Here is a 57,671-nt window from a genome sequence, read left to right on the forward strand (position 1 = left end):
CTCGTCTGCAAAATACGCCTTCCTAGCTAGGTTATAAATTTGCTCTTTATCGCCAGTTACTAAATTCCATTTTTCAGAATCTATATCATTATCAACTGCATATCTTTTTAAAACAGGTACAGAATCTTTAACAGGCATTACTGTATGCGATAATAACAATACATCTCCATCATTTTTAAACTTCTCTTGAAGTTTGCTCATGTTCTTTTCCAGAATCGGACAAATTCCTGGGCAAGAAACAAAAAAGAAATCAGCAACATAAATTTTCCCCTTATAAAATTTGTTTGTGATTTCCTTTCCGTCTTGATTTACCAAACTAAAATCTGGTATTGCATGTATTTTATTATATTTTAAAGAATCTTCAGAAATCCACTCTGGAGTAAATTCAGCTGAATTAAAAAACGGCAATGTTATATCTTTATTCACATTAGCTTCTTTTTTACAAGAAATAACCAATACTACTAGCGCTAATAATGAAATTACTTTTTTAAGTTTATTTATACTCTTCATTTGTTGTATTTACTGAATAACATTTTTTTAATCCTATTAACCCAAATCGCTCACCGTTTTTAGTTACAAAATTAGCTCTTAATTTTCCATCTCCTTCCCACATTCTCTGACTGCCGCTCTCTTTTCCATTCTCGTAATTAAAATCCTTATACAACTGTCCGTTCTTATACCAAATTTTAATATTTCCATTATATTCTCCTTTCTCATTAAAATGATATAAAAATTTTTGGCTACCATCCTGCCACCAAGCTTTATGTATTCCTGTTTTTAATCCTTTTTTATAAAAACGTTGCTCTGCCACAATATCATTTACATACTTTTTTAACTCCTCTCCTTCTTTTCTTCCGTTTAAATAACCGACAATATCATTTGTTTTATTAACCTCATTAAAAGAAGTTAGAATACCTGAAAATGGAGTTCCTTTATAAAATAAAACTCCATTTTTCAATCCAATATTTTTATTAGAGTATTGAATACTTAATGTTCCTTTCTCTTGTTGTTTTTCACAAGAAAAACAACTAATTAATATCCATATAAAAAATACTTTCTTCAATTATTGAGTAATATTACCTGGTGTACCATAAAATGCACTACCATTTATATAAGGATCATCTGCAGTTATATGATAATGATAAATCCCATTAGGAAAATCTGCTGTTGCTGTAGTATGTCCATGATATACATCTAAATCTGCGCTAGTAATTGTCCCTCCATTTTCTTCTGGTCCATATACAGGAAAACCATCAGCTAGCAAACCTAAAAAAGCATCTTTTCCTTTTTGTCCTGTAATATAGATAGGCTCTTGATGGTAATGATATTGCCCTGTATTTTGTGGATGTCCTAAATATTGATCAAAAGAATTTATCTCATTAGTTAAGGGCTGATTGTTAGGCCCTGCATATTGGTTATAAAACGCAACTCCATTTAATGCTATTCCCATTGGACCTAAAGACGTTCCTGTTTTTGTTGCTGCAGCTGTTGGGTTTAATGGTATTTGAAAAGTAATATTCTGAGATGCAATTGTATTTGGGTTTTGATTCCAATTTGGATTTGTACCATTATATGCCTCATAATTTGTATTTCCAGCTCCCCAATATGGACTTTTATGATCTGGTAAGTTATTTGTTGTAAAGGTTACTACATTTCCATTTATAGCATATGAAACACCTGAAACCCCATCAAATTTTGATAAAACTGGTGTAATATCATAATTAGTTGTTCCAGAAGAATTATCTATATCTTCAGCTACATTATCACTAGAACTACACGCATATAATACACCTGATAGCGCAAACAATACTAATAATGTTTTAATTAATTGATTTAATTTCATCTCTTGGGGTTTAAATTTATAAATGCACTCACTTATACTAAGACCCTTATAACTCCAAAAGGTTTAAAATTAATTTATTTTAAAAAAAAATAGACACAATAAACTTTGCATCTATTTATAGTACACAATGTGTAGATAATATTTATTCTTTGCCAAATAAGATTTTATAAATAAATCCTGCTCCCACTGCCCCAGCAATTGGAGCGACCCAAAACAACCAAGACTGTGTTAAATATTCTCCTCCTACAAATAATGCTTGACTCATAGAACGAGCTGGATTTACCGAAGTATTTGTTATTGGAATACTTATTAAATGAATTAATGTTAATCCTAGACCTATAGCTATTGGTGCAAAACCTTTTGGTGCTCTTTCACTAGTACTTCCTAAAATAATTAATAAAAAGAACATTGTTAATACAAATTCTGCAATAAAAGCTGCTGTAAGGTTATACTCTCCTGGTGATAAAGCTCCATAACCATTAGCTGCAAAACCTCCTATAGATTCAAATCCTTCTTTATTAGAAATAATTAAAAATAAAAAACTCGCTGCTAAAATTGCTCCTAATAATTGAGAAGCTATATAAGGAATTAACTCTTTTGATGAAAACTTTCCTCCTGCCCATAAACCCAATGACACTGCTGGATTAAAATGCCCTCCTGAAATATGACCAACTGCATAAGCCATAGTTAATACCGTTAAACCAAAAGCAAAGGCTACCCCCATAAACCCTATGCCTAGTTCTGGGAAACCTGCTGCAAAAATAGCGCTACCACATCCTCCAAAAACTAACCAAAATGTTCCGAATAATTCAGCTAAATATTTTTTCATTTTCTTATTTTTTAATTAATTGATTATTAATTATGACACCTAAAAAAATAAAAGTCACACACTTACAAACTACACAATATCCATTTATAAAATCAAGGAAGTTTGTATCTTTGCATTACTAAATTTTTAAAAAATGAAATTAGTTTTTGTTACAATTGGATTATTAGCATTAGCCTTTGCTGGAATTGCTATTAAAATTTGGGCTAAAAAAGATGGTGAATTTGCTGGAACTTGCGCTAGCCAAAATCCAGTATTAAATGAAAGTGGTGATGCATGTGGTTTTTGTGGAAAAACTCCAGACCAATTTGATACTTGTAGCGAACCACAACACGAAAACTAAACCTCTTTTATTTATATGATCTTTACTGTAGTTTTCTACATTTTTGTAGCAGTTTCGATTGTACAAATATTTTACTTTTTAAGTTTTTCTCTTTTTGCTTTTGAAAAAGGAAAAAAAACAATTTCTAAAAACATCCCCGTTTCAGTTATTATTTGTGTAAAAAATGAAGCCGATAATTTAGCTAATTATATTAACGCGTTTTCTAAACAAAGTTATACTGATTTTGAAATGGTTTTAATTAACAATGCTTCTTCTGATAATACTCTTGAAGTAATGGAAAAACTTCAACTAGAATATACAAATATTAAAATAGTAAATGTAGCTAACACTGAAGCTTTTTGGGGAAATAGAAAATATGCTTTAACCTTAGGAATAAAAGCAGCTAGTAATGAGCATTTACTATTTACAGATATATCATCTAGTCCTATTTCTAATTATTGGATTCAAGAAATGGTTTTCAATTTTTCAGAAGAAAAATCAATCATTTTAGGTTACCAACAAATTAAACCTAAGAAATTCTCTTTTTCAAACTTACTTATTCGGTTTGACAATATTATTAATCATATTCAGTCATTTTCATATACTAAATTAGGAAGTCCATTTAGTGCAAACACTAAAAATTTAGGGTATACAAAAAGTGTTTTTTTTAAAGTAAATGGTTTTATTAAACACATGAATACTTTTCTAGGTGAAGATGATTTATTTATAAAAGATGCTGCGAACAATAGAAACACAACTATTTCTATAACTAAAAATAGTTATGTTATTTCTAATGAATCTATTTCTTTTAAGAATTGGTTTTCCTATAAAAGAAAATCGTCTATTGTGTTTTCTTTATATAAATTTAAACACCGCTTTTTCTTGACTCTTTTTAAGGTTACTAAAATTATTTTTTTTCCATTAGCTATTTATTCATTGCTTATAAATTGGAAACTTGCACTACCTATTATTTTACCTTATTATTTTATACAATATTTAATTATAGGTAAATCAGCTTTTAAGCTTCACGACAAAAAAATTCTTTACTTTTTACCTTTACTTGACATTTGCTTAGTCTCATTACAAATCATTATATTTATATCAAATACAATTTCTAAACCTACACATTGGAAGTAAATAAAGAAAAAGTTCTTAAGCATATACAACTTGCTAAAAAAGGTAATCAGATTTCATTTAATTTTTTATTAGATACTTTTTGGGGTAATGTATATAATTATCAATTATCAAAAATTAAAAACGATAATGATGCTGAAGATATAACTATTCAAACCTTTTCTAAAGCTTTTGATAAAATTGATACATTTAATGAAGATTATCAATTTAAAACTTGGTTAATTACCATTTCTAAGAATGTGTATATTGATTTTCTTAGAAAGAAAAAATCTACAATTTCAATAGAAACATCTAAAGAACAAGAAGAAGCTGCTTTTCAAGTAGTTGATAATGCTCCCTCTCCTGAGGATAAAATTATTACTGAGCAAAATTTAGCTAAACTTTTAAAGGACATAAAAAAACTAAAACCAAAATACCAGGAGATAATTAATTTACGTTTTTTTCAAGAATTAAGCTATAAAGAAATTTCAGAAAAAATAGGGGAACCTATGAATAATGTAAAGGTAAAACTGTTAAGAGCTAAAAAATTATTAGCAGAAATAATAAAGAAATCTTAAATTGCCTGAGATTTAGCAACAAAAATGCTAAATAATTACACATTTCATTCAACAGACTCAATTAGTTTAACATTTTCTTTCATTATCCCCTTATGAAAAAATCTTTTCTAAATTTACTTGGTCCTGGTTTATTATTTGCTGGTGCTGCAATAGGAGTTTCTCATTTGGTCCAATCTACAAGAGCTGGTGCCGATTTTGGGTTTGGTTTACTTTGGGCTCTTTTAATTGTTAATATTTTTAAATATCCTTTTTTTCAATTTGGCCCTCGCTATGCTTCTGCTACTGGAGAAACTTTATTAGATGGTTATAAAAAATTAGGCAAGTATGTTTTAATTAGCTACTATATTTTAAATTTTACCACTATGTTTACCATTCAGGCTGCCGTAACAATTGTAACCGCAAGCTTGGCTTCAAATATTTTTGGTTTTACAAACGATTTGGTAGTTTGGTCTGTAATAATAATGTTTATAAGTGTTATTATTTTAGGCATTGGAAAGTATAAATTACTTGATAATTTAATGAAATACATTATAGTTATATTAACTATAAGTACAATTTTAGCTGTAAATATTGCTTTATTTAGTACACAAAAAGGATTTAGTTTTCAACAAATAGTACCAAGTGGAACTGCACAAATAACCTTTTTAATTGCTTTTTTAGGTTGGATGCCTGCTCCTTTAGATATTTCTATTTGGCATTCAATATGGTCAGTTGAAAAAAGTAAAACTACTTTTGAAAAGATAAAACCTAAACATGCTATTTTCGATTTTAATGTTGGATATATTGGCACATTTTTTCTAGGTGTTTGCTTTGTTATGTTGGGCGCATTGGTTATGTACAGATCTGGCGAATCTTTTTCTAATAAAGGCGCAGTATTTGCCTCTCAACTTATTCATTTATACACAAAAAACCTAGGCGATTTCTCTTATTTATTTATAGGTGTAGCTGCATTTACCACAATGTTTAGTACTACTTTAACTACCTTAGATGCATCTCCAAGAGCCATGAGTAAAACATCTACATTAATTTTCAATAAAAAAACAAAACTTACTTATTGGTTTTGGATGTTATTTTTAACTATTGGAACTTTTCTTATTTTGAAATATTTTTTATCAGATATGGGATTTTTAGTTAGAATAGCCACTGTATTATCATTCTTAACGGCTCCATTCTATGCGATATTAAACTACATTTTAATTACAGGTAAGCATACTCCTGAAAAACATAGACCAAAGTTAGGCTTACGTATTTTAAGTATTACAGGAATCATTTTTTTAGTAGTATTTAGTATTTGGTTTTTACTTAATTTATAACTCTTTTCTTTGTAAATTTGCAGTTCAATTTTTTTTATAAAATGGAAAACAAATCTGTAGTATTACCAGAAAGAACAAAAAAACCAAAATGGTTACGTGTAAAATTACCTGTAGGTAAAAAATACACAGAATTAAGAGGTTTGGTTGACAAATACAAATTGAATACTATTTGTACTAGTGGTAGTTGTCCTAATATGGGAGAATGTTGGGGTGAAGGAACAGCTACTTTTATGATTTTAGGTAATATTTGTACTCGTTCTTGTGGTTTTTGTGGTGTAAAAACTGGTAGACCAGAAACTGTTGAATGGGATGAACCAGAAAAAGTTGCTCGTTCTATTAAATTAATGAGTATTAAACATGCCGTATTAACTTCTGTTGATAGAGATGACTTAAAAGATGGTGGCTCTATTATTTGGGCAGAAACTGTAAACGCTGTTCGAAGAGCTAATCCGAATACTACTTTAGAAACTTTAATCCCAGATTTTCAAGGAAATGAAAGATTACTTGATCGACTTATAGAAGTTGCTCCAGAAGTGGTTTCTCATAATATGGAAACAGTTCGTAGATTAACTCGTGAAGTTCGTATACAAGCTAAATATGATAGAAGCTTAGCTGTTTTAAAATATTTAAAAGATAATGGTATGCGTACCAAATCTGGAATTATGCTTGGCTTAGGAGAAACTGAAGATGAAGTTATTCAAACTATGAAAGATTTGCGTAGTGTTGGATTGGATGTAATTACTATTGGTCAATATTTACAACCAAGTAAAAAACATTTACCCGTTAAACAATTTATTACTCCAGATCAGTTTAAAAAATATGAAACTTTAGGTTTAGAAATGGGCTTTATGTACGTAGAAAGCGGTGCATTAGTTAGGTCGTCATATAAGGCACATAAGCACGCTAGCTAACAAAAGCATTAGTTTATTAATAATTTGTTAAAATTAACATTTAAACTATGTATTTGTTAATAGAAACACTACTAATCGTTAAAAAATTGTGAATTATTAAATACAGTGATTAAAAATATATTCTTAATTCGTAGTTTTGGCACAGAATTTGAGAGCAATAAACTGTAAACAAGTAACATTGTTTTCATTGTGTAAATTATTTGAATTAGTTGATTAACAAAAGCCCACTCATATGAGTGGGCTTTTGAATTTTATCCAATAAAAATTTATTATTTTTGATTTCAACTCTTTCCTAATATGTTTTTAAAAAAACTTTTATTCTTCTGTGTTATTTCTTTTTTTATATCTTGTAATAATAGTCTGACTAAAAATAAATTGAAAGAACACAAATATACCAATAGTTTAATACACGAAACGAGTCCATACTTATTACAACATGCTCACAATCCTGTAAAATGGTATCCATGGAATGATAAAACATTAGAACTAGCTAAAAAAGAAAACAAACTTATATTAATTTCAATAGGATACTCTTCTTGTCACTGGTGTCATGTTATGGAAAAAGAATCTTTTGAAAATGAAGAGGTAGCTAAATTAATGAACGATAACTTTATTAATATAAAAATTGATAGAGAAGAACGCCCTGATATAGATAAGATATACATGACCGCTGTGCAACTTATGACTGGTAGTGGTGGGTGGCCTCTAAACTGCATAGCTTTACCTAATGGAGAGCCTGTATTTGGTGGTACTTATTTCCCAAAAGAACAATGGACTAATGCTCTTGAGCAAATCTCAGATTTATACAAAAAAAATCCCGAAGAGTTAATTAATTACGCTAACAAACTAACTCAAGGAATTAAAGAAAATTCTTTAATTACCCTAAATAAAAACAAACAAGACTTCAATAAAATTTATATAAAAGATTTATTAAGTAATTGGGAGAAATATTTTGACCTTTCTTTTGGGGGTACTAATAAAGCTCCAAAGTTCCCAATGCCCAACAATTATAATTTTTTATTACAATATGCATACATAACAAAAGACCAAAAGCTTTTATCTTATGTAAACACTACACTTACAAAAATGGCTTTAGGGGGTATTTTTGATCAAAGTGAAGGTGGCTTTTCTAGATATTCTACTGATAAGAAATGGCATATTCCTCATTTCGAAAAAATGCTATATGACAACGGGCAATTAGCTAGTTTATATTCTAACGCATATATGGCTACTAAAAAACCTGTTTATAAAGAAACGGTATATCAGACACTCGCTTTTATAGAAAATGAATTGACAGATAAAAATGGTGGTTTTTACGCTTCTTTAGATGCTGACAGCTATAATGAACACAACGAGCTTGAAGAGGGTGCCTATTACGTATGGACTAAAGAAGAATTAACTACTATTATACCTAAATCTGATTTTAACTTATTTTCTAATTACTTTGGAATTAATTCAACTGGATTATGGGAGCATAAAAAATATCACCTGATTAGAAAATATACTAACGAAGATTTTGTAAAAAAATATAATATCACATTAGCCCTTTTAAATCAAAAAGTTAAAGAATGGCGAACACTCCTAAGTTCTTATAGATCTAATAAGCCTAAACCAAGATTAGATGATAAAATACTTACTTCATGGAATGCCTTAACCTTAAAAGGATATATTGATGCTTATAAAGCTTTTAATGATCCTCATTTTTTAAATATAGCTCTTAAAAATGCTAATTTTATTAAAAATAATTTAATTGAAAGCGACGGTAAAGTTTTTAGAAACTATAAAAATGGGAAAGCTAGCATAAATGCTTATTTAGAAGATTATACAACGTTAACTGAGGCTTATTTGACCTTATATCAAGTTACATTTGACTTACAATGGTTATCCTTATCAAAAAAATTAACTGATTATACTTTTACTCATTTTTACGATAAAAATAGTAGCTTTTTTTATTATACTTCTAATTTAGAAAAAGAACTTATTACTAAAAAAATTGAAACCAATGATAATGTAATTGCTTCCTCAAACTCTATTATGGCTAAGAACTTATTTCTATTAAGTCATTTTTATGAAAATAAAGAGTATTTAAAAATTAGTAAACAAATGTTACACAATGTAACTCCTGACATGACTGATTACCCTTCCGCACATGCTAATTGGCTTACTTTATATTTAAATTACACCTACCCTTTTTATGAAGTTGCAATTTCCGGTACTGATGCTCTTGAAAAATCTATTCAATTAAATAAAGTTTATTTACCCAATAAATTAGTTGCTGGTAGTTCTAAAAAAAGTAATCTTCCTTTATTAAAAAACAGGTTTTTAACAGAAGACACTTACCTATATGTTTGTGTTAACAATACTTGTAACTTACCTACCAATAATACTGAAATTGCTATAAATCAACTTAAAATTAAATAACAATTAATTAATGTATTCTGAGGAAATAGTAACATCATCGATCCATATCTCTCTATTTCCTCCTCCTTTTTGATAATCTACCCATCCAATACTTAATTTTTCAAAAACAGGAAAATACCAATTACCATTTGTTTCGTTATTCACACATCCCTCTCCTTTTCCTTTAATAGACAAGTCTGAAATCAATTTATCATTAATCCATAACTTCATTAAATTCTTATTTCCATTAAAATACCACTGAATTCTAAACCATTTATTTTCTGGTATTTTCGTTTTTGAATGTTGCCAACAATCACTCTCTACCTCAACAGTATCGTAATTAGCCATTAATTTTTTATTATGTTGTCCTCCGTACCTTATCTCAGCAGTATACGCATTCTTAACTTTCCCTGAACCTTGTATCATAGTCCAATGTATTCCATCTGGTGAAGCCTTTTTCACAAACATTTGCATTTTCCCGTAATAAGCATTTTCTTCTAATGGAAAAATATTAGATAATGATAAAAAAGCTCTATTCTTATACCCTTCTCCGCTAATTATATGTACTGACTTCTTACCTGAATATGCTCTTGAATTATCAACAAAAACCTTTCCTTTACCACATATTACCCAAGGCTTTAAAGGTTCTTGAAACAATGTTGCCTCTTCAAAACCATCTTCAAATATACTTGATGATTTACTACAATTAATCAAACTGAAAAATGTAATTATGTATAAAAATTTCTTTAATAAAACAGCACTACGCATTATTATTTGTTGGCATTATATTTAAGCACATTCTAACTATATGGTATGGTGTTTTCCACATAGTTACTTTATTCTCAAACTTTTCTCCTTCTTCTGTTATTTTAGAATGCCATTCTCCATTATCGTAATCGATAAAATTATTTTTAGTAAAATTCCATATCCTATTAAAATTATCAATGTATTTCTTTTTATCTGTTTCTTTATACAAAGTGTAACAAGCTAGCATTGCTTCAGTTTGCACCCACCAATTTAAATCGTAATCTAATTTTCCTGAAACAATATTTCTACCTGCTAATACCGTTCCTTCAATAGTAATTGCTTCTTTTAAAAAACTAGCAATATTCTGCTGCATTTTTTTTAAAATAACATTTACGTATTTTTCTCCCTCTAAAGTCTTTGCTATTTCTAGTAGCATCCAAGGCACCTCAACATTATGCCCAAAAGAAATTGTTTTACTAATATTCTTCCAATTTTCATCAAATTCTAACACCAGAAAATTATCGTTTTTCCAAAATTTATTTACAATCGTTTCGAATAAATAAGTTATTCTTTCTTCTAATGCTTCATTTTTATGTATCCTATACAAAGTTGTGTAGGCCTCTAATAAATGTAAGTATGTTCCTAATGTTTTTGCTTTATCTAAAACACCATCTTTAGTCTCTTCATTAAGGTAGCTTCCATCAGAAACTTTAAATTTCTTTTCTATAAATTCAAATAGATCTACAGCCCAAATTTTTACTTCTTCTTTTTTAGAGAAAATATAATATTCTGACAGTGCTAAAACTGTATAAGCTTGCCCTATTGTTTTCTTAGTTTTATCTATTGGGTTCCCATCATAATTAAGCTCCCAATGCACTCCTGAAGTTTGTTTGTCTTTAAAAAAATATTTTAAATATTGATATCCTCTATTTGCACACGCTTCATTAGAAGCATCAGTAAAACTTTGATTTAAAACTGCTGAAAAACTCCATAGGATACGAGCATTTAATATAATTCCTTTTGGTGCTTTTTTAATTATATTTCCTTTACTATCTATTTCTCCTACAAAACCACCTTCTAAATCATCTATAGTATGCGTAGTCCAATAATCTAATACATTTTCTAACGTTTTTTTTATTTCAATTTGTAGTGCTTCTTCAACACTATTCTCTAACGTTATCATATACTTATAAATTTCTCTTTTTTATTAACTCTTGCTCTACTTCTTTCATCTTCTGTGTAGTCAATGGATAATAAAGCAATGCTACCACTGCTAACAATACAAATAACGCTGGAACTAAACTCATATTTAACTTTATACCGTGAAGCATTTCTACTGTTTTAACGGCTACATTTCCTTCATAATTATACATATTCAAAACTGCTAAAGTAATTGCCCCTGCGACTCCTCCTCCAAATTTCATTGCAAATGTACCTGCTGAATAAATTAAACCTGTAGCTCTTCTTCCATTTTTATATTCTGAATAGTCAGCTGAATCTCCTAACATAGCAAAGAAAAGAATAGGCATAAGTCCTGCTCCAAATTCTGCTACTATTCCAAAGAAAAATATGCTTCCTACTTGAGTTGCTTCTAACCAATAAATAGCACCTGTTGCTAATGAAGAAAACAAAATACTTAAAATAAAAAGCCTTTTCTTCCCTATTTTCTTTGATAAATATGGAGCAAATAAAGTTGAGATCATAGATATTACCAATAACGAAAGCAAATACAATCCTGCTAATCCATTTTTACCTCCCCATCTTGATAAGCTACCAAAGAAATTAGTATCATCTTGCACATAATGCGTAAAATAATACATTGTTGCACTTTGTTTTATAACATTGTATGTTACAAAAACAAAACCTAGAAATAATAAAATAAGCCATGCTTTATTCGTTATTAAATCTTTATAATCTTGCTTCACATTACTTTTACCTTCAATAGCTGGTACTCTTTCTCTTGTTGTTATAAATGTTATTATAGAAAACACAGCCAATATAAATGCTAATACATACATTGTATATTGATATCCTATATTCTTGTTTCCTTCTCCAAGAAAATCTACTAACGATATAACTCCTATCGTTGCTATTATTCCTCCTAAATAGGCTCCAAAAAAACGATATGATGATAAAACAGTTCTTTCTTTTACATTTGAAGTCATTACTCCCATTAAAGCAGAATACGGAACATTATTAGCCGTATACATTAATGTGTAAAAAATTGAAGTTGCATATGCCCAAATTAACTTTCCTGATAAACTTAAATCTGGAGTGGTAAACTGTAAAATTAAAGCCACACCAAATGGTAAAGCTGTCCAAATTAACCAAGGTCTAAACTTACCCCATTTTGTTTTGGTTCTATCAGCTATATTCCCCATAATTAAATCTGTAATCCCATCTCCTAAACGAATAACAAACAGTAACATTGCTACTGCAGCTGTACCTAACCCAAAAACATCTGTATAAAAAATAGGTAAAAAAGGACCTATGGTTCTCCACGCAATATTAGCTGCTGTATCACCTAAAGCATACCCTATTTTTTCTTTTATTGATAATTTATTTTCGGTTGACATATGTATCTTTTATTTTATATATTTTTTGTAGTTTCTCTTAGTTCTATACTTGTTTTAATAACTTTTGTTATTTTTTGTACTGAAGCTTTCTTTTCTATTCTATCGATAATCATACGTACTGCATTTTCACCTATTTCTTCTGAATGCTGCGTTACTGTAGATAGTTTTGGATTGCAAAATGGTAGTACATTATAATCTGAAAACCCTATAATTGAAATATCTTTAGGTAATTTATAATCAAAATGTTTTGCTTTATTTATTGCTATTACACCTAGAGTATTATCTATTGCTAAAATGCCATCTAAATCTTTATATTCTTTAAACACTTTACTTACTTGTTCCTCTAAATCAATTGCTGTATTAATATTTACTACTATTGGATTTTCTTTATATACTTTATTCTCTTCTATTGCTTTTAAATACCCCTCTGTTCTTAGCTTACCAACATTTAACCCCTTAAGAGTACTAAGCAGTACTATTTTTTTTCTTCCTTCTTTTAATAATTGATTCGTTGCTTTATAGGCTGCTCCAAAATCATCTATAATTACCTTATCACAACTAACATCTTCAATCATTCTATCGAACATAACAATAGGTAACTGCTGCCTTAAAACTGATTTAAAATGTTCTACTTCATGTTTTTTTTGTGTTTCTGCTGCTACTGATATTATATACCCATCAACACTACCATTAGCTAGAAGTTCTATATTTTTTTTCTCACTTTGATATAATTCATTTGATATACATGTAATTATACTATATCCTAACTTAGAAGCTTCTTTTTCGATTCCATGTAACGACTTTGCAAAAAAATGATTTAATATATCAGGAATAATTACTCCAATTGTTTTTGTCTTACTCTTTTTTAAACTTAGTGCTGCCTTATTTGGCTTATAATTATATTCTTTTGCTAATTTTTGCACTTTATTAATAGTCGCTTGACTAATTTCATAACTATTATTTAGTGCTTTTGATACCGTTGATATCGAAATACCTAGTTCTTTTGCTATATCTTTAAGTGTTATCATTTTTTTCTTATAAAACTAATGAAATTAGGCCTACGGTACTTATACCTACTAGCGCCAAAATTGTTGTCATTACTGTCCAACTCTTAAATGTTTCTTTTTCCGTTAGACCTAAATACTTACCTACCAACCAAAAACCACTATCATTTACATGTGAAAGTATAGAGGCCCCTGACGCTATAGCAATTACCAAAAGTGCTCTGTACATATCTGAATAAACACCTACAATTAATAAGGGCGCAGTTATACCGGCGGCAGTAATCATAGCAACTGTTGCTGATCCTTGTAATATACGAACTATGGCTGCGACTAAAAAACCTAAAAACAATACGCTTATACCTTGGTTGGCTATATAATTTGCCAACATCTCTCCTGCACCTGTATTAACTAGCATTTGTTTAAAAACTCCTCCAGCTCCAGTTAGCAAAATAATTATCCCTGCAGGTCCCATGGAATTTGTTGCTATTTTTAATAATTTATTTTTATCTACTCCTCTTCTTATACCCAAAGTATACCAAGCTATTAGATTAGCTATAATTAATGCCACAAAAGGGTTTCCTAGTAAACTAATCCAGTTTTTCATAGTATCAGACAAAAATCCATCTGGTAATAAAGCACTATTTAATACTGTATTACACACTATTAACCCAATTGGAATTCCAATAATGGCTATAATTAATTTTACTGCTGGATATTCTGTTTCTAAAACTTCGGTCGTATCTAATTCTGGTGCTTCAATATAAATTTTTTCGGCAATGTATTTTGCAAAAACTGGTCCGCTTAATATCGATGTTGGTATTCCTACTATGAAACCAAATAAAATTACCCAACCCAAATCTGCTTGTAAAATATCAGCTACTGCTACAGGTCCTGGGGTTGGAGGTATAAATGAATGAGTTATAGCTAAGCCTGCTAATAAAGGAATAGCATAGAGTAGTAATGATTTTTTTGTTTTACGTTGCAAAGAATATATTATTGGTATTAATATAATAAATGCTACATCAAAAAATACGGGTATTGCTACAAAAAAACCTGTTAACATTAACGCCCAGGAGGCTCTTTTCTCTCCAAATTTACTCAACATAAATTTAGCTAAAGCTTCTGCCCCGCCTGAATGTTCTAAAATAGCTCCAAAAATTGCTCCTAGCCCTACAACCAATGCCACAAAACCTAAAGTACCTCCCATACCTTGCTGCATGGTATTAATTATTTCTTTAGGATCCATTCCTGCTACAACACCAACTGTTATACTTGCAATTAACAATGCTATAAATGCCTGTATCTTAAATCTAAGTATTAAAAGAAGCAATATAAAAACTCCTAAAACTACAGCTATCAACAAATTATAATCTAACATACCAATTACCAATTATGATGAAAAAACACACTTTCTTCGTTATCTGTTCTATTAAATGTATGAGCTCCAAAATAATCTCTTTGTGCTTGTATTAAATTAGCTGAAGAATTTTTATTTGTTATTGAAATCCAATAATTATAAGCAGCCATAATACAAGGAATACTAATTCTATTAGAAACTGCATAACTTATAATTGCTTGCACAGCTTCTTCTTGTTCTCTTAATTGCCCTACAATTTCTCTATCATCTAATAAGATATCTACCTTTTGTAATCGCTTACTATACTCTTTTATCTTTTCTGATTTTATAATGCAACCATTTGTCCATATTCGACAAACTTCCGATAAGTTTAGCTTCCAACTGTATTCCTTAGAAGCTTCATAAATTAATTGTAAACCTTGATGCAAATTAATTGTTCTTGTAAAATCGTAAGCTTGTTTTAACAATTCTTCATCAACGGTATTGTATTCTTTTTTTGTATTTTCTTTTTCATTTGAGAGCTTTACTCGAGTTGTTTTATATGATGATATATATCTAGCAAAAACCGCCGCTGTTTTAACTGTAGTTGGTACACCTAGTTCCAAAGCTGCCGTACTAGACCAAGCCCCAGTTCCTTTATTACCTGCTTTATCTAAAATTTTATCTAATAAATACTCCTCCCTTTCTTTTACTTCTAGTATTTTTGCAGAAATTTCTAATAAATAACTAGATAACTCTTCTGAATTCCATGTAAAAAATAATTTTGATATATATTCATAATCTTTAGTTTTTGATAATACATCAAATGATTCTGCTATTAATTGCATATCGCCATATTCGATACCATTGTGTACCATTTTCACAAAATGTCCAGCTCCATTATTTCCTATATAGGAACAACATGGTTTTCCTTCTTCATCTTTAGCTGAAATTTTTTCTAAAACATTAGCTATTTTCAAATAACTTTTTTCGCTACCTCCAGGCATCATACATGGTCCTTTCCTAGCTCCTTCTTCTCCTCCCGAAACTCCTAAACCTATTAAATGTATTCCTTTTTCCTTTAAAGTTTCTGCACGTTTTATTGTTTCTTTATAATGAGAATTACCTCCATCTATAAGAATATCATCTGATGATAAAAATTGTTGAATCGAATCTATAACCGCGTCAACTGCAGCGCCAGCTTTTACCATGATCAAAATTTTCCTTGGACTTTCTAATGATGCTACAAACCCCCCTATATCTGTAAAACCTAATATATCTTCAGTTGTATTTTCTGCTATAAAATTAGGCACTACATCTTTTTCTTCTTCAGTTAACCTATTATATACTGATAAAGGTATTTTATGGCTGATAGCATTTAATGCTAAGCTCTTCCCCATAACTCCTAATCCGATAATTCCTAATACCTTTTTACTCATTTTTATTTATAATATAATCTAAAATTCTATCTGGATTTAACGCAATACTTATTCTAACACCATATCTCGGTTCTTCTAAACAATCAAACTGAGATTGTAATAAATCTGGGTTAAAAAAATGTGAAGCTCTTCGTTTTAATCTTTTTTCAATTATGTCATAATCTCCTTGCAAATACACCCAGTTTATATTTTTAATATTTGCCGACAATAATTCTCTATAACTCTCCTTTAATGCTGAACAAGCTAATATTACTCCTTTTAACTGAAGTTCTTTTAATTTAAGGTTCACAGAAGTTAACCAAGGTTTTCTATCAAAATCTGTTAAAGGAATACCTTCGGACATTTTTATTTTGTTCTCTTTTGAATGAAAATCATCTGCATCTATAAAAGGTAAATCTATTTTTTTTGATAGCCTTTCACCTATTGTTGATTTACCACAACCACTCACTCCCATAAGAATATATATCTTACTCATATACAAACTTTTCTTTTACCTTAGAAGCTGAATTTGCACCTATCCAAATATTAAATTTTCCTTTTTCAACTCCGTATTTCAATTCATTATTATAATACTTTAAATCATCAACTGTTATTTCAAATGTTACTTTCTGTTTCTCTTTAGATTTTAAACTTATTCTTTTATACCCTTTCAATTCTTTTACAGGCCTTGTTATATTACCTGCAACATCCTGAATATAAAGCTGAACTAATTCTTCACCCGCTCTTTCTCCTGTATTAGTTATATCAATAGAAGCTATTATATTATTATCATCTGTTAAACTAGTTGTAGATAATTTTAAATTTGAATATTCAAAAGAAGTATATCCTAACCCAAAACCAAAAGGATATTCTGGTTCATAACCAACATCTAAATAATGTGATGTATTTCCTAATGAACTTTGCCATGCTCCTATAGGTATACTATCTATATGCACATATTCCTTTGAACTTGCTGGTCTTCCTGTATTTTTATGATTGTAATATAACGGTAATTGCCCTGCCACTTTTGGCCACGTAATTGGTAACCTCCCTTTTGGTTCTTTTATCCCAAAAAGAATATCATAAATGGCATCTCCTCCCATAGTTCCAGGATGCCAAGTCATTAAAATTACATCTACTTTACTTTTTATATTCTGAAGTGTTATTGGACGACCAGCCATTATTATTAAAATCACTGGTTTCTTTATTTTTGCCAACTCTTTTATTAATTCTTCTTGTGCTCCTGGTAAATTTATATTTGCCCTACTATGTGCTTCTCCTGATAAAATTGCTTCTTCACCACCTATAAACAAAACAACATCTGCATTACTTGCCTTAGTTAGTACTTCTTTAAAATACTTTTTATTAGTATCTCTACTATAAGTTAAACCTTCTATAAATTCAAAATTTGCATTATTTTTTTCAAAAGAAGCTACTGGTGTAACTGTATGTTCTTTATCTCCATCAAAAGTCCATGTACCTAATTGTTCTCTAGGTTTATTCGCTAATGGTCCTACGATAAGCACCTTTGTTTTTTTATTTAAAGGGAGAACATTGTTTTCATTTTTTAATAAAACTGAACTTTTTATAGCTGCCTCTTTTGCTAATTCTAGATGTTTACTGCTATAAATTTCTACATCTTTATTTTTATTTCTATATGGAGTTTTAAATAATCCCATTCTAAACTTTACTCGTAAAATATCTCTCACCATGTTGTCTATCTGATTTATTGACAACTTATTTTCTTTTAAAAGTTCCTTTGCGTTATCTTCATAGGATTTACTTGTCATTTCCATATTCAACCCTGCATCGATAGCTTTTTCTGCTGCTTGTTTTTCATCTTCTGCATAACCATGCGCTACCATCTCTGTAACTGAATTCCAATCACTAACCACAAAACCATCAAACTTTAATCGCTTTCTTAAAATATTTGTTAGTAATTCTTTGTCTCCTGAGGCTGGTATTCCATTTACTTCATTAAAAGATGTCATTACGGTTTGTGCTCCTGCTTTAAAAGCCGATTCAAATGGTGGTAGATACGTATTATGTAACTGCTCTTTACTAATAATAGCTGTATTATAATCTCTACCTCCTATGGCTGCTCCGTAACCAATAAAATGTTTTGCACAAGCTATTAAACTTGTTGGATCTGACAGACTATCTCCCTGAAATCCTTCTACATAAGCTCTTGCTAATTGACTTGCCAAGTATGGATCTTCTCCTGGAGATTCTGCAATTCGCCCCCATCTTGCATCTTTAGCTATATCTAACATCGGTGCAAAAGTCCATCGTATTCCAAAAGAAGAAGCTTCTATTGCTGCTACTCTAGACGAGTTCTTTGCCACTTCTTCATCCCATGAGGCTGCCATACCTAGAGGAATTGGAAAAATGGTTTTAAATCCATGAATTACATCTCTTGAAAAAATTAACGGTATTTTATTAGGACTTTCTTCTACTGCTATTCTTTGTAATTCATCTACATACTCCTTATTCATTACATTTAAAAGTGCTCCTACTTTTCCTTCTCTTACTTTTTGCTTTAATTCTTCCGATAAGGTTTTAGCTCTACTAGAAGTACCTCTAAGGTTTAACTGACCTATTTTCTCTTCTAAGGTCATTTTAGATAAAAGCTCCTCAATATTGTATTCTAATTGATTGCTTACTTTTTTCTCTTTTTCACATCCTATTGCGAAAACCATTATTATCCCTAATAAAAAAGCATAAATTGTGCGCATATCTTTTTATTTTACTTGTTCTACAATTAACTTTTCTTTACTCAAAACTGGCTTTTTAAAATAACTGCTTTTTACTCCTTTTACTCCTGGTATTGCTATAAATACTGAACCTGCTAAAGGATATTTCGCTCTTTCTTCTTTTGTCATATCTACACTTGCCGTTGTTATATACAGCGTATCTAAATTATCTCCTCCAAATGCACAAGAAGTAACATTATGTGCTGGTACTTTTATTTTTGAAATTAATTTTCCTGTTTTAGGATTGTATTGAGCTACAGCATTTCCATTCCACATTCCTACCCACAGCATATCATTTTCGTCTATCGTCATTCCATCTGGAAAACCATCTTTTTCATTTACTTTAACTACTATTCTTTCATTGGAAATTGTGCTTGTTTTAAGGTTAAAATCAAAAGCTCGAATATTTCCTGTAGGCGTATCTATATAATACATAACATCTCCTTTTTTTGTCCATACAATTCCATTTGAAATAGTTACGTTTTCTAACATTGGTGTAGTTTTTCCATGGTCATCTATTTTATACAACTTCCCATTTGGTTTTGTTTGTTTTAAATGCATGGATCCTACCCACAGATTTCCATTTGGATCACATTTACCATCATTAAATCTATTTTCAGTAACTAATGCCTCTACATCTGACAATAAGTTTATTTCTTCTGTTTCTATATTAACCACATAGATTCCATCCTCTAAAGCTACCACCACTTTACTCTCTTCTTCTGAAGGTACTATTGTACCTATTTTTGAAGGCACATTAATTATTCTATTTTCTTTTTTTAAAGGATTATAAATATGTAATCTCTTTTTCTCTATATCTACCCAAATGAATTGTTTCTTTTTATAATCCCAAAATGCTCCTTCACCTAATTTTGCAGATATTTTATATTCTAAAACTGCCTCTACTGCATTTTTTTTTGCTTTACATGCTCCAAAAACCATAATTACAACCATTAGTAATAGCATATTTACATACACTTTTATTCTATTTTTTTTTAGCTTATTTAATAACATATCAAATGAATTTTTCTTAAAAAATTGCGTATTTTCCCTACCTACTTATAACAAATAGGCTGTTAAATAGCATTAGTTACGTACTATTTTTTATTATGAAAAGTACAAGAATGTTGCTATTACTATAACACACACCAATATTCCTACTAATTTCACATGCTTCCAAGGTGTTATATCCACCTCCTTAGTAAACTCTTGCACATAATTCTCGCCTCTTGGATACAACTTCCCTATTATTAACATTATTACCACATTTAAGACAAATAATATTGCCATAATATGTAAAAAATGCGGGTAATTATCTTCTCCAAACACGTAAGGTTTTAAATAAAATTGACTAATAATGTATAATACTGCACCTGATATAATTGCCACTTTAGCCGCAATTGCTGGTACTCTTTTTGTTAAATAACCTACTACTATGATAGTTAAAATTGGAATACTATAACAACCATTTACTTCTTGTAAGTATCCAAATAACCCATCGGGTGCATTGGCTATAAGAGGTGCCACAAACATTGACAATACTGCTAATAGAACTCCAAACTTTTTACCTGCTGAAACAATTTGCTTCTCGTTTGCTTCCTTATTTATATACTCTTTGTAAATATCTATACCAAACAAGGTTACTGAACTATTCAACGCACTATTAAATGAACTTAAAATTGCTCCGAACAATACTGCTGCAAAAAAACCTACAAATGATAATGGTAAAACCTGTGTTACCAATTTTGGATATGCTTCATCTGCATTTACTATTGACTCTCCAAAAAGATGAAACGCTATAATTCCTGGAAGCACCACTATTATTGGTCCTAAAATTTTAAAAACTGACGCTAATAATAATCCTTTTTGCCCTTCTTTTAAATTTTTAGCTCCTAATGCTCTCTGTATAATTGCCTGATTGGTTCCCCAATAAAATAATTGAACTAACATCATTCCCGTAAAAATTGTAGCAAATGGTATTGATGATTCATTATCTCCAATTGCATTTAATTTTTCTGTATGTGTTGTTGTTAAAACATTTATTCCCTCCAAAAAACTTCCTCCTCCGACTTCTATTAAACCGAAAACTGGAATTAACAAACCTCCAATTATAAGTCCAACTGCATTAATTGTATCTGAAACTGCAACCGCTTTTAAACCTCCAAAAATTGCATAAATAGAACCTATTATTCCTATAGAAAATATACATATCCATAATGCTGTTTCTTTTGATACTCCTAACAAACCTGACACATCAAACATTGTACTTATTGCTAATGAACCTGAGTATAATACTATAGGTAAAAAAACAACAACATATCCAGTTAAAAACAATCCTGAAGTAATTGATTTTGTTGTTCTATCATAACGGCGTTCTAAAAAAGTAGGCACTGTTGTTAATCCTCCTTTTAAGTATCTAGGTAATAAAAACACTGCTGTAATAACCATAGCTATTGCTGCTAATGTTTCCCAAGCCATTACTAATATACCTTCTGTAAAAGCTTGTCCATTTAAACCTACTAATTGCTCTGTTGATAAATTTGTAAGTAATAATGATCCTGCTATTACTGTTGCTGTTAGACTTCTTCCTCCTAAAAAATAACCTTCTGAAGATTGTTCATTTGTTTTTCTTGTTGCTATATAAGCAACAACTGCTACTAAAACTGTAAATCCTATAAATGAGATTAAACTTAACATATTTTTTTACTTGTTAATTTTTATAAATTGTAGGTAATCATTATTCTTTACTGAAATAATATATCTTTGATTATCTACCGTGATTGGCACCAAATCTTTTACATCTCCCTGAGTATAAAATCCGCTATCTGTAGTTGGTACAGATGTAAAACCTCCTTTTCCATTTCCTTTTAAGAAAAGACCATAACTCCCGTCGTTTCTTGGTGTTTCTACTTCTGAATTATATAGATTACCTGCTAAAACTGCATCTAAATTTCCATCGTTGTTAAAATCATTAACTACTATTTGATTAACACTTGAAAATTGTGCTTCTACAGGTAATTTGTGTACTATAAATTTACCTTCCTTATTTTCTAAATAAACACTTGCAAATGAACTCACTTGATAATGCAGAGAGTTTTTTAAATTTTTACTACCATAAACATCAACCAAAGTAGCTGTTGAAAATTCATTGTAATTTTTAAATTTACTTTTTAATGATGGTATCTGTTGCGACGAACATTGTTTACCCCTTACTGGATACTGTTTCCCTTCATTATAGTAACTTAATACAATATCGTTTTTATTATTTTTATCAAAATCATTTACATAAATATCAAATGTTTCTTTTTCTGATGCTTTATACTTATAATTCAAACCATTATTTCCTATGATATAATCCGTATCTCCATCGTTATCAAAATCACCTTGATTAATACTCCACCACCATCCTGCAGTATTTTTTGTTAATCCGTAACTTTCTGAAACTTCTTCAAACTCTCCTCTGTTATTTATAAATACTTTTATAGGCATCCATTCTCCAACAATTATAATATCTTCCCATCCGTCATTATTAATATCAGTAATAGCAGCTGATGTAGCCATTCCCAAATCTTTAAGTAATGGTATATTAGAACTTGTTACATCTTCAAATTTTACATTTATTTCATTTGAAATGTTCTTTAATAAAGTACTTGATGCTGGTAATGGATATTTCCCTGGAACTTGCCTTCCTAAAACTAATACATCTTGCTTTCCATCTTTATCAAAATCAAATGAATAAGCTTTAGATCCACTATTTTGTATTTGTGGTAATGCCTTCTTCTCTTTACTAAAATTACCTTTTCCATCATTTGTATACAATCTATCTTGTAACATTTCGGAATGCTCTGCATATTCATAACCCCCACTTACCACATATAAATCTTGATCTCCATCATTATCTGCATCAAAGAATAAAGCGCCTATATCTTCCGATAATTTATCGCTTTCTATTTGAGTATTCTGTTTTTCTAAAAAACCATTCTTTTTTTGGATGAATACCTTTCCTTTATTACCAAAAGAACCTCCTACAAAACAATCATCTAAGCCATCCTTATTAACATCTGCTACTGCTACCGCTGGACCAAGTGTTGACATTTTATGTGGTAATAATACCTGATTATCAAAATCATTCAAATCATTTTCAATTGCTTTGTATTTTAATAAATTCGATTTTGCATTTGAAAATATTCTCTTCTTACCTAATAACTGATCTTTTTTATCTTTTGCTTTCGCATACTCTAAAGCTATTGCTTGGTTTGATACTATATTTTTTAATAATTGTTCTTTTCCTGTTGGCCAAACAACTTTTAAACTATCTATTTTTTTTACTTCTCCTAATCCAAAATGCAATTTTGCTGCTACTGATGATTGAAACCCTCTTGTTAATGTTAATTCTTGTTTCTGTATATTTTCTTTTGTGTAGATATAAACTTTTGCACCTAAACCAAAAGCATTTTTTTGAGTTCCTTTAAAAGAAACACTTAAATAGTTTTTACCTTTTCCTTTATTTTCAAAAACACTTGCTTCCTCGTCAATATTATTTATTACAATGTCCAAATCACCATCGTTATCAAAATCGGCATAAGTCCATCCATTCGAAAATCCTTTATGCTCTATTCCCCATTCTTTATTTACTTTTTCAAACTGAATTCCATTTACGTTTTTAAACATAAAATTGTCTATCTTTTCAGAAGGAATCATTTTTGTTTTCTCTAACAATGAATATTTATCATATTCTTCTCCATCAATTTTTTTAAAGAAATCTTTATTATTTACCTCTCTCCTTGTACCGTTTGTTATATACAAATCTTTATATCCATCATTATCAAAATCGGCAAACATAGGACCCCAACTCCAGTCTGTTGATGAGGTTCCTGATATTCTAGATATATTTGAAAATTTTGGAATATTATTCTCTACACTCCCTGTATTTAGCTGCAAACAGTTATGCATGTATTGATAATGGAATCCATAAAATACAGTTTCATAAAATAATCGTGGATTCATACTCGCCATGTTAGCTTTTTGTCGTCGATTATTATTTGACTCCATATCTACTTGAAACACATCTAACAGTTGATCATTATTAATATCTGCTATATCGATTCCCATTCCATAAAAAGATGTTTGAGATGTTGCCTCTTTTATAACTTCTTTAAATGTTCCATCTTGATTGTTTATATATAAAAAATCAGGAATACTATAATCGTTTGATACATATAAATCTTGCCAACCATCATTATTTAAATCTGCAGCTACAACACCTAATGAAAAGCTATAATTTTTCACTCCTGCTTTCGCTGTTACATCTGTAAAATAATTTCCATCGTTTCTATATAATTTATCGGTTTCTTCTTCCGATACATTTTTCATTCTATGCTTATATATTGCATTTGAAGTGGTTGGATGAGCTATTGGATAATTAGCTACATAGAGGTCTAAATCTCCATCATTATCAAAATCGAAAAAAGTAGCTTGTACCGAATTCCCTATAGCATCTATCTGGTATTCTTTTGCTTTTTCTGTAAAAGTATTGTCTTTATTATTTATATACAATTCATTTCCCTTATCTCCATTCCTTCCAGAAACTGAGCAATAAATATCTAAATAACCATCTGCATTAACATCTGCCATAGTTACTCCTGTGTACCATTTTGAAGTTCCTTCTATTTTGGCTTTTTTAGAAATGTCTTCAAAAGAAAAATTTCCTTTATTTAAATATAATTTATTTTGTACTTGATTTCCTGTAAAAAATAAATCTACTAAACCATCATTATTTATATCTCCTGAAGCAACTCCTCCTCCCATATAAATAGAGGTGTATTTAAAATAATTTAAAGAATCTGTTTCTTTTAAATTATTCTCAAAGTAAATTCCTGTTTTACCAGCCTTTAATTCACTAAATAATAAGTTGCTTTTTTTTGTACTTTTTTCACTAGTACAAGCAACTAATAAAATCACAATTAAAATTAAAGAGGAAAATTTCATTGATTAAAATAATAGTAAAACAAACTAGACAGTTAATTGCTAACTACACAATTAACCATCTAGTTCAATTAATATGAAACAAAGTTATTTTTATTAATATCCTGGGTTCTGATCCGCACTTGTTAATTTAGAATTCTTATCAATTTCTGTAATTGGTATTGGAAATAAATCATTTTTAGATGTATATCCTGTTCCAGCTAATTCTGTAGCTGCTTTTCCCCAGCGTACTAAATCCCAAAAACGTTGCCCTTCATGTGCTAATTCTAAAAATTTTTCATTAACTATAGCTTCAAATAATGTATTTCCTGCTAAAGCTGGATCAATATTAGGTAAACCTGCTCTAGTTCTTATTTTATTTAATTCTGTCCTAGCTTCAGCATCTCTACCTTCTTTATTATATGCCTCTGCAGCTAATAATAATACTTCTGCATAACGGAATAATCTAAAATTTGTACTGTAATTTAATTCTCTTACTCCACCAGTGCTAGTTTCTTTAGCTCTTGTCGTGTATTTCATTCTAATAGCCCCTTCATAGTCCCAAATAACTCCTCCATCTGCTTTTGTTGGATCTACACCTCCTCCATTTGCTATCAACTCAGCTTCTGTCATTACAGTTGCTGCTTTTCTAGTAACATCACCAGCCGCATCGAAAGCATCAACTAATTTTTTTGTCGGTCTGTTCATTCCCCAACCATTTAATAAACCTATAGCTACAACATCCATAACTCCATCTCCTCTAGGCCCCATTAATTGAATATGTAAATTACTTTCGTTTCTTCCACCCCAAGCAATGTTTCCCCAATCTCTACCTGATGTTGAAACATATCCTATTTCTAATAAAGATTCTCTTCCAAATTCTTTTTCAATACTCCAAACATCATTAACATTTGGCTCTAAATCGTGAGATGAATTAGAAATAACACTTTGAAGAAACGGTATCGCTTCTAAATTTTTATTTTGAAAAACTAAAACTTTCCCCATTAAAGCCTCAGCTACTCCTTTTGAAACTCTAAACGAATATCCTAATGAAGATTTTTCTGGCAACGATACAATTGCATCTGTTAAATCCGCTTCTATTTGTGCATATACTTCTGCTCGTGTAGATTTTCCTATTCCAAAATCTGCTGGCGTAGTTGGAACTGTTAAACGTAAAGGAATATCTCCAAACATTGTTGTAAGTTCAAAATAACACCAAGCTCTCATAAATTTAGCCTCAGCTAATGCTTTGTCTTTGCTACTTAAACTAGAATCTTTTATATTTTCTATTACTAAATTTGACAAAGCTATAGTTCTATAAAACAAATCCCATATACTTGAAATAGAAGAGTTTGATGACGAAACTTTCACATAATCATCTATATTTTGCAATTGTTGTTGATCTTCTGAATTCACTCCCCCTGCATTCGCTTCATCTCCTGGCAATAATTTTACAAAAAAAGCACTATGCCAATCTCTACCATAATTATATTGCATTAAATCGTAAATACCTATCACTGCAGACTCTACATTTTCTTCTTCTAAAAAGAAAGTTTCTAAATCTTCTACATTTTGTGGAGGATTCACTGTAAAATCATTATTACAAGCAAACACTCCTACTAAAAGTATTGCTATTACTGTTAAAAATTGTTTTTTCATAATTTATAAATATTAAAAATCTAATGATAATCCAAATAATGCTTTACCTGGTGTTGGATAATAACCTCTATCTACACCTATGTCATTATTTCCAAAGTTTCCTATTTCTGGATCTAGGCCTTTGTAATTAGTAAAAGTAAAATAATCATCTAAAGACATATAAACTCTTAAATTATTAAGATGTAGTTTATCTGTCAACGATTTTGGAACTGTATATCCTAATTGAATTTGTTTAACTCTTAAATAAGATCCATCTTCTACTACTAAATCTGTATCATAAGCTGTACTCGCATATTGAGCTGCTGGAAAACTAGCATTATCACCTGCTTGTTTCCATCTATTTTCGTAAAAATGTATAGGTTTATTTGTTATCGGTCTCGATGGTTGGTGATATGTAGCCATTATATCATTACCTACTGTACCCTGAAATTGTACATTAAAATCGAAACTCTTATAACCTAAACTAACATTACCTCCATATAATATATCTGGATGAGGTGAACCTATCATTGTTTTATCTGCATTATTTACAGTTCCATCTCCATTCGTATCCACTAAATTCACTTGTCCTGTAGCTGGATCTATACCGTTTGTTTCGTACCCATAAAAGTACCATACTGGTAAACCTTTTGTAAATCTTGTAATTCCATCACTATTTTGTGGTGCTCCAGCCCCAACTATTGAAGTTCCTTCTGGAACAAACAATACCTCAGTAACTTCGTTATTTAATGTAGATAAGTTAAGATTAACATTATATGTCAGCCCACTTTTTGTTTCATCTCCATAACCTAACTCAAATTCAAACCCTTTATTTTCAATAGTTCCCGCATTAAACGGACTAAAAACAAACCCTGCTGAACCTGGAGTAATTAAACTTCCATTATTTACTATTAAATCTTTTGTTGTTTTAACATAATAATCAACAGAGAAATTCATTCTTCTATTAAAAGCTTTTACATCCACTCCAAAATCTAATTGTTCTGATGTTTCCCAAACTAAATTTTCATTAGCAAAACTTGTAATTTGTGCTCCAATTGCTCCTAGATAATCAATTGGATTACCTCCATTTAATCTAGTTATAAAAGTTTTATCTGTATTACCTGGTAAATTACCCCAGCTACCGTTTTGTCCCCAACTTGCTCTTACTTTCAAATAATCAATTTTAGAATCTTCCTTCCAAAAGTTTTCCTTTGAAACAACCCATCCACTTGACACAGCTGGGAAAAAAGCAGTTTTATTTTTTGAAGGAAATTTATCAGATCTATCACTTCTAAATGAACCTTCTAATAAATATTTCCCAGAAAAATCATAAGATAATCTTCCAAATGCTGAAACTAAATTGTTTTTATATACTGGAATTACTGGTCTATCTCCTTGTGTATCTACTACAACTGTAGTAGTTCTAGTGTCTTCTGCTGAATACCCTGCTAAAGCTGTAAAACTATGCTCTTCTATTTTTTTAGTATATGTTACAAAATTCTCCCACAACCATTTGTTACTTTCAACATCAACTGTTGATCTTGAAAAAACTGTATTTTGAGCTTCTGAAGAAACATAATAAGGATTCGTAGAATTAACTGTACTCCAAGTGTTTTGCTCTAAACCTAACCTTGTCGTAAAATTTAACCCTTCTAAAATTTTAAACTTAAAATAAGTCGTATTTAAAAATTGTGCCGCATCTGTAACATTACTATTTATTACATTAGAAAACGCAACTGGGTTTATCACCTCTCCTGTAGAAAAACTTGGATATCCATAAACATTACCATTAGCATCAGTTAACAACGGTACATTATTATTTGTTGCATTATCAATTACATTTTGTGGTACTTGTCCACTAGGATATGTTACTGGAGTTAAGGGATCTATAATTAACATATTTTGAATAACCCCTCTAGTGTCACTATTTTCATTAACACCGTTTTTATCGGTCATTGAATAAGTAGCATTCATACCTACTTCTAACCAATCAACTAGCTCTCCTTTTAAATTCATCCTTAATGTAGTTCTTTTGAAAGAAGAATTATCTTTTCCTACAATACCTTTTTGATTCAAATTAGATGCAGAAATATAGTAAGATCCTTTTTCTCCTGCTCCTGATAAACTTACATCGTTCCTATACATTGGTGCAGTAACAAATGTTTTATCAATCCAATTGGTATCATAACCATTGTTAGTTACACTTGCTATTCCTGCTTCATTCATATAAGTAACAAATTGAGAAGCATTCATTAGCTGCATGTCTGTTCTTACACTCTGAGAAACAAACTGAGAATTAATACTTACTTTCAATCCACCTTTTTTACCTGCTTTTGTTGTTACAATAACAACTCCATTTGCACCTTCTGTACCATATATAGCTGATGAAGCCGCATCTTTTAACACTTCAATATTCTCAATATCACTTGGAGGTAGATTATCTAAATTAGACACCTTCATTCCATCAACAATAAATAATGGGTCAGTTTTTCCATTAGAACCAGCACCTCTAATTCTTATTTTAGCTCCAGAACCAGGTGAACCAGAAGATGAAACAACTGTAACCCCCGATGTTCTACCTTGTAAAACTTGCTCTACTCTCTGACTAGAAGCACTTTTAATATCTTTACTATCTATACTAGAAATAGCACCAGTAACTAAACTTTTCTTTTTAGCTCCATAACCTACAATGACCACTTCATCTAAATTATTAGAATCTTCTTCTAAAGAGACATTTATAACTTGTCTTCCATTTACTTTTACTTCTTGTGTTTTATAACCCACAAAACTAAAAACAAGTACAGCATCTGGTTTTACATTATTTATTATATAAGACCCGTCCATTTCTGTTACCGCACCATTTGTTGTACCCTTTACAATAATATTTACTCCAACTACTTCTCCTAAGTTATCAGACACAACTCCTTTTACGGTTTGTGAATACCCATAGACACTTAGAAGAAAAAAGGATAAAAGCATTAAATTCTTAAAAAAACTTTTTTTCATAATTAATAATTAAATTATTTTTTTCTGTTATTATACTAATAATCTCATCCGTTTTTTAAAGACTTAATAAATAATTAAAGATTACTTAAAACAGTCCGCAGTTTACGAAAAGGATTTAGATGATACAAAACTATACGTTAAAACAGCTATTTAGTAATATATTTTTGTCATTTAATAATATATTTTTTATATTATTGAACCTTAAAAACAAAAAATAATGCAAAATAACATCCACAGAGAGATTACTCAACTATCTCCCACTGACAGTTTTCTTGTGTACTACAGAGTAAAAGACGAGTTTGACTTTCCTATTCATTTCCACCCCGAGTACGAACTAAATCTTATTCACAAAGGATCTGGTGTAAGACGAATAATAGGAGATCATATTGAAGAAATTTCTGACTACGAATTAGTTCTTATTGGCCCAAACTTACCTCACTGCTGGGAACTACACGAATGCACTAATAAGGAAATACATGAAGTTACAGTACATATTCATAATGACTTATTAGGTGAAAAACTACTTTCTAGGCGAGTTTTCAAATCAATAAGAGACATGTTTAACAGATCTATTCATGGAATTCTTTTTTCTGAAAAAACAACAAAAGAAATGATGCCTAGACTTAAAAACCTCCCAAAAGCCTCTGGAATAGACTACTTTATAGAATTCATATCTATACTTCACGACTTATCTACTTCAAGAAACCAAAAACTTCTATCTACTACTTTTTCAAATATTGACAACTTTGATAATAGCGATAGAATCAAGAAAATATATGAGTTTATACAAGAAAATTTCCATAAAAAAATCACTCTTGATGAAATATCAGAACTCATTAACATGAGCCCCGTATCATTTAACCGATTCATAAAAAAGAGAACTGGAAAAACCTTTGTTGCATACTTAAATAGTACACGCGTAAGCTTTGCAACAAGACTACTACTAGAAACCGACTTAAGTATTAGCGAAATTGCTTTTAAATGCGGGTTTAACAACATAGCTAACTTCAATAGAATCTTTAAAAAGGTAAAAAATTGCACACCGAGTGAATTCAAAACAGAATTCAAAGGAATACAAAAAGTACTATAATACTTTTTTGTCAAAAACAAACACATATAATACTTTTAGTATAAAAAAATATCACATTTTGATTATTTATGTATACATTTAAAACACTCTTTATTTTAATTTTGCATACTATAAACATTCGTTTAAAACATAATTCCACAAGTTAACAATATGAAAAAAATTATTATTCCAATAGTAATCCTAAGCTCATTAATCATTCTTGTTGGATGTTATTCTAAAAATGAACAACATAAGAAAGGTGATATAATGAATACAGAAATTGAAAAGAAAATTGATTCCCTATTAGAAAAAATGACTATTGAAGAGAAAGTAGGTCAGATGAATCAATATAATGGTTTTTGGGATCTAACTGGGCCAGCACCTAAAGAAGGAAGTGCAGAAACCAAATACAAACATCTTAAAAATGGTTGGATTGGTTCAATGCTTAATGTTAGAGGGGTAAAAAACGTTAGGGCTGTACAAAAAATAGCTGTAGAAGAAACAAGGCTAGGTATCCCTTTAATTATAGGATTCGATGTAATACATGGATATAAAACACTAAGTCCAATACCTTTAGCCGAAGCTGCTAGTTGGGATTTAGAAGTTATAAAAAAATCGGCGAGCGTTGCTGCTGCTGAAGCATCATCTGCTGGTATAAATTGGACTTTTGGTCCTATGGTAGATATTTCTAGAGATCCTAGATGGGGTCGCGTTATGGAAGGTGCAGGTGAAGATCCATATTTAGGAAGTAAAATAGCTGTTGCTAGAGTTGAAGGTTTCCAAGGTAAAGACTTAAAATCTCCACACACCATAGCTGCTTGTGCGAAACACTTTGCTGCTTACGGTTTTTCTGAAGCTGGTAAAGAATATAACACTGTTGACATTGGTACCTCAACCTTACACAATATTGTTCTTCCTCCATTTAAAGCTGCTGTAGATGCGGGTGTTAGAACCCTTATGAACTCTTTTAATGAATTAAATGGTGTACCTGTTACAGGTAGCAGTTACTTACAAAGAGATATTTTAAAAAATGGATGGGGATTTAATGGGTTTGTAGTATCTGATTGGGCTTCTATTAATGAAATGATTAACTGGGGGCATGCTAAAAACAAAAAAGAAGCTGCAGAAATTGCTGTTACTGCTGGTTCTGATATGGATATGGAAGGATACGTCTATGTAAAAGAATTAGCTAAACTTGTTAAAGATGGAAAAGTTAAAGAATCTTTGATTGACGACGCTGCTAGAAGAATTTTAAGAGTTAAATTCGAATTAGGATTATTTGATGACCCCTATAAATATTGCAACGAAGAAAACGAAAAAAACACACTATACAATCCGAAGTATCAAGAAGCTGTTTTAGATGTAGCTAAAAAATCTATTGTTTTACTAAAAAACGAAAACAACTTATTACCTTTAAAGAAAAGCGGTCAAAAAATTGCTCTTATAGGCTCTCTTGCTAATGACAACAATAGCCCTTTAGGTAGCTGGCGTATTGCTTCTGATGACAATACATCTATTTCTGTGCTTGAAGGAATGAAAAAATACGAAGACAACACATTAAACTACAGTAAGGGTGTCAATTTAACCACTGATAAAACATCTTTCACTAGTGAAGTTAAAATTAACTATACAGATAAAAGTCGTTTTAAAGATGCTATTTCAACTGCTCAAAAATCAGATGTAGTTGTTATGGTACTTGGTGAGCATGGCTTTCAAAGTGGTGAAGGAAGAAGTAGAAGTGACATCGGTTTACCTGGACTTCAACAAGAATTATTAGAAGAAATATATAAAGTAAATAAAAATATTGTTTTAGTTTTAAACAATGGTAGACCTCTTGCTATAGAGTGGGCTGCTGAAAATATCCCATCTATTGTTGAGGCATGGCAATTAGGATCTCAAGCTGGAAATGCCATCGCACAAGTTTTGTATGGTGATTACAATCCTAGCGGAAAACTTCCGATGACCTTTCCTAGAAACGTTGGACAGATTCCTATTTACTACAATTATAAAAATACAGGAAGACCTGTAGATAAAGATAGTAATGTATTTTGGTCTCACTATACTGATGTTAAAAATACGCCTCTATATCCTTTTGGACATGGTTTAAGCTACACAGCTTTTAAGTATTCAAACTTTAAAATTAATAATCAATCATTATCATTAAACGATTCTATTAAAGCTTCTGTTAACGTTACTAATACTGGAAAATATGATGGTAAAGAAGTTGTACAACTATATATACGTGATATGGTAGGTAGCATTACACGACCTGTAAGAGAATTAAAAGGGTTTGAATTGGTTGATTTAAAAGTTGGAGAAACCAAAACCGTAGAATTCATACTTAACAAAAACAGTCTTGGCTTTTATAATAATGATGGTAAATTTATTACAGAACCTGGAGACTTTAAAATTTTCATTGGAGGTAGTTCCACAACTACTATTGAAGGACAGTTTGAATTAGTTCCTTAATAGAAAAGCCTGCATAATATGCAGGCTTTTTTTATTGTACTTTTATAAGTATTAACCTATAGCACTTATAACATCATATTTAGTAATAATATGGTGCTTACCATTTTCTAGCGCTACTAATACTGCTTGATTTTCTTTAGAAATTAACTTAGATACTTCATCTATAGATGCATTTAATTTAACCTCAGCATACTTAGCTCCCATAACTTCTTTAATTGGCTTATCTGCTATGTTTTTATCTTCTAAGTAACTACGTAACAACGCTGACTCATCTACAGAACCTACAAAACCATTAGCATCTCTTACAGGAATTTGTGAAATTTTAAAATCACGCATTCTTTCAATTGCATGTGAAACCAATTCTTCTGTTTGCACTGTTATAAGTGGCTTATCTATATGTGATTTAATTAAATCTTCTGCTGTTGTTACTTCTTCTTCCAAGAAACCTCTATCACGCATCCAATCGTCATTAAACATTTTACCTACATATCTACTACCGTGATCATGAAATAAAACAACAATTACATCTTCCTTCTTAAACTCGTCTTTTAACTGTAATAATCCTTTTATAGCCGAACCTGCAGAGTTTCCAACAAAAATACCTTCTTCTTTCGCTATTTTTCTAGTGTAAACAGCTGCATCTTTATCTGTTACTTTCGTAAACCCGTCTATTAAAGAGAAATCTACATTCTTTGGTAAAATATCTTCCCCAATTCCTTCTGTGATATATGGGTATATCTCATTTTCATCAAAGACACCTGTTTCATGGTATTTTTTAAATACAGATCCATAAGTATCTATTCCCCAAATTTTAATATTTGGATTTTTCTCTTTTAAATATTTTGCTGTTCCTGAAATTGTTCCTCCAGTTCCTACTCCAACTACAAAATGAGTTATTTTACCTTCTGTTTGTTCCCAAATCTCTGGTCCTGTTTGCTCATAATGCGCCATTGCATTTGATGGATTATCATATTGATTCACATACCAAGAATTTGGAGTTTCTTCTCCTAATCTTTTTGATACTGAATAATATGAACGTGGATCGTCTGGCTCTACATTTGTTGGACATACAATTACCTCAGCTCCTACTGCACGTAAAATATCCATTTTTTCTTTTGATTGCTTGTCTGAAATTACAAAAATACATTTGTATCCTTTTATAATTGCAGCTAAAGCTAATCCCATTCCAGTGTTTCCTGAAGTTCCCTCTATAATAGTACCCCCTGGTTTTAAACGACCATCTGCTTCTGCATCTTCAATCATTTTTAACGCCATTCTATCTTTTATAGAATTCCCTGGGTTAAACGTTTCTACCTTAGCTAACACTAAAGCATCAATCTCTTTTGTTACTGAATTTAATTGAACTAAAGGTGTATTACCTATAGTCTCTAATATATTTTTTGCGTATTTCATCTTCTATAATTATGCTGCAAATTTATGCAAATCGAATGGATTTTGAAGGGTGTATTTTTGTAACTATATATGAAGGAATTATTAACATAAAAAAACATAATATTAGTGTTCCTATATTTAATAATAAGATTGCCCAAAAACTAATTTCTACAGGTACTGAAGACACATGATAAGTTTCAGGATCCAAGCTTATAGGCTTAAAATATTTTTGAATAAACAACAATGATATCCCTATTATATTTCCCCAGAAAAGCCCTTTCAATATTAAATAGAAAGCATTGTACAAAAATATTTTTCTTATACTCCAATTAACACTTCCTAATGCTTTTAAAATTCCAATCATTTTTACACGTTCTAATATTAAAACCAATAAAGCGGTTATCATATTTATTCCCGCAATTAGAATCATGATTCCGATAATGAATCGAACATTATTATCAAAAAGTTTAATCCAATCAAAAATTAGTGGATTACTATCTACAATAGTGCTACTATTTAAAGTTACTCCTACATTACTATAAACTTCATCTCCTTTTTCTTTCAATTTATCAAAGTCATCTATTAAAACTTCAAAACCTCCTATTTGATTATCAGCCCAACTGTTAATTCTCTGCACCTCTCTAATGTCACCTATCAACATAGATTTATCAAACTGTTCCAACCCTGTATTATATATACCTACAATTACAGGCTTACGTCTTTTATGCTTTAACTTACTTTTTTCAGAGCTAAATAAAGTTTCAATAGTATCATTTAATTTAAAATTCAATCTATTGGCTATTGATTCTGATATTAATATTTCTTTATTTCTACTTTGAGTAAAATTAGGTAACCTCCCCTCTTTTAAATATTCTTTAAAAAAAGAAAAGTCATAATCAGACGACACCCCTTTGAATACAATACCTTCAAAATCGGTTGAAGTTCTTATTATTCCCCCAACATTTGCAAAAACCTGTACGTTTTTAATTCCTTCTATGTTTTTAAACTTTGGGTAAAAATCTTGATTCTTATCAATAGGAATTGTTGATATATCTGAATTATTATTATCGTAATTTACTATTTGAATATGACCTTTAAACCCAGTCATTTTATCCTTAATTTTCTTTTGAAAACCTGAAGCTATTGACACCGCTATTAACATAATAGCGATTCCTAAAGTAATGGCAATAGTTGCTATTTTAATTATTGGCGATGATATACTACTTTTATGCTCTTTACCTGCAATAATTCGTTTAGCAATAAATAATTCGAAATTCAAAAGTTGTAATTTTTAAGTAAATTCAAAAGTAATTAATTCTTATTTAAATAATATTATTAAACATGATTAAAGCTTCTTTTACCGACAAAGAATTAGTTACTGATATTTTATACAAGGCTTTTGCTACTATTGAAATAGACAACTCTATAAGTTTTGTTGTTAAACAAGATGCTAAAAGAAATAAACGTCTTCGTTTTTTAATGGAATATTTATTTTTAACTTCTTTTGAATTTGGGGATGTTTTTATTACTAACAACAAGAAAGCCTGTCTTCTTATAAATTATCCTCATTTACAAAAAGTAACTTTAAAAAACTGCTATTGGAAACTTTTATTAATTATTAAAACTATTGGCTTCAATAATGTTTTAAAAGTACTCAAAAGAGAACGTGAGTTAAATAAACATTCTATAACCACTCCCCATATTCATCCTATTATTATGGGTGTTTCCAAGGAATATCAAAATAAAGGCATTGGTGTTCGATTAATTAAAGAAGTAATTTTACATTTTAAAAACAATAAACTTCCTTGTATTATAGAAACTACCTCTAAAGAAAATTTGAAGCTTTATAAAAAGTTTGGCTTTAAAATTGTTAGAGAAACTCATAGTTTAAATTACCCGTTGTTTTTCTTACGAAAAGACTTTTAAGTAGTAACTTTAACTTTTTAAATTTATACCTAAATGAAAAGTACTTTTAACCACCTTTTTATATTCTTTGTTTTTATTAATTTTCAATTTACATCTTGTGCACAACAGCAAAAATCAACTGTAAAGAAAACTGTAAAAGAGATTCAACAATTAAAAACTGGTGCAGATAGGATTAATTTATACTTATCTAAATTAAAAGGAAAGAATATTGCTATTGTTGCCAATCAAACATCAGTTTTGGAGGTTTTGCAACGAGCTGAAGTAGCTCCTAATGTAATGGGTGCAAAATTAGTACAGTTTCATTTAGTTGATTACCTAAATGATTACAATGGAATTAACGTTAAAAAAGTATTTTCTCCTGAACATGGTTTTCGCGGTAAAGAAGATGCTGCTGCACATGTTAACGATGAGACTGATATCAAAACCGGATTACCAATTCTTTCGTTACATGGAAAAAGTAAAAAGCCATCGCAAGAACAATTAAAAGGAGTTGATGCTGTTGTTTTTGACATCCAAGATGTTGGAGTTCGTTTTTACACCTATATTTCAACATTGCATCATGTAATGGAAGCCTGCGCTGAAGCTGATATTCCTGTAATACTTTTAGACAGACCAAACCCTAATGGGCATTATATAGATGGGCCTATTTTAGAAACTAAACATAGTAGTTTTGTTGGAAAACACCCTGTTCCTGTTGTATACGGAATGACTATTGGTGAATATGGACAAATGATTAATGGTGAAAAATGGTTAAAAAATGGAATTCAATGCGATTTAACTGTTATTCCTTTAGAAAACTACACACATGATTACCAATATAGCTTGCCTATAAAACCTTCTCCTAATTTACCTAACGATAAATCGATTAACTTATATCCTAGCTTAGGTTTTTTTGAAGGAACTACAATTAATGCTGGTAGAGGAACCAATATTCAATTTCAAATTTATGGTGCTCCGTTTTTTAAGCAATCATCATTTAGCTACACTCCAAAGTCTAACGAAGGTGCTAAATACCCTAAATATAAAAACAAATTGTGCTATGGAAAAGATCTTAGAGAAGTCGAGTATCTTAGTGCAATTAATCTAGAATGGCTGATTGACGCTTATAAACAAACACCTAAAAAAGAAACTTTTTTTGGAAAAACTTTTACCATTCATGCTGGTACTGAAAAACTACAACAACAAATAGAACAAGGTATTTCTGGAAAAGAAATTAAAAACTCTTGGATAAAAGGACTTAATGAATTTAAAAATATTAGAAAGAAGTATTTAATCTACAAATAATTTAATCATGTTAATATATACCTTATACTATTAGTTTAAAGGTTCTTTTACTCTTCTTCAGTTAAAGGAATTTCTAAATTAGAAATTTCACTTTCTTTTACATATTCAGCATCAGAAACCTTACTTGCTCTAGCATTTACCACAGAATTATATTGACTGGTAAGCTCATTGATCTCTGTAATTATTTTTCCATAAGCTTTATTATCACTTAGTGTATTATGAGCTTCAAGGTGATTTAACAACTTTCTATAGACTTTACTTACTCCTGCTCGCAAATCGGTAACGCTAACAGAATTATTATTTGCTGCAGACTCCTCTACTCTTTTCAAATACTTTTGTATAAAATTGTTATTAACCTTTCTTAAATTCTCAATCCATCCTTCTAATTTTAATACTGCTACAGCTTCAGATAATTTAGAATTATTTATAAGTTCATCTAAAAAACTATTGATAATAACCGATTTTTCTTGGTAACTTTTACGAATCACTTGGCTACCATAAATCTGCATAATTCTTAAAATCTCTTGTCCAGAGGTAGAAATCTCTCTATCGTAATGATAGCTATAACCACTTACTACTCTTTTTATACCAATAAAAGCTTTATCTCTATACTCATTATAAACCTTCATATTTTTAGTTAAAGCACTTCCTTTTGCTTGCGAGTAAGCATTATCAATTTCTTCAATTAAAGCAAACAACCTATCTCTAGGCTGTTTTAACAATAAAGTATTTACATCTTCTTTATTTACCAATTTTACAACATCTTTCATGTATTGCAAATACGCTGCATTACGATAACGATTCAAATACGGGCTAACCATAATTCAATGTTTTTAAATTTATAAAAATGTATGTAAGGAAGTATAGCAACTATCTTTATAACTAACCTAAAGATAAAAAATAATACTTAAAACACAATTAAATAGCTTCTTGTCTATAAACAAAAACATCAACACAATATGTTTTTAAAAACTTTAAGAAAGAAAACATTGACATTCTGTGTTAATAAAAACTTTTATAAAAGAATTTACTAGCATTTCATGTTTGCCAAAACTTTGACTATTTATTCTATTAGCATTTAATACTTATAAAAACTTTTCACATAGAAGCTATTTACACATCAAGTTTATAAAATATTAATGCTTTTATCCCTAAAAGTGTACATTAACTAATAGACATAATTACACTACATATTTTACTTATATTTGTTTTAAAAAATTGCACGGATTTTATTCCTTTATATTTTATTTATCTAAGAATTTTAGTTTTATCAGTAATAAATAATATTACTTTTAAATCCTAAAAGTTCTGCATAGCCGACCTAATTAGGTATATACAATGAATAAAGTTCCGCATATAAATAAGTTGTGTACCATACAAAAACTGAACGTAAAGAATGAGCTTTTGGAAAAAAATATTTAATGGTAAAAAAGACAAATCTAAAACTGAATTGCACTTTGACAAATATCGAAAAGAACTAAATGAATTGAATTTAAAATCCATTTCAGATTTAGAAAATTTGGTTAAACCATTAATAAGACAAACAACCAAACTCGAAATTCAACCTGCATCAAGACCACCTGAAAATTCTCAATTAGAATCTCATTTTGGTGGAAATCCTTACTTCGAAAAAGGTGAGGAATGGCCAAGAGGTAAAAACGGAAAACATTTGGACTTCATTTTTCAAGTTTTCAACTCACTTGAATTGGAGTTACCTAAAAGCATAGAGTTAGTACAATTCTTCTATGATTGGGAGGAATTTCCGTGGGATACTAACGATAATGGTTGGTTAGTAAAAACATATAAACAAGTTGATAAAGGAAAAGCTGAATTTATTGCTAAACCAGTAGAAATAGAAAAATCAAAATTTTGCAAAATAGAATATAAACCGACTCAAACATTACCTGATTGGGAAGGAATTGATTTGTTTGGAAATGATGCGTCTAAATTATCGTGTGTATTAAATGAAGATGAACCTTGGGATAGTTACGACCAAATTATAACAAAGTTAATTGGAGAACAAGACTATCAAAGTCAACTTGGTGGTTATCCAAAATGGGTTCAAGGAGAATCAACGCCAAGAGATAGCAAAGGAAATCCAATGAAACTTTTATTCCAGATTGATTCTGAAGATAATGCTGGAATAATGTGGGGAGATATTGGATTAATTTATGTCTTCTATGATGAAAAATCAGAGAGAATTGAATTTAATTTACAATGTCACTAAATGAAAACAAAAAATACGTTACACAACAATGGCTATAAGTAATTGCTGGTTCTCGCCTACTTTTGAAGTTAAGTGCTAAATCACGCAACTACTCATAGCCGAGAACGTTGTAAAACATTTGAGAAAATGCTCGAACACAATAAAGAAATTGAAAAAATAATTGAAAGGAACCTAACCGAATCTTCATCTGAATCTGAAATTGACAAGTTTATATCGGATTTAAAAAAAGTTGGTTCTAATCCGATTATAACAATGAAAATAATTGTAAAAAAGCTAAATATCGATTTCGGAAAAGCAAAAGATATGGTCTTTAATTCATCTGCTTGGGGTTTTCTATATTCTCAACCTAATCCATTTAATCAGGAATTTTTGGACATTGTTTCTGAAAATGCTGACCAAGTGGAACGAAAAAATGGAAAGGTTATTTCTGTAACTTATAAATTGGACAAAGATTCTGAAAACAATTAGAATGAAATTAATAGACGAATTAAATGCGGAAAATGGCTCTTTCTTACTCGAATTAAGAACTGATTTTAATTGGAATCATAATTCGTTTATAAACCTACTGTCTGAATTAAATAACGAATGTAAACAAACAAAAGGAGATGAAAATTTATCGAGAGATATTGCATCTGGAATTTGGTATATATCTGACTTTATAAAAAGTTGGACAAAACATAAAAACTTTCCGAAAAAATACTCTGATGAATATTATAAAAAAGCATATGAATTAATAAATGATTTGGCTTACTCTTACTTTACATCTGAATCGCCTTATCAATCTGAAAATAAAATTGATAATCATATAACAAAATTAAAAAACGTTTTACAACAACGTATATAAAAAACGTTCAAATAAAGAATATTGAAACGACTATAAACAACAAGAGGAAAGATCTAACACACTCCTTTTAAGATATACTCCATACAAAACCATTCATTAAAAAAATATCTGTGAATAAATTAACGAATTATACATCCGAAAAGATATTTGTAAGACTATTAACAAATAAGTCTAAGAAAAACTATTGGAATTATGTGGGTGAATTACGAAAACGAAAAACTAATGAAATTTTTAAAAGAAGTGTTTTATTAACTAAATCTGAATCTGCTAAGGAAAGAATGATAGGTACAGATGTGTTATCTCAATTTGGTTTTCCAAGACTTCATAAAAAAGAAATAATAACATTGTTCTTTGATTTATTAAAATCCGAAACGAACAAAAATGTTATAAACTCAATATTATATGGTATTGGACACAACAACGAAAAGCTAACAAATAAACAAGTTGAACTTCTTTGTTCTTTTCAAAACCATAAAAGTGTATATATAAAACACAGTTTAATTTTTTCTCTTCTTACAATTGAAAAAAATAGTGCAATAGATACATTAATAAAATTATCAAATGATAAAGATCCTCACATTAGAGATTGGTCTACTTTTGGAATCGGAAGTCAAATTGAAACAGATAACGAGAAAATAAGAACTGCTTTATGGAATAGAGTTTCAGACAAAAACAATGAAACTAAATTCGAAGCTATTTTAGGCCTAGCTCAAAGAAAAGATAAACAAATAAAAGAAGTTTTAAAAAAAGAACTTGAAAACATTGACGAAAATGGTTCTCCTATTTTAGAATCTATCGAATTACTTAATGACAATGAGTTTATTCCTTTCTTAGAAAAGAAAGTTCTCGAAAATAAAAAATCAAAAAAAGTAAATGAAGATTGGCTTTTAGATACCATAAACAAGCTGAACGAAAAATAAAGCCCAACGTACAAGCATGAAATTTCACTTTACATAATGAAAATACTAAATATATTAATCATAATATTCTTAGGGCTAACTATTTTTATAACTGTTACCCACCTTAAAAAAACAGAGTCCTATTTAAATTCTGAAACAGGCAGTAAACTAATAGAGTTATTCGATGGCGAATTTAAGTGTATATCATATGTAGCTCGTGACTCAGAGAATAACTTAAAAGTACATTTAAATTTTCACCACATTCAAACCAGCTTTAATATTAAAAAATTGAAAATCAAACTGGATGACAAACAACTAATTTGGATCAAACCCTATAGTGGAATGAAAAATTGGGATAATCCTACTTATAATAATTTCAAAAACATTCCTGACACTCTAAAATTTTTATCGCCAGAATCAAACCCATATTATGCATTTGACCATTTGTTTAAAGTTGTAAATCCAAACAATAGATACAAACTTATCTTTGAATTAGAAACAAAGGAAAAGAACAAAATTATTAGTAAAAAAATAGAACTCATTAGAGATGAAAAATATGAGCTAAAGCCTTGGGACATGCATAGTGATATCACTTTTTTATTAATTCCTCTATTCGGACTAATAAGTTTAGTTTTGATAATAATCAGACTTGTAACTAAAAAAACACCTAATACTATCTGTAACTAATTATTTATACAAATTTATTTATTAAAATCTAAAACAAAAACTACCCTTTACCACTTATAAACTTCCATAATAACATAGCTAAAACACTTCCTAATGTTGGAGCGACAATATATATCCATAAAGCATCTATATTCCCTGAAAGTATTGCTGGCGCTAAACTACGCGCAGGATTAAAAGAACCTCCTGAAATTGGGCCAGCAATTAAAATAATTCCTGTTACAAAAACACCTATAACAATTCCTGCCAAATGACTGTGTTCTTTTTGACTAGTCATTCCTAAAATTATTAGCATTAAAAAAAATGTTAGTACTACCTCTAATACAAATGAAGAAAATACCCCTCCCCTTGGCAATGTTTCTCCTAAGGTTTCTGTTGTAGGAAAAATAAAATATAATAAAACACTAGCTAAAAAAGCACCAAGAGTTTGAGCAATCACATAATATATCACCTCTCTCTTAGGCATTAACTTACCAACTGCCAAAGCAATGGTAACCGCTGGATTTATATGCGCTCCAGAAATAGATCCAAAAACATAAATCATTCCTGTTATAACAATTCCAAAAGCAGCTGAAATTCCTAACAACCCTAAGCTTCCATTAGACAATGAGTTTACAATTACCGCCCCTGTTCCGCAAAAGACTAACACAAAAGTTCCTATAAATTCTGCTAAATATTTTTTCATAATCACTTATTAGTATTCAATAAAAAAAGGATAGCCTTGGCTACCCTCTTTTCTTTTATCCCTTACTCTTTTAAATCGCGTTAGCTCCTGCTTCTGCTACTGTATGATCGTTTTCAACCGAACTACCACTTACTCCAACTGCCCCTATAATGGTTCCATTAGCATCTTTTACAGGTACCCCTCCTGGAAAAGTAATTAAACCGTTATTAGAGTTTTCTATATTAAATAATGGCGCTCCTGGCTGAGATAACTCTCCTATTACTCCAGTATTCATATCAAAAAAACGAGATGTTTTTGCTTTTTTTATTGATATGTCTAAAGATCCTAACCATGCACCATCCATACGTGAGAAAGCCACTAAGTTTGCTCCTGCGTCAACAACTGCTATGTTCATTTTTGTATCTATTGCTACAGACTTTTCTTTTGCTGCTACAATAATTTTCTCCGCTTGTTCTAATGTTATATTCATCATCTTATCTTTTATATTTCTGATGCAAAATTACACTAGCTTTAAAGCTTAAGTGTTACAAGATAGGTTCATCTTGTTATGAAAAAAGGTCAAATTAAATTTCTGATGGATTTATTCCAAACTGATTTTTAAAAGCACTACTAAAGTTTGATAGATTGTTATACCCCAAATCTAAATATACGTCAGAGGGAGTCATTTCTCCATTCTCTAAAAGTTCTTTCGCTTTGTTCAATCGTTTACTTCTAAACCATTTCCCAGGAGATTCATTATATTCTTTAATAAAATGTCTTTTAAAGGTTGAAAGACTCATATTGCATAAAAAAGCAACCTCATCTAAAGTTAGCGATGTATATAAGTTTTTTTCTATCGTCTTTTTTAACGGAGATACTTCTTCTGATATTAATGAAAATAAATAATCTTCAAATGATTGTCCATACTTACTAATTAAGTATAATAACAACTCGTCAAATTTTAAAGACAGTAAGTTTTCTACTACTATTGAGGTGGCATTTTTAATCGTATTTAAAGAGTTCAAATACGAATCTATATAAGCATCGTTTTCAATAAGGTAACAAGAGTTAGACCTTACTTCTCTTTCTTTGGCATTCCCATGCTTTTTAAAAAATTCTTTTAATTTTTCTTCTGAAAAGAACAAAAGCTTACAATAGTATGTTTCTTCTGCATCCAACAATTCACTCCAAAGGCAATTTCCTTTTTTTATTAAAATTGATTGAGAATTGTCTACTAAAAATGCGCCTTCAGCAAAATGAACATGTTTTTTACCTTTTTGTAAAAAACTAAACATATGCATGTTTAGATTTACCTTGGTTTTAATAGCGTCTTCATTCATTTTAAGGTCATACACAAAAAGCTCAGGAAGTTCCGTGCTTGTTGTATAAGATTCCGGTATGTTATCTATAGATTCTTTGCTCACTAAGATAGTTTCTTAAACTGTTAATTTAAGAAACCTTGTTCTTGCATCCAAGCGTCAGAATAAATTTTGTCCATGTATCTTATACCATGATCTGGTAAAATTACCACAACCACACTATTTTCATCAAACGCACCTTTGGCTGCATATTGTTCCGTTGCTTGCATTACTGCTCCTGAAGTATAACCACAAAATAGCCCTTCAGTTTTAACCAGCTCTCTCGATTTTAATGCTGCTTCTTTATCTGAAACTTTTTCGTAGACATCAACTACATCGAAATCGGTTGCAGATGGAATTAGGTTTTTACCTAATCCTTCTATTTTATATGGTGAAATTTCTTTAGAATCAAACTCTCGAGTCTCATGGTACTTTTTAATAACCGATCCTATCGCATCAACTCCTAAAATTTGGATATTTGGATTTTGCTCTTTTAAATAACGCCCTGATCCAGAAATAGTTCCTCCTGTTCCACTAGCTACCACTAAATGTGTTACTTTTCCTTCTGTTTGTTCCCAAATTTCTGGCCCTGTAGTATGGTAATGTGCTTCTATATTCAATTCATTAAAATATTGATTGATATAGATTGAATTTGGTGTTTCTTTATGAATTGTTTTTGCTCTTTCATAATATGAACGAGGATCATCTGCTGCTACATTTGCGGGACATATATGTACCTCTGCTCCCATAGTTTTTAAAACATCTATTTTGTTCTGAGATGATTTATCACTTACAGCCAAAATACACTTATAACCTTTTACCATGGCTATCATAGCCAAACTAAAACCTGTATTCCCTGAAGTAGTTTCTACAATAGTATCACCTGGCTTTAATATTCCTTTCTTCTCAGCATTTTCAACAATATGTAAAGCTATTCTATCCTTAGCGGATTGCCCTGGATTAAAAGCTTCTACTTTCGCGTAAAATTTACCAGGCAAGCCTTTTATAATTCGATGTAATTTAATTAATGGTGTTTGCCCTACTAATGCTAGTATATTATCGGCTATTTGTTGATTTCTGTCCATTTTATTTTATAAAAAAAACGTCATTACGAGGATGAATAACGAAGTAATCTTTTGTTGAGACTGTTTCCTTCGTTGCTCTCGCAATGACGCTTACACTCAATCGAGCGCAAAAATATAATTATTTTTTCAACTTATCTTCTAACATTAAAAAGAATGTATATTCTTCTGCTGTTTCTTTTAAAGCATCGAACCTTCCTGATGCTCCACCATGTCCAGCTTCCATATTGGTATGTAAAAACAACATCTTATCATCTGTTTTTACATCTCTAAGCTTAGCTATCCACTTTGCAGGTTCCCAATATTGTACTTGACTATCGTGTAAACCTGTAGTAATTAACATATTTGGATATGCTTTTGCTACTACTTGATCGTATGGAGAGTATGATTTAATATAATCGTAATATTCTTTATCATTAGGATTCCCCCATTCGTCATATTCACCTGTAGTTAATGGAATACTATCATCTAACATGGTTGAAATTACATCTACAAATGGTACTGCCGAAATAATTCCATTGTACAATTCTGGGTTCATGTTTACTATTGCTCCCATTAATAAACCTCCTGCAGATCCTCCCATTGCATATAAATGTTCTGGTGAAGTATATCCGTTATCTATTAAGTATTTAGAACAATCGATAAAATCGGTAAATGTATTTTTCTTGTTTAACATTTTTCCGTCTTCATACCATTCTCTTCCTAAATATTGGCTTCCTCTAATATGCGCTAACGCATATACAAAACCTCTATCTAATAAACTTAAACGAGTTGTTGAAAATCCATCAGAAATTGTGTACCCATAAGAACCATATGCATATTGTAATACTGGAGTATTTTTATCAATCTTAGTTTCTTTATGATGTACTATTGATAATGCTACCTTTTTTCCATCGCGTGCTGGTACCCAAATACGTTTGCTTACGTAATTATTCTTATCAAACTTTCCGCCTAATACTTCTTGTTCTTTTTTGATTTCTTTTGATTTATCTTTCATATTGAAATCAATAACCGAACTTGGAGTGGTCATAGAATTGTATGAGTAACGAATTACATCTGTATCAAACTCTGGATTTGCGTACACTCCTGCTGAATATGTTTCTTCATCAAACGGTAAGTAATAATCTTCTACTCCATCCCAACGCTTAATTCTAATTTTATTTAATCCGTTATTTCTTTCTTCTAAAACTAAATAGTCTTTAAAGATTGAGAAATCTTCGAATAATGTATCTTCTCTATGTGGAATAACATCAACCCAATTCTCTTTCGTAGTTTTATCTTCTGGAGTTTTCATCAACTTAAAGTTGGTTGCTCCATCTTTATTCGTTTTAATATAAAAATGGTCTCCGTAATGTGCTATATCATATTCTAAATCACGCTCACGTGGTTGAACCATTCTAAATTCTCCATTAGGATTATCTGCTTCTAATACTTGATATTCTGTTGACACTGTATTGTACGAACCTATTACTAAGTATTTTTTCGATTTTGTTTTGGTTACAAAAGTTCCAAATGTTTCATCTTTTTCTTCAAAAACCAATTCATCTTTAGCAGAATCTGTTCCTAAAACATGCTTGTATATTTGTGAACTACGTAATGTTTTTGGATCTTTCTTTGTATAGAATATTGTTTTATTATCGTTAGCCCAAACAGATCCACCTGTAGTATTATCAATCTTATCTGGATAAATTTCTCCCGTCTCTAAATTTTTAATCTTTATAAAATACTGACGACGGCTTACCGTATCTGTTGCAAAGGTTGTTAATTTATTATCTGGCGATATACTTAAACCTCCTAATTGAAAATACTCATGTCCTTCTGCTTCATCATTCACATTGAACATTATTTCTTCTGCTGCTTCTAAATTACTTTTCTTACGACTATAAATAGGGTATTGTTGTCCTTTTTCATATCGTGTAATATAAAAATACCCACTTTTTTCATAAGGCACAGACTCATCATCTTCCTTAATACGACCTTTCATCTCTTTAAATAACTCTTCTTGAAACTCTTTAGTATCTTTAGTTATTTCGTCGTAATATGTGTTCTCAGCTCTTAAGTAATCATATACTTTTTGAGTTTGTTCATCTTTAACTTCAGCATTTTTTTGCTCGTCTGTTAAACGCATCCAAAAGTAATCGTCGGTACGTACGTCTCCGTGTTTCTCTAAGGTAGTTGGTTGCTTATCAGCTACTGGAGCTTTTATATCTTTCTTCATTTCTTGTTTTTTGCAGGAAGCAAAAATAAGACTAAATGAGATAGCGGGGAACATATTTTTTTTCATTTTTATTTAAGTTCATTAAATTCTTTGTGAAAATACTATTTTTGCTAGTATATAAATAATAAATACAAAGATTGATGTTTGGAGATATTTCTGGTATGATGGGCAAATTAAAAAACGCTCAACAAAAAGTTGAAGAAACTAAAAAACGTTTAAATACTGTTTTGATTGATGAATCTGCTGCCAACGGAACTATAAAAGTTACAGTTACTGCTAATAGAGAAATAAGAGCAATTTCTATAGATGAATCTATTTTAGAAGACAAAGAAGAATTAGAAGATTATTTAATTTTAACTTTAAACAAAGCACTAAAAAGAGCCGGAGAGATTAATGAACAAGAATTAGCTGTTGCTGCCAAGGCTGGAATGCCAAATATTCCTGGTATGGATATGTTTAAATAATAAAGAAATGCTTGTACAGCTTGATGATTATATGTTGCCATGTTTAAACAAAAAATTCTTTGGAATTGATTGTTTAGGTTGTGGTATTCAACGTGCTTTATCTTTAATTTTTAGAGGTGAATTTGTAGAAGCTTTTAAAATGTATCCTGCTATATACACGTTACTTCTTTTAGCTATTGTTATTATTCTTAACTTCTTTTATAAAGTTAAATATGCTCAAAAAATAATCAGTATTTTAGCTGTAACAAATATTCTTATTATTGTAATAAGTTATGTTATAAAAATGAATCAATTAATCTAAAAATTATATAAAACTATGGAAAAAATGAAATTACCTAATTCTACAACTGCATTAGTATTAGGAATTTGTTCTATAGTAACTTGTTGTTGCTATGGAATAATTGGATTACCTCTTGGTATTGTTGCTTTTATTTTAGGTAACAAAGCTGTTAAACTTAATAATCAACACCCAGATGAGTATGAAGGTGTAAAAAACGCTAGTGCTGGTAAAATTTTAGGTATAGTAGGTATTATTCTTAATGTTGTTTTTATCGCTTATATTATTTGGATTTTATCTCTAATCGGATGGGATGCTTTAAGTGATCCAGATGTACTAATGGAAAGAATGAATGAATTAAAAAATAGATAATAAAAAAAAGCGACCTAATTAGGTCGCTTTTTTTATAGTACTCGTTTTGTTATTTTCTATTTACCGCATATTTTATTTCACTGGAAATTAAACGACTAAAAACGCTCCTTTTTTTTAGTTAATAAAAAGCTATTAAAAAAGCAGAATTAACAATTTTAATCTTTTATTTTCGCCTCCCCCTTATTTAAAAAACACAAATTTCTGACATAAGGAACAAACATGGTAGACGAAAAAAATTGGTTACAATACTATAAAAATAGTTTATTTGATAGTGAAAACTTAGCAATAGATATTGCTAAAATCAAAAATCTTTTTCATCAAAACACTTCCGATTTAAGCAATGCCTTGATTAATTCTAAGCAAATAAATGAATTATTAGATGTTGAAGAACGAAGAATTAATAGATTAAAAGGAATAACAAAAAAAGACAACCCTAAATGGCATAATGTTGAAGAGACTAGAATTCTTGTTGCTCCTTTTCATTTAACTTATCAAACAGACAATCCAAAATTTAAAAACCGTACTATTCATCCTTTTTGGATAACTGTAGTAGCGAATCGTTCAGGGCAATTATCAGCTCCAAAAGAACTGTTTCCTTTAATTGTTCGGAACTATTTAACTCCAATGGCAGATGTAAAAAATGATTTTATTTTTTCATCAATAGACTCCATTTTAGACGCTAAAGACATAGAAGCTCCAGTTCCTGAATATGAAGACGAACCTGTACAATGGGATGAATATTGGGATTATATAAACGATGTTTTTTTAGAGGTAACACATAATAATTTATATAGTTATAAAACTGAGGGGTACAATACTATACATCAACTTACTTATTTTGCTGTCAGCTCAAAAATTGCAACAGCAAAAAGTATTCTTTTTTTATATGAAAACTTATTAAAAGATGAAGAAGAACTTCCAGCGCTTTCAAAAATAATTAGCCCATACGTTAGAGAAAGAAGAGAAGCTATTACTGATAAAAGTTTTTTAAACTATAATCATTTACATTTAGGTCAAATGTCTAATGAATTTCCTTTATCAATTAGTCAACGCAAAACATTATTATCCTATTTAGTTGCCGAAGAAAATGCTGTTACTGCAGTAAACGGGCCTCCAGGAACAGGAAAAACTACTTTATTACAAAGTTTAGTTGCTACCGAATTTGTTAAAGCGGCTATTAAAGGAGAAGACGCTCCTATTATTGTAGCTTGCTCTAATAATAACCAAGCTGTTACCAATATTATTGATAGTTTTATTAATTCTAAGAGTACAATGGAAGGTTTATCTGAACGATGGATTCCAGATTTTAATGGGTATGCTACTTACCTACCTTCTAATTCTAAAAGCGAAAAAACGCTAAAAGGAATTAATTTCTTAAAAGGGAATTTATTTAAACATGAAGGTACTTTATGTAATTTAGAAAATGAAGATTATGTACAAGAAGCTGCTTATTATTTCTTAACTAATTATTGTAATTACTTTAATGTATCCTCAAACTCTCTTGAAGATGCTTGCAATCATTTACAAGATGAAATAATTGCCATAGAAGATATTTTAATAGATGGAGTTGAATTTTCAGAAAACTATATAACTTCAATAGAGAATATTAACAATATACTTTTACATGAAGAAGACTTTATAAATAAAGACGATTTTAAAATTGGGAAACTTAAAGAATGGAGAACTATTATTACCAATTTAAAAAATGCATCAAAAGAACCAGATTTTAAAACCAAAATTCAGCAATATTTTAAAATAGATTCTGATTTATCTAATACTGAAGAATGTATTTTTAAGATTACAAAAGACACTTTTGAAAATCATCAAAAAACAGTTTCTTTTATAAAACAAAGTATTGTTAATCTTAATTTAATTTTACAATCCCACTTAAAATTAAAAAACTGGAAATTTGAAAATAACATTACTGGTTTCCCTTCTACCAAGGAAACACAAATGTGGGACAATGAATATGAAAAATTAAATTCAGACAATAAAAATAATCGTTTTTATTATGATGAATTAGATGTAAACTTACGCCATAAAGCATTTCTTTTAGCTACACATTACTGGGAAGCACGTTGGTTATTAGAAACACAAGATGCTTTAGAAAATGAAACAGAAAGAGGAACAGGTGAATACCCTGTAAAAGCGAAATGGAAACGCAGAGCTATGCTAACGCCTTGTTTTGTTGCTACTTTTTACATGGCACCTACTCATTTTTTATTCAGTCAATTTCAAGGAGAAAATGAATATGGAAAACCTGTTTTCGAATACCTGCCTTTATATAACTTTTTAGATTTATTAATTATTGATGAAGCAGGACAAGTAACACCAGAGGTTAGTATTCCTATGTTTTCTTTAGCTAAAAAGGCATTTGTTGTTGGAGATTTAAAACAAATTGAACCTATCTGGTCCATCCCAGAAAGGATTGATGTTGGTAATTTGTCTAACCTCAACATGCTTGAGAATGAAAATGATACTTCATATTTAAATAACATTGGTTTTTTAGCTTCAAGTGGAAGTATTATGAGAATGGCACAAAATGCATGTGAATACGAAACCCCTTTAGCAGAAGAAAAAGAACAAGGATTGGTTTTATTAGAACACCGTAGATGTAATGATGAAATTATTAATTTTTGTAATGAATTAGCTTATAATGGTATTTTAAAACCAATGAAAGGAAAGGCTAAAGAAACACAAGCCTTCCCGCCTATGGTTGCCTATCATATAGAAGGTGTTAGTGAACGCAAATACAATAGTCGCTGCAATATAAAAGAGGTAAACGCTATTATAACATGGTTACAACAAAATAAAGAAACCATTCAAGAAGCATATGGAGTAGACACCATTGAAAGTCAATTAGGAATTATTACACCTTTTGCTAGCCAAAAAGGAGAACTTTCCAAAGCTTTAACTGATGCTGGTTATAAAGTAAACGATATTAAATTAGGTACGGTACATGCTTTACAAGGAGCTGAACGTAATATTATATTATTTAGTTCTGTATATTCTAATGAAGATGAAGGAACCATGTTTTTTGAAAAAGACAACAAGCCTAACATGTTAAACGTAGCAGTTTCTAGAGCTAAAGAAAGTTTTATTTTATTTGGTGACACCCGAATCTTTGATGAAACTAAAAACACCCCTTCTGGAGTCTTAAAAAAGCATTTACATGTTCATGAAATGGTGAATTAAAATAATATTCACACAAAATTGCATTTATTATATTTACACAAAAATTAAACTACTATGAAAATCAAATTTAAAATTGCTATCCTAGCTATAATAGGATTTGCATCAATTTCATTCGCCCAAGAGAATCAATTTAATATTACTAAAAAAGCTCCTTCTTTCCCAAATGGTATAGCCAATCAAGTTTCTTATATCGATTTTGGAGACATTAAATTTTGGGGATATGTAGAAATCACACTAACTGGAGGCTGGAACTATCAAAACAATGTTGGAAAATACACCAAACGATATGAAATAGGTAAAAATATTGGCAATTTATTATACAGATCTACAAGTGAAGTACCTTCTTCTTTTGGTTTGGTTTCTAGTCAATGGAAACTAGGTGAAGCTTTTTTAGATACTAACAATCATTTAAAAGTCCCTATCTATCATTTAGTATCTACTGGTAATGGATTAACTGTTAATATTACAGGAATTTCTGTAGTAAATTTTGATAAAAATTTAATTACTATTACCGCACCAACTATAGTTGCAAACAATGAAACTAGAGACTATGTAACTTATAAATCTCAAGTTAATTTTATGGATAAAGTAGGTATAGGGACTCTTAATCCTCAAAGTCCTCTAGATATTAAATCTTCAAAAAACAGAACACTTTCTTTAGATTTTACAGGAGCACAAGTAGGCTGGAAATATACTTGGCAATCCTTTAAAACCAATTCTGTAGAACAATGGAGAATAATAGGGCATGAAGACTCCAATTCATCTTTATCTTTTAGAAATGCAACGGGTAAAGACATATTAAATCTTTTACAAGAAGGTAATGTTGGTATAGGAACATTAACCACAGGGCCTCATAAATTAGCTGTCGAAGGTTCTATTGGAGCAAGAGAAATAAAAGTTTTAGCTTTTCCTAACTGGGCAGACTTTGTTTTTGATAACAACTACAATTTACCAACACTTTCAGAAGTTGAAAATCACATAAAAGAAAAGGGGCATTTAAAAGATATACCTAGTGCTAAGGAAGTTAAAAAAGACGGTTTCTTTTTAGGTGAAATGGATGCTAAACTACTTCAAAAAATAGAGGAGTTAACTTTATATACCATTGCTCAAGAAAAGCAGTTAAAAACTCAAGCAAACAAAATCAAAAACCTAGAAGCTCAAACTAAAGAAATTAAAGAATTAAAAGCTTTAGTAAAAAAACTTTTAAAAGATAAATAAAAAGAGGTAATTCCTCAAACAAAAAAAGCAACACTAAAATTTTAGTGCTGCTTTTTTATTTTATTAAAAGATATATTAAAACTCAGAAATTGTTTTCTTAATAATAGAAATACAATCCATTAATTGCTCTTCATTCATTACTAATGGTGGTGCAAAACGAATAATGTTACCATGTGTTGGTTTTGCTAATAATCCATTATCACGTAATTTCATACAAATATCCCAAGCAGTTGAGCTTTCTTCAGTATCGTTAATTAATACAGCATTTAACAAGCCTTTACCTCTTACTGATTTTACTAAATCTGTTTGATTTGCAAACTCTGCTAATTCTGCTCTAAAAATCTTACCTAAACGCTCAGCATTTTCAGCTAAACCTTCTTCTTGTACAACTTCTAAAGCCGCTATAGCTACTGCCGCGGCAACTGGGTTTCCACCAAAAGTAGAACCGTGGTTACCTGGCTTAATAACATTCATAATGTTATCATTTGCTAATACACCAGAAACGGGATACGCTCCTCCACTTAGTGCTTTTCCTAAGATTAAAATATCAGGGTTTACATTTTCGTGGTCTACCGCTAACATTTTTCCTGTACGAGCAATTCCTGTTTGAACTTCATCAGCAATAAATAACACATTATGCTTTGCACACAATGCTTTTGCTGCCGCTAAATATCCTTCAGAAGGAACATATACTCCTGCTTCACCTTGAATAGGTTCTACTAAGAAACCAGCAATATTTTTATCACTTTCTAAAGCTTCTTCTAAAGCTTTTAAGTTGTTATATTCAATTTTTATAAATCCATCAGTATAAGGACCGAAATTCTTACGAGCTACAGGGTCATTTGAAAAAGAAATGATTGTTGTAGTACGTCCGTGAAAATTATTTTCACAAACTATAATTTGTGCATCATTTTCATTGATTCCTTTTACTTCATATGCCCATTTTCTACATAGTTTCAAAGCCGTTTCAACAGCTTCTGCACCTGTATTCATTGGTAATAACTTGTCGAAACCAAAAAGTTCAGTAGCAAACTTTTCATATCTTCCTAACATGTCATTATAAAATGCACGAGAAGTTAAGGTTAATGTTTGTGCTTGGTTTACCATTGCACCAACTATTCTTGGATGACAATGTCCTTGGTTTACTGCAGAGTAAGCCGATAAAAAGTCATAATACTTTTTACCTTCTACATCCCATACGTATACACCTTCACCTCTACTCAGTACTACTGGTAGTGGATGATAATTGTGTGCTCCGTATTTGTTTTCTAATTCGATCGCTTGCTGCGAAGTTAATTGGTCTAAAACAGCCATTATAAAATAAGTTAAGGTTTATGCCTTGATTAAAACAAAGCATCGTTTGACATTTTTTATCATGCAAACATTAATAATTAAATCTCGCTTAGCGAGTAAAATAACTATTCCTGTTCTACCTTTATCCTTTCGAAGAAGCTTCGAAAATTCAGCGTGGGAAAGAAATCATCCCTAAAAAGTCCTGCAATTTACTAAATATTCAGGGCTTGATAAAATCTTACTCAGATATTTTTCCCGACAATGAAGAAACTTGCAATTCTAATCTTTTAATTTCTCGTAACAATGCATTTTTATCCATTTGCATCCAAGCAAATATTTTTAGCATACTAACTCCTAGTAAAAAAATTAAAGTTCCAACTCCCCATTGTATTAAATCTTTTGTAGCCTCAGATTCAAAAAACTGAATCATACAATAAATAAAAAGTCCGAAAAAAATTAAAGTCATGAAATTCATCAATATCATAATCCATTTATTCTTTCCCTGAAACAGTCCGCTAATCATTTGAAAAACATTCTGCTCATCTAATTCCTCATAAAATTTTGCTTCTTCTTGAGTTAAAGTTTCTTTTATTAATTTGTCAATGTCTTCTGGTTTATCCATAATTTTATTTTTTAATTATTTTTTTTAATTTTTCTCTTGCATGAAATAATCTTGACTTTGCTGTTCCTACCGAAATATTTAAAAACTCACTTATTTCTTTAAGTGAATACGATTGTGTATAAAATAATTTAACAACCATCTGTTGTTCTATCGATAATTTCTGAATTGCTTTTAGTAAATTGTTTTTCACTTCATCTTCTTCATTAACTTCGTTTAAAACAACATCATTCATATGCTCTTTATAATATTTCTGATGTTTATTTAATACTCTTTTATTAGTCCGTAACCAATCAATTGCTTTTCTATTTACAATACTAATTGCCCAACTTTTAAATCGTTCTGGTTTTTCAAGTTTATCTAATTTATGTAAAATAACCTGCCAACTCTCTTGAGCAACATCTTTAGCTATATCTCTATCTTTAACATACCAAAAAGCAAGCTTACAAAAATCTACGTGCCATTTTTTAACCAAAGTTGTAAATGCTTTTTGGTTTCCTTGTTTATAGGATAAAACCAATTCTTTATCAGTTATATTATTCAAAATTTTCATTATCAATTACACTACATAGACGTAAAAAAAACTAAAAGGTTCAATTTTCTTTTAAAAATAGAAATTTAAGTTTGAGTTTAAAGTATTTCAAACCATATCTTTTCCTAATTTTGCAAACCATAAATTATAGATTACAATGCCACGTAGAGAACGAAATAAGTTTGTTAAGAGGAATCAAGAATTAGAAATTTTAATTGAAGATTATGCCTTTGGAGGAAAAGGAATTGGAAGAATTCGTTCAGATGAAGGAGTTTTTGTTGTTTTTGTTCCTAATACTTTGCCAGGTCAATTGGTAAAGGCGCGTGTAACAAAATCAAAAAAGAAATATGCTGAATGTAAACTTGTTGAAGTTTTAAAACCTTCGGAAAATGAAGTAGAAGTTCCATATCAAGATATTCCAGGAGCACCATACATTCAATTACCTATTGACTTACAACATCAATATAAAAAAGAGAGCACACTTTCTTTGTTTAAAAGAATTGGTAAAGTAGAAAATATTGAAGGTTTATTTGATGAATTTATTGTTTCTCCAAATGTATTCCATTACAGAAATAAAATGGAATATGGTTTTTCTGCTATTGGTTACGATCGTATAAATAAAAAAGATGACGATTTCTTTACTTTAGGGTTTAAACGTAGAGGTGTTTGGTGGATGGGTGACAACCTAGATAAAGATTCTGGATTATTTGATGCTCAAGTTGAAGATAATTTAAAAATAATTAGAGAATATTGCGAAAATACTGGTTTAGCTCCTTGGCATGGGCCAAAAAAAGAAGGTTTCTTTAGATATTTTGTAGTTAGAAAATCATACAAAACTAATGAGTTACTATTTAATTTAGTAACCACTTCTTATGATTTACCAAAATTTGATTTACAAGCTTTTGCTCAATTATTAAAAAATATTTTTGGTGAACGCTTAGCTGGATTACTACATACTATTAACGATGAAGTTGGTGATAGAACTATAGCTACTTCTGGAAGTATTAATTTAATTACTGGTAAAGATAAAATTGTAGAGGAGTTATTAGGATTAAACTTTGAAATAAGCATGAAAAGCTTTTTTCAAACCAATCCAAAATCTGCTGAAAAACTATATACCAAAGTTGTAGATTACGCGTTAGAAAACAAAGAAGCAATAGACAATACTGTTGTTATGGATTTATTTTGCGGAACTGGAACAATAGGTCAAATAATAGCTTCAAAGTCTAATAATACAAAAATTGTAGGAGTAGATATTGTAGCCTCAGCTATTGAAGATGCTAAGAAAAATGCAAAGAGAAATAATGTTGAAGGTTTAGAGTTTTATGCTGCTGATGTTGGTAAATTTTTGAATGAGCACCCTCAGTTTAAAAACAAAATAAGAACTATTATTTTAGATCCAGCACGTGCTGGTATTGCTCCAAAAACACTTAAAAAAATCATAAATCTAAATGCAGATAGAATGGTTTATGTATCTTGTAACCCAGCAACTCAAGCAAGAGATACCGAAGAGTTAATAAATAATGGTTATCAACTAAAAAAGATTAGTTTAGTAGATCAATTTCCGCATACCGCGCATATTGAAACAGTAGTATTATTTGAAAAATAATTTTTAATGAAAAAGTGTATTTTATTTTTTATTCTAATAGCAGGATTCTTTTCTTGTGAAAAGGATGATTTTTGTGTACAGAATCCAGTTACACCAAATTTAGTTTTACGTTTTTACGATAAAGACGATACCAATGAATTGAAAGCTGTTCAACGTTTATCTATCATAGCACAAGGTAAAACGGATAGCTTGTTTACGAATCAAACTACCGATAGTATTGCTATTCCT

At 30.1% G+C, this 57,671-nt stretch carries 50 protein-coding genes (2 of these 50 only partly in view); 22 read left to right on the forward strand and 28 right to left on the reverse strand.

Annotation, left to right across the window (positions count from 1 at the left end):
• The 4 genes from Q0881_RS08055 to aqpZ form a co-directional block, all read right to left on the reverse strand.
• A protein-coding gene (locus Q0881_RS08055) for an SCO family protein (protein WP_299158717.1) crosses the window boundary here: on the reverse strand, positions 1 to 510 show its 5' portion. 159 nt of this gene lie to the left of the window's left edge; the window shows 510 of its 669 coding nt (coding positions 1-510); the start codon lies at positions 508 to 510; its stop codon lies beyond the left edge, outside the window.
• Positions 494 to 1,063 (reverse strand): hypothetical protein, encoded by a 570-nt coding sequence (locus Q0881_RS08060; protein ID WP_299158720.1) that lies wholly within the window; start codon positions 1,061 to 1,063, stop codon positions 494 to 496. Before Q0881_RS08060 ends, Q0881_RS08055 begins: the two co-directional genes overlap by 17 nt.
• Positions 1,064 to 1,843 carry a YHYH protein gene (locus Q0881_RS08065; RefSeq protein WP_299158723.1) on the reverse strand — a complete coding sequence of 260 codons (780 nt, stop codon included), beginning with the start codon at positions 1,841 to 1,843 and terminating at the stop codon, positions 1,064 to 1,066.
• Between the two features lie 142 nt (positions 1,844 to 1,985).
• Complete coding sequence (gene aqpZ / locus Q0881_RS08070; RefSeq protein ID WP_299158726.1) at positions 1,986 to 2,672, reverse strand: aquaporin Z; 687 nt, start codon at positions 2,670 to 2,672, stop codon at positions 1,986 to 1,988.
• A gap of 133 nt (positions 2,673 to 2,805) precedes the next feature.
• On the opposite strand from aqpZ, the gene Q0881_RS08075 reads away from it, so the two are divergent.
• The 6 genes from Q0881_RS08075 to Q0881_RS08100 all read left to right on the forward strand — a co-directional run bounded on the left by Q0881_RS08075 (position 2,806) and on the right by Q0881_RS08100 (position 9,327).
• Positions 2,806 to 3,012 carry a membrane or secreted protein gene (locus Q0881_RS08075; RefSeq protein ID WP_299158729.1) on the forward strand — a complete coding sequence of 69 codons (207 nt, stop codon included), beginning with the start codon at positions 2,806 to 2,808 and terminating at the stop codon, positions 3,010 to 3,012.
• 15 nt (positions 3,013 to 3,027) lie between these two features.
• Positions 3,028 to 4,128, forward strand: a complete 1,101-nt coding sequence (locus tag Q0881_RS08080) for a glycosyltransferase (RefSeq protein ID WP_299158732.1) — start codon at positions 3,028 to 3,030, stop codon at positions 4,126 to 4,128.
• Positions 4,119 to 4,682 (forward strand): sigma-70 family RNA polymerase sigma factor, encoded by a 564-nt coding sequence (locus Q0881_RS08085; RefSeq protein WP_299158735.1) that lies wholly within the window; start codon positions 4,119 to 4,121, stop codon positions 4,680 to 4,682. Before Q0881_RS08080 ends, Q0881_RS08085 begins: the two co-directional genes overlap by 10 nt.
• A 92-nt stretch (positions 4,683 to 4,774) precedes the next feature.
• Positions 4,775 to 5,995 (forward strand): Nramp family divalent metal transporter, encoded by a 1,221-nt coding sequence (locus Q0881_RS08090; RefSeq protein ID WP_299158737.1) that lies wholly within the window; start codon positions 4,775 to 4,777, stop codon positions 5,993 to 5,995.
• A 41-nt stretch (positions 5,996 to 6,036) separates the two neighbouring features.
• Positions 6,037 to 6,906 (forward strand): lipoyl synthase, encoded by an 870-nt coding sequence (lipA, locus tag Q0881_RS08095; protein ID WP_299158738.1) that lies wholly within the window; start codon positions 6,037 to 6,039, stop codon positions 6,904 to 6,906.
• A gap of 375 nt (positions 6,907 to 7,281) precedes the next feature.
• On the forward strand, positions 7,282 to 9,327 hold the full coding sequence (locus tag Q0881_RS08100; protein ID WP_366139558.1) for a thioredoxin domain-containing protein: 2,046 nt from the start codon (positions 7,282 to 7,284) through the stop codon (positions 9,325 to 9,327).
• Positions 9,328 to 9,330: 3 nt separating this feature from the next.
• Here Q0881_RS08100 and Q0881_RS08105 read toward each other — a convergent pair whose 3' ends face one another.
• The 13 genes from Q0881_RS08105 to Q0881_RS08165 form a co-directional block, all read right to left on the reverse strand.
• A complete protein-coding gene (locus tag Q0881_RS08105; protein WP_299158743.1) occupies positions 9,331 to 10,020 on the reverse strand; it encodes a hypothetical protein in 690 nt (229 codons plus the stop codon).
• A gap of 46 nt (positions 10,021 to 10,066) precedes the next feature.
• Positions 10,067 to 11,236, reverse strand: a complete 1,170-nt coding sequence (locus tag Q0881_RS08110; protein ID WP_299158746.1) for an AGE family epimerase/isomerase — start codon at positions 11,234 to 11,236, stop codon at positions 10,067 to 10,069.
• Between the two features lie 4 nt (positions 11,237 to 11,240).
• Complete coding sequence (locus Q0881_RS08115; protein WP_299158748.1) at positions 11,241 to 12,629, reverse strand: MFS transporter; 1,389 nt, start codon at positions 12,627 to 12,629, stop codon at positions 11,241 to 11,243.
• 14 nt (positions 12,630 to 12,643) lie between these two features.
• On the reverse strand, positions 12,644 to 13,657 hold the full coding sequence (locus Q0881_RS08120; protein WP_299158750.1) for a LacI family DNA-binding transcriptional regulator: 1,014 nt from the start codon (positions 13,655 to 13,657) through the stop codon (positions 12,644 to 12,646).
• 7 nt (positions 13,658 to 13,664) lie between these two features.
• Complete coding sequence (locus tag Q0881_RS08125) at positions 13,665 to 15,011, reverse strand: gluconate:H+ symporter (RefSeq protein ID WP_299158753.1); 1,347 nt, start codon at positions 15,009 to 15,011, stop codon at positions 13,665 to 13,667.
• 5 nt (positions 15,012 to 15,016) lie between these two features.
• On the reverse strand, positions 15,017 to 16,408 hold the full coding sequence (gene gndA / locus Q0881_RS08130; protein ID WP_299158756.1) for an NADP-dependent phosphogluconate dehydrogenase: 1,392 nt from the start codon (positions 16,406 to 16,408) through the stop codon (positions 15,017 to 15,019).
• Positions 16,401 to 16,883: a gluconokinase gene (locus tag Q0881_RS08135; RefSeq protein WP_299158757.1), complete on the reverse strand. Its 483-nt coding sequence runs from the start codon at positions 16,881 to 16,883 to the stop codon at positions 16,401 to 16,403. The genes gndA and Q0881_RS08135 overlap by 8 nt, the downstream gene beginning before the upstream one ends.
• The gene (locus Q0881_RS08140; RefSeq protein ID WP_299158760.1) at positions 16,876 to 19,122 is read right to left on the reverse strand and encodes a glycoside hydrolase family 3 N-terminal domain-containing protein; all 2,247 of its coding nucleotides are present in this window, start codon (positions 19,120 to 19,122) and stop codon (positions 16,876 to 16,878) included. Before Q0881_RS08140 ends, Q0881_RS08135 begins: the two co-directional genes overlap by 8 nt.
• Positions 19,123 to 19,128: 6 nt before the next feature.
• Positions 19,129 to 20,106, reverse strand: coding sequence for an SMP-30/gluconolactonase/LRE family protein (locus Q0881_RS08145; protein ID WP_299158763.1), 978 nt, complete (start codon positions 20,104 to 20,106; stop codon positions 19,129 to 19,131).
• 141 nt (positions 20,107 to 20,247) lie between these two features.
• A complete protein-coding gene (locus tag Q0881_RS08150) occupies positions 20,248 to 21,837 on the reverse strand; it encodes a solute:sodium symporter family transporter (protein ID WP_299158766.1) in 1,590 nt (529 codons plus the stop codon).
• Positions 21,838 to 21,843: 6 nt separating this feature from the next.
• Complete coding sequence (locus Q0881_RS08155; protein ID WP_299158769.1) at positions 21,844 to 25,128, reverse strand: VCBS repeat-containing protein; 3,285 nt, start codon at positions 25,126 to 25,128, stop codon at positions 21,844 to 21,846.
• A 93-nt stretch (positions 25,129 to 25,221) separates the two neighbouring features.
• Entirely contained in the window at positions 25,222 to 26,763 is a 1,542-nt protein-coding gene (locus Q0881_RS08160; protein ID WP_299158771.1) for a RagB/SusD family nutrient uptake outer membrane protein, read from the reverse strand.
• Between the two features lie 12 nt (positions 26,764 to 26,775).
• Complete coding sequence (locus tag Q0881_RS08165; RefSeq protein ID WP_299158773.1) at positions 26,776 to 29,748, reverse strand: SusC/RagA family TonB-linked outer membrane protein; 2,973 nt, start codon at positions 29,746 to 29,748, stop codon at positions 26,776 to 26,778.
• A gap of 217 nt (positions 29,749 to 29,965) precedes the next feature.
• Between Q0881_RS08165 and Q0881_RS08170 the strand changes: the two genes are divergently transcribed.
• Together Q0881_RS08170 and bglX are read left to right on the forward strand one after the other, a co-directional pair.
• Positions 29,966 to 30,838, forward strand: coding sequence for an AraC family transcriptional regulator (locus Q0881_RS08170; RefSeq protein WP_299158776.1), 873 nt, complete (start codon positions 29,966 to 29,968; stop codon positions 30,836 to 30,838).
• 150 nt (positions 30,839 to 30,988) lie between these two features.
• Entirely contained in the window at positions 30,989 to 33,286 is a 2,298-nt protein-coding gene (gene bglX, locus Q0881_RS08175; RefSeq protein ID WP_299158779.1) for a beta-glucosidase BglX, read from the forward strand.
• A gap of 51 nt (positions 33,287 to 33,337) precedes the next feature.
• Here the strand turns inward: bglX and Q0881_RS08180 are convergent, their stop codons facing one another.
• Both Q0881_RS08180 and Q0881_RS08185 read right to left on the reverse strand, forming a co-directional pair.
• Positions 33,338 to 34,699: a pyridoxal-phosphate dependent enzyme gene (locus tag Q0881_RS08180; RefSeq protein ID WP_299158782.1), complete on the reverse strand. Its 1,362-nt coding sequence runs from the start codon at positions 34,697 to 34,699 to the stop codon at positions 33,338 to 33,340.
• A gap of 22 nt (positions 34,700 to 34,721) precedes the next feature.
• The gene (locus tag Q0881_RS08185) at positions 34,722 to 35,957 is read right to left on the reverse strand and encodes an FtsX-like permease family protein (RefSeq protein ID WP_299158784.1); all 1,236 of its coding nucleotides are present in this window, start codon (positions 35,955 to 35,957) and stop codon (positions 34,722 to 34,724) included.
• Between the two features lie 62 nt (positions 35,958 to 36,019).
• On the opposite strand from Q0881_RS08185, the gene Q0881_RS08190 reads away from it, so the two are divergent.
• Positions 36,020 to 36,604, forward strand: a complete 585-nt coding sequence (locus tag Q0881_RS08190; protein ID WP_299158786.1) for a GNAT family N-acetyltransferase — start codon at positions 36,020 to 36,022, stop codon at positions 36,602 to 36,604.
• 33 nt (positions 36,605 to 36,637) lie between these two features.
• A complete protein-coding gene (locus tag Q0881_RS08195) occupies positions 36,638 to 37,888 on the forward strand; it encodes a DUF1343 domain-containing protein (RefSeq protein ID WP_299158789.1) in 1,251 nt (416 codons plus the stop codon).
• Positions 37,889 to 37,935: 47 nt separating this feature from the next.
• Here the strand turns inward: Q0881_RS08195 and Q0881_RS08200 are convergent, their stop codons facing one another.
• Complete coding sequence (locus Q0881_RS08200) at positions 37,936 to 38,709, reverse strand: DUF6261 family protein (protein WP_299158791.1); 774 nt, start codon at positions 38,707 to 38,709, stop codon at positions 37,936 to 37,938.
• 575 nt (positions 38,710 to 39,284) lie between these two features.
• Between Q0881_RS08200 and Q0881_RS08205 the strand changes: the two genes are divergently transcribed.
• The 5 genes from Q0881_RS08205 to Q0881_RS08225 all read left to right on the forward strand — a co-directional run bounded on the left by Q0881_RS08205 (position 39,285) and on the right by Q0881_RS08225 (position 42,545).
• Complete coding sequence (locus Q0881_RS08205) at positions 39,285 to 40,115, forward strand: DUF1963 domain-containing protein (RefSeq protein WP_299158793.1); 831 nt, start codon at positions 39,285 to 39,287, stop codon at positions 40,113 to 40,115.
• Between the two features lie 126 nt (positions 40,116 to 40,241).
• A complete protein-coding gene (locus Q0881_RS08210; RefSeq protein ID WP_299158795.1) occupies positions 40,242 to 40,583 on the forward strand; it encodes a hypothetical protein in 342 nt (113 codons plus the stop codon).
• A gap of 1 nt (position 40,584) precedes the next feature.
• Positions 40,585 to 40,959, forward strand: coding sequence for an Imm41 family immunity protein (locus tag Q0881_RS08215; RefSeq protein WP_299158797.1), 375 nt, complete (start codon positions 40,585 to 40,587; stop codon positions 40,957 to 40,959).
• Positions 40,960 to 41,069: 110 nt separating this feature from the next.
• The gene (locus tag Q0881_RS08220; protein ID WP_299158800.1) at positions 41,070 to 41,879 is read left to right on the forward strand and encodes a hypothetical protein; all 810 of its coding nucleotides are present in this window, start codon (positions 41,070 to 41,072) and stop codon (positions 41,877 to 41,879) included.
• Positions 41,880 to 41,915: 36 nt separating this feature from the next.
• On the forward strand, positions 41,916 to 42,545 hold the full coding sequence (locus Q0881_RS08225; protein WP_299158802.1) for a hypothetical protein: 630 nt from the start codon (positions 41,916 to 41,918) through the stop codon (positions 42,543 to 42,545).
• A gap of 40 nt (positions 42,546 to 42,585) precedes the next feature.
• Here the strand turns inward: Q0881_RS08225 and Q0881_RS08230 are convergent, their stop codons facing one another.
• From Q0881_RS08230 to Q0881_RS08250, 5 genes are all read right to left on the reverse strand, one after another.
• Positions 42,586 to 43,227 (reverse strand): MIP family channel protein, encoded by a 642-nt coding sequence (locus Q0881_RS08230; protein ID WP_299158805.1) that lies wholly within the window; start codon positions 43,225 to 43,227, stop codon positions 42,586 to 42,588.
• Between the two features lie 70 nt (positions 43,228 to 43,297).
• A complete protein-coding gene (locus Q0881_RS08235) occupies positions 43,298 to 43,696 on the reverse strand; it encodes a heme-binding protein (RefSeq protein WP_299158939.1) in 399 nt (132 codons plus the stop codon).
• A 94-nt stretch (positions 43,697 to 43,790) separates the two neighbouring features.
• A complete protein-coding gene (locus Q0881_RS08240) occupies positions 43,791 to 44,630 on the reverse strand; it encodes an AraC family transcriptional regulator (RefSeq protein WP_299158808.1) in 840 nt (279 codons plus the stop codon).
• Between the two features lie 20 nt (positions 44,631 to 44,650).
• Positions 44,651 to 45,649 (reverse strand): pyridoxal-phosphate dependent enzyme, encoded by a 999-nt coding sequence (locus Q0881_RS08245; RefSeq protein WP_299158810.1) that lies wholly within the window; start codon positions 45,647 to 45,649, stop codon positions 44,651 to 44,653.
• Between the two features lie 118 nt (positions 45,650 to 45,767).
• Entirely contained in the window at positions 45,768 to 47,864 is a 2,097-nt protein-coding gene (locus tag Q0881_RS08250) for a S9 family peptidase (protein ID WP_299158813.1), read from the reverse strand.
• Positions 47,865 to 48,004: 140 nt separating this feature from the next.
• Here Q0881_RS08250 and Q0881_RS08255 point away from each other — a divergent pair, with 140 nt between their 5' ends.
• From Q0881_RS08255 to Q0881_RS08275, 5 genes are all read left to right on the forward strand, one after another.
• Positions 48,005 to 48,328, forward strand: coding sequence for a YbaB/EbfC family nucleoid-associated protein (locus Q0881_RS08255; protein ID WP_299158815.1), 324 nt, complete (start codon positions 48,005 to 48,007; stop codon positions 48,326 to 48,328).
• A 7-nt stretch (positions 48,329 to 48,335) separates the two neighbouring features.
• Positions 48,336 to 48,629 carry a DUF2752 domain-containing protein gene (locus Q0881_RS08260; protein WP_299158817.1) on the forward strand — a complete coding sequence of 98 codons (294 nt, stop codon included), beginning with the start codon at positions 48,336 to 48,338 and terminating at the stop codon, positions 48,627 to 48,629.
• A 15-nt stretch (positions 48,630 to 48,644) separates the two neighbouring features.
• A complete protein-coding gene (locus Q0881_RS08265) occupies positions 48,645 to 48,977 on the forward strand; it encodes a CCC motif membrane protein (protein WP_299158819.1) in 333 nt (110 codons plus the stop codon).
• A 219-nt stretch (positions 48,978 to 49,196) separates the two neighbouring features.
• Complete coding sequence (locus Q0881_RS08270; RefSeq protein WP_299158821.1) at positions 49,197 to 52,172, forward strand: DEAD/DEAH box helicase; 2,976 nt, start codon at positions 49,197 to 49,199, stop codon at positions 52,170 to 52,172.
• A gap of 54 nt (positions 52,173 to 52,226) precedes the next feature.
• Positions 52,227 to 53,390, forward strand: a complete 1,164-nt coding sequence (locus Q0881_RS08275) for a tail fiber protein (protein WP_299158823.1) — start codon at positions 52,227 to 52,229, stop codon at positions 53,388 to 53,390.
• 75 nt (positions 53,391 to 53,465) lie between these two features.
• Here Q0881_RS08275 and rocD read toward each other — a convergent pair whose 3' ends face one another.
• The 3 genes from rocD to Q0881_RS08290 all read right to left on the reverse strand — a co-directional run bounded on the left by rocD (position 53,466) and on the right by Q0881_RS08290 (position 55,855).
• Positions 53,466 to 54,704: an ornithine--oxo-acid transaminase gene (gene rocD, locus Q0881_RS08280; protein ID WP_299158825.1), complete on the reverse strand. Its 1,239-nt coding sequence runs from the start codon at positions 54,702 to 54,704 to the stop codon at positions 53,466 to 53,468.
• A gap of 217 nt (positions 54,705 to 54,921) precedes the next feature.
• Positions 54,922 to 55,305 carry a DUF6768 family protein gene (locus tag Q0881_RS08285; protein WP_299158828.1) on the reverse strand — a complete coding sequence of 128 codons (384 nt, stop codon included), beginning with the start codon at positions 55,303 to 55,305 and terminating at the stop codon, positions 54,922 to 54,924.
• A 4-nt stretch (positions 55,306 to 55,309) separates the two neighbouring features.
• On the reverse strand, positions 55,310 to 55,855 hold the full coding sequence (locus Q0881_RS08290) for an RNA polymerase sigma factor (RefSeq protein ID WP_299158830.1): 546 nt from the start codon (positions 55,853 to 55,855) through the stop codon (positions 55,310 to 55,312).
• 136 nt (positions 55,856 to 55,991) lie between these two features.
• On the opposite strand from Q0881_RS08290, the gene rlmD reads away from it, so the two are divergent.
• Positions 55,992 to 57,443, forward strand: coding sequence for a 23S rRNA (uracil(1939)-C(5))-methyltransferase RlmD (rlmD, locus tag Q0881_RS08295; RefSeq protein WP_299158833.1), 1,452 nt, complete (start codon positions 55,992 to 55,994; stop codon positions 57,441 to 57,443).
• A gap of 6 nt (positions 57,444 to 57,449) precedes the next feature.
• Positions 57,450 to 57,671, forward strand: the 5' end (the start) of a protein-coding gene (locus tag Q0881_RS08300; protein WP_299158835.1) for a DUF6452 family protein. Its footprint extends 255 nt past the window's final position; the window shows 222 of its 477 coding nt (coding positions 1-222); its start codon is at positions 57,450 to 57,452; its stop codon lies off the right edge, out of view.

Origin of the sequence: uncultured Tenacibaculum sp. (genome assembly GCF_947494125.1) — a bacterium.
In the GTDB taxonomy this organism is placed as follows: domain Bacteria; phylum Bacteroidota; class Bacteroidia; order Flavobacteriales; family Flavobacteriaceae; genus Polaribacter.

What these genes read in the sequence shown, in the direction of transcription:
- Q0881_RS08065 (WP_299158723.1), bottom strand. Translation starts at nt 1,843, where the DNA reads ATGAAATTAAATCAATTAATTAAAACATTATTAGTATTGTTTGCGCTA.
- aqpZ (WP_299158726.1), bottom strand. Translation starts at nt 2,672, where the DNA reads ATGAAAAAATATTTAGCTGAATTATTCGGAACATTTTGGTTAGTTTTT.
- Q0881_RS08075 (WP_299158729.1), top strand. Translation starts at nt 2,806, where the DNA reads ATGAAATTAGTTTTTGTTACAATTGGATTATTAGCATTAGCCTTTGCT.
- Q0881_RS08080 (WP_299158732.1), top strand. Translation starts at nt 3,028, where the DNA reads ATGATCTTTACTGTAGTTTTCTACATTTTTGTAGCAGTTTCGATTGTA.
- Q0881_RS08090 (WP_299158737.1), top strand. Translation starts at nt 4,775, where the DNA reads ATGAAAAAATCTTTTCTAAATTTACTTGGTCCTGGTTTATTATTTGCT.
- lipA (WP_299158738.1), top strand. Translation starts at nt 6,037, where the DNA reads ATGGAAAACAAATCTGTAGTATTACCAGAAAGAACAAAAAAACCAAAA.
- Q0881_RS08110 (WP_299158746.1), bottom strand. Translation starts at nt 11,236, where the DNA reads ATGATAACGTTAGAGAATAGTGTTGAAGAAGCACTACAAATTGAAATA.
- Q0881_RS08115 (WP_299158748.1), bottom strand. Translation starts at nt 12,629, where the DNA reads ATGTCAACCGAAAATAAATTATCAATAAAAGAAAAAATAGGGTATGCT.
- Q0881_RS08120 (WP_299158750.1), bottom strand. Translation starts at nt 13,657, where the DNA reads ATGATAACACTTAAAGATATAGCAAAAGAACTAGGTATTTCGATATCA.
- Q0881_RS08125 (WP_299158753.1), bottom strand. Translation starts at nt 15,011, where the DNA reads ATGTTAGATTATAATTTGTTGATAGCTGTAGTTTTAGGAGTTTTTATA.
- gndA (WP_299158756.1), bottom strand. Translation starts at nt 16,408, where the DNA reads ATGAGTAAAAAGGTATTAGGAATTATCGGATTAGGAGTTATGGGGAAG.
- Q0881_RS08135 (WP_299158757.1), bottom strand. Translation starts at nt 16,883, where the DNA reads ATGAGTAAGATATATATTCTTATGGGAGTGAGTGGTTGTGGTAAATCA.
- Q0881_RS08140 (WP_299158760.1), bottom strand. Translation starts at nt 19,122, where the DNA reads ATGCGCACAATTTATGCTTTTTTATTAGGGATAATAATGGTTTTCGCA.
- Q0881_RS08145 (WP_299158763.1), bottom strand. Translation starts at nt 20,106, where the DNA reads ATGCTATTACTAATGGTTGTAATTATGGTTTTTGGAGCATGTAAAGCA.
- Q0881_RS08150 (WP_299158766.1), bottom strand. Translation starts at nt 21,837, where the DNA reads ATGTTAAGTTTAATCTCATTTATAGGATTTACAGTTTTAGTAGCAGTT.
- Q0881_RS08155 (WP_299158769.1), bottom strand. Translation starts at nt 25,128, where the DNA reads ATGAAATTTTCCTCTTTAATTTTAATTGTGATTTTATTAGTTGCTTGT.
- Q0881_RS08160 (WP_299158771.1), bottom strand. Translation starts at nt 26,763, where the DNA reads ATGAAAAAACAATTTTTAACAGTAATAGCAATACTTTTAGTAGGAGTG.
- Q0881_RS08165 (WP_299158773.1), bottom strand. Translation starts at nt 29,748, where the DNA reads ATGAAAAAAAGTTTTTTTAAGAATTTAATGCTTTTATCCTTTTTTCTT.
- Q0881_RS08170 (WP_299158776.1), top strand. Translation starts at nt 29,966, where the DNA reads ATGCAAAATAACATCCACAGAGAGATTACTCAACTATCTCCCACTGAC.
- bglX (WP_299158779.1), top strand. Translation starts at nt 30,989, where the DNA reads ATGAAAAAAATTATTATTCCAATAGTAATCCTAAGCTCATTAATCATT.
- Q0881_RS08180 (WP_299158782.1), bottom strand. Translation starts at nt 34,699, where the DNA reads ATGAAATACGCAAAAAATATATTAGAGACTATAGGTAATACACCTTTA.
- Q0881_RS08190 (WP_299158786.1), top strand. Translation starts at nt 36,020, where the DNA reads ATGATTAAAGCTTCTTTTACCGACAAAGAATTAGTTACTGATATTTTA.
- Q0881_RS08195 (WP_299158789.1), top strand. Translation starts at nt 36,638, where the DNA reads ATGAAAAGTACTTTTAACCACCTTTTTATATTCTTTGTTTTTATTAAT.
- Q0881_RS08200 (WP_299158791.1), bottom strand. Translation starts at nt 38,709, where the DNA reads ATGGTTAGCCCGTATTTGAATCGTTATCGTAATGCAGCGTATTTGCAA.
- Q0881_RS08205 (WP_299158793.1), top strand. Translation starts at nt 39,285, where the DNA reads ATGAGCTTTTGGAAAAAAATATTTAATGGTAAAAAAGACAAATCTAAA.
- Q0881_RS08210 (WP_299158795.1), top strand. Translation starts at nt 40,242, where the DNA reads ATGCTCGAACACAATAAAGAAATTGAAAAAATAATTGAAAGGAACCTA.
- Q0881_RS08215 (WP_299158797.1), top strand. Translation starts at nt 40,585, where the DNA reads ATGAAATTAATAGACGAATTAAATGCGGAAAATGGCTCTTTCTTACTC.
- Q0881_RS08225 (WP_299158802.1), top strand. Translation starts at nt 41,916, where the DNA reads ATGAAAATACTAAATATATTAATCATAATATTCTTAGGGCTAACTATT.
- Q0881_RS08230 (WP_299158805.1), bottom strand. Translation starts at nt 43,227, where the DNA reads ATGAAAAAATATTTAGCAGAATTTATAGGAACTTTTGTGTTAGTCTTT.
- Q0881_RS08235 (WP_299158939.1), bottom strand. Translation starts at nt 43,696, where the DNA reads ATGAATATAACATTAGAACAAGCGGAGAAAATTATTGTAGCAGCAAAA.
- Q0881_RS08245 (WP_299158810.1), bottom strand. Translation starts at nt 45,649, where the DNA reads ATGGACAGAAATCAACAAATAGCCGATAATATACTAGCATTAGTAGGG.
- Q0881_RS08250 (WP_299158813.1), bottom strand. Translation starts at nt 47,864, where the DNA reads ATGAAGAAAGATATAAAAGCTCCAGTAGCTGATAAGCAACCAACTACC.
- Q0881_RS08255 (WP_299158815.1), top strand. Translation starts at nt 48,005, where the DNA reads ATGTTTGGAGATATTTCTGGTATGATGGGCAAATTAAAAAACGCTCAA.
- Q0881_RS08260 (WP_299158817.1), top strand. Translation starts at nt 48,336, where the DNA reads ATGCTTGTACAGCTTGATGATTATATGTTGCCATGTTTAAACAAAAAA.
- Q0881_RS08265 (WP_299158819.1), top strand. Translation starts at nt 48,645, where the DNA reads ATGGAAAAAATGAAATTACCTAATTCTACAACTGCATTAGTATTAGGA.
- Q0881_RS08270 (WP_299158821.1), top strand. Translation starts at nt 49,197, where the DNA reads ATGGTAGACGAAAAAAATTGGTTACAATACTATAAAAATAGTTTATTT.
- Q0881_RS08275 (WP_299158823.1), top strand. Translation starts at nt 52,227, where the DNA reads ATGAAAATCAAATTTAAAATTGCTATCCTAGCTATAATAGGATTTGCA.
- rocD (WP_299158825.1), bottom strand. Translation starts at nt 54,704, where the DNA reads ATGGCTGTTTTAGACCAATTAACTTCGCAGCAAGCGATCGAATTAGAA.
- Q0881_RS08285 (WP_299158828.1), bottom strand. Translation starts at nt 55,305, where the DNA reads ATGGATAAACCAGAAGACATTGACAAATTAATAAAAGAAACTTTAACT.
- Q0881_RS08290 (WP_299158830.1), bottom strand. Translation starts at nt 55,855, where the DNA reads ATGAAAATTTTGAATAATATAACTGATAAAGAATTGGTTTTATCCTAT.
- rlmD (WP_299158833.1), top strand. Translation starts at nt 55,992, where the DNA reads ATGCCACGTAGAGAACGAAATAAGTTTGTTAAGAGGAATCAAGAATTA.